Raw genomic sequence first — 57,671 nt, 5'->3', positions numbered from 1 at the left:
ACGGTGACCACCGGGGCGATGGCCTGGGCCTCGGTGAGCTGGTCGAGCGTGACGTTGCTGAGCCCGAGGTGCCGGATCAGCCCCTCCTGCCGCAGCTCGGCGAGGGCGCCGAACTGCTCGGAGAGGGGATCGTCGCCGGTGCCCTCCGCCACACCGACCCGCAGGTTGACCACGTCGAGGACGTCCAGGCCGAGGTGTTGGAGGTTGTCCCGGACCTGGGCCTTCAGTTCGTCCGGCTGCAGCGCCGGGATCCAGGAGCCGTCGGCGCCGCGGCGCGCGCCGACCTTGGTGACCAGGTGCAGATCCTCGGGGTACGGGTGCAGCGCCTCGCGGATCAGCTCGTTGACCACCACCGGGCCGTAGAAGTCGCTGGTGTCGATGTGCCGGACACCGAGGTCGACGGCCTCGCGGAGCACGGCGAGCGCCTGCTCGCGGTCGCGGGGTGGGCCGAAGACACCCGGGCCGGCCAACTGCATCGCCCCGTAGCCCATCCGGCTCAGGGTGAGGCCGTCGGCGGGGGTCACGGTTCCGCCGGGAAGGTTCTCGCGCATGTCGTCCTCTATCCGTAATCGGAGTGGATATGCGTCGACTGTGCGTCGGTAGCCGGGGCGGCCGGCAGGGCGAGCTGTTCCTGGTAGTGACACAGCCAGTCACTGGGCCACCCGGCGATCTACCGTCGGTGTCATGGACGCGACGAACCCGCTCGGCGACTTCCTGCGTGCCCGCCGGGAGCAGACCCGGCCCGAGGACGTCGGGCTCGGCCCCGGCGTGGGCCTGCGCCGGGTGCCGGGGCTGCGGCGTGAGGAGGTGGCGATGCTTGCCGGCATCAGCGCCGACTACTACCTGCGGTTGGAGCAGGGTCGCGAACGGCATCCCTCGGTGCAGGTCCTCGATGCCCTCGCCGGGGTGCTCCGGTTGGACCCGGAGGCGACCGCGTACCTGATCGGGCTGAGCCGCACGCGGTCGCGCCGGGCGGTCCGACCGGCCGCGGAGCGGGTGCCGGCAAGCATCCTGCACCTGCTGCGGGAGCTCGACATGCCGGCCTTCGTGCAGAACCGCTACCTCGATATCCTGGCCTCGAACCCGATGGCGAGGGCACTGTCGCCGAACCTCGCCCCGGGTGCGAACCGGCTCCGCGCGGTGTTTCTGGACCCGGCCGAGCGGGAGCTGTTCCGCGACTGGCGGCAGGCGATGCAGAGCGTGGTGGGGCAGATGCGCGCCGACTCGGGCGGTGCCACCGATGACCCCCGGTTGACGGCGCTGGTGGGGGAGTTGTCCCTCAAGAGCGACTGCTTCCGCCAACTGTGGGCGCGCCACGAGGTGCGTCGACGGGAGGGTGTGGTCAGCCGGCTGCGCCATCCGGAGGTGGGTGACCTCGACCTGTACTGCGACAAGCTCGCCGTTGCCGGCGCCGACGGGCAGCTTCTGGTGATCTACCACGCCGAGCCCGGTACGGAGTCCGCGCGTTCACTGGCGCTGCTCGGCTCGATCGCCGCCAGCACCCGGGCGGACGACATCCCGGACAGCCTGCGGCCCGGTGATCCGGCCCGGCTCTACCCCCTGGAGTGAGCGACACCCCCTGGAGTGAGCGACCCCGGGGCGCTCCGGCGGATTCGACAGGCACTCGACGGGCCCTCCACTTGACGACACTTGTTTGTGAGTGCACACTTACTAACATGCGATCGACTGCCGAGGCCCGCCGGATCACCGTTCTGAACGCCGCCGTGTCGGCGTTCGCGCGCACCGGCTTCCACGCCACCCCGGTCACCGCCGTGGCCGCTGCCGCCGGCATCTCCGAGGCGTACGTCTTCCGGCTCTTCGCCGGCAAGCTCGGGCTGTTCGTGGCGGCCGCCGACACGTGCTTCGAGCGGATCGCCGCGGCGATCGAGGCCGGGGCCGAGCGTGCCGCCGGTGGCAGCGCGGAGGAGATCCTCGACGCGATGGGCGGTGCCTACGCGGAGCTGATCGCCGACCGCGATCTGCTGCTGTTCCAGGTGCAGGCGCAGGCCGTCACGGACATTCCCGAGATCGCCCAGGTGGTGCGGGCCGGCTACCGGCGGGTCGCCACCTTCGTGCAGGACCGCTCCGGCGCCAGTGACGCGCAGGTGCAGCAGTTCTTCGCGTACGGCCAGCTCTGCCACCTGATCGTCACCGCCGGCCTGGACCAGGTCCCCGAGCCGTGGGCCCGCGCGCTGACGGCGGGCATCCGCCACCCCTGACACCCGACCACCGAACCCCGGGCCGCGACGGTGGCCCACCTTTTTACCCCGCGAAGTGTGTGAGTGCACACTTACAAACCAGGAGGTTCCCATGACCACCGATGCGATGATCACCGAAGTGGTGCTGCCCGGCGTGGTGGAGCCCGACGGGCTCCAACTGCACCGCCGCGCCATGCCCACCCCGGCCCAGGGGCAGGCGCTCGTCCAGGTCGAGGCCACCGGCATCTCGTTCGCCGAGCAGCAGATGCGCCACGCCCGCTACCCCGGCCAGCCGAAGTTCCCGTTCGTACCCGGCTACGACCTCGTCGGCACGGTCCGGGCGGTCGGCCCCGGTGGCGACGACTCGCTTGTCGGCACCCGGGTGGCGGCGGTCACCAAGACCGGCGCCTGGGCCACGTACGCGCTCGTCGACATCGACGCCCTGGCCCCCGTACCCGTGGATCTGGACCCCGTCGCCGCCGAGACAGTCGTCGTCAACGGCGTGACGGCGTGGCAGATGTTGCAGAGTGCCAACCCGCGGGCCGGGCAGACCATCCTCGTGCACGGCGCGAACAGTGGCGTCGGGAGCGTACTCGTCCAACTCGGACGCCACCTCGGCCTGCGGGTCATCGGCACCGCGACCGAACGGCACCACCCCGGGTTGCGTGACCTCGGCGTCGAACCGCTGGACTACCGTGACCCGGACCTGGCCGCGCGCGTCCGTGCGCTGGCGCCGGGCGGTGTCGACGCCGTCTTCGACCCGATCGGCGGCCCGGGTGTCCGCACCTCGTACGGCCTGCTCGCCCGTGGCGGCACGCTCGTCGTCTACGGCAACGCCGCCGCCGTGGGCACCGGCCAGTCGGTCGTGTGGGTCTTCGTGAAACTGCTGGCCCGTCTCTACACCTGGAACGCGCTGCCGAACGGCCGCCGGGCCGGCTTCTACAACTTCTGGGCCGGTCAGCTCACCCGCCGTACCGCCTTCCGGCGTCGCCTGCGCACCGACCTGGGCATCGTGCTCGACCTGCTGCGGCAAGGGGTGATCGTGCCGCAGATCGCCGCCCGCTACCCGCTCAGCGAGGTCTCCGCCGCCCTGGTGTTCGCCGAGGCGCGCAGCCGGGCTGGCAAGGTGGTGCTGGAGCCCTGACCTGCGGATCCAGTCCGCCGGGCGGCGCGTTCCGGCCGGCCCGGCGGCCGGTGCGTGTGCGCCCGCGCACCCCGAGGGCGTACGGTGGACCTGTCGCCCGGGATCCCGGTGGCCGCCAGACGCCGTCGCCACCAGCCCAGTCAGGGGCGTAACCGATCGTCATCCCCATCGCCGCGACGGCTGGTCGTGTTGTTGATCGCCGGCCCCGTCCCGGCTGTCGGGTTCGCTGGTCATCGCAACCCGGACGGCCGGTGGGCCGGCCCCACCGCCGTTCGTGCGAGTGACCGTTCTGAACGCCTTAACCAGGGGAGCACCAGATGAGGATCGCCAGGCACAGGATCGTCAGCGCACTTCGCGACCGGGGTCAGCAGGCCAGGGCCGACTGGGTCGAGCGCGAGCTGCCCGAGCGGGTGGACCCGGCGAAGCACACCGGCCTGCTCGCCACCCTGCACCTCGACCCGGCAGACCTCGCCGACGCGCCATCTCCGTGAGGGTTGCCCTGCTCGGACCGGTCGCCTGGCGTACGCCGCCACACCACTACGGCCCGTGGGAGCAGGTGACCGGCCTGCTCGCGGAGGGCCTGGCCAGCCACGGCGTCGACGTGACGCTCTTCGCGACACTGGACTCCGTCACCTCCGCGAAACTCGACGGTGTCTGCCCACGGGGGTACGCGGACGACCCGGACCTGGACGGCCGGGTGTGGGAGGCGATGCACGTCTCCCACGCGATGGCCCGCTCGGCCGAGTTCGACCTGGTGCACAGTCACCTCGACTGGCTCCCGTTGGCGTTCGCCGAGCACTGCCGTGCCCCGCTGCTGACCACGGTGCACGGCTTCTCCGGCGCGGAGATCCTGCCCGCCTACACCCGAGCCCGCTCGTCGTACGTGTCGATCTCCGACGCCGACCGGGCACCGACGCTCGACTACGTCGCCACGGTCCACCACGGCGTCGACGTCGGCGGACTACCGTTCACCGGCGACCCCGGCCCCGGGCTGGCCGCCTTCGGCCGGATCCACCCCGACAAGGGCACCCACACCGCGATCGAGATCGCCCGGCGGGCGGGCCGACCCCTGACCATCTGCGGCATCGTGCAGGACGAGCGGTACTTCGCCGAACAGGTGGCCCCGCACATCGACGGTGACCAGGTCGTGTTCCTCGGGTCGGTGGGCCCGCGGCGCCGGGCGGAGGTGCTGGGTGACAGCACCGCACTGTTGCACCCGATCGCCTTCGACGAACCATTCGGACTGTCGGTGGTGGAGTCGATGGTCTGCGGCACCCCGGTCGTCGCGTACCGGCGGGGGTCCATGCCCGAGGTCGTCGACGACGGGGTGACGGGCTTCCTCGTGCACACCGTCGACCAGGCCGTCGACGCGGTCACCCGGGTCGCCGACCTGGACCGGGCGCGGTGCCGGGCGCAGGCCCTCCAGCGCTTCAGCGCGGACCGGATGGTCACCGACTACCTCGCCGTCTACGACCAGCTCGTCCACGGCTGAACCAACTCGCCCCGCCGGTCACACACGCTGACCGGCGTGCGCCGTTCCCGCGTGAGGCTCGCCCCGTACTCCGGCGAGGGCCGACAACCGGAAAGGCCCGACGTTTCATGCCCAGCTACGGATTCCTCAGCACCCACCCACCGACCCGGTGTGGACTGGCCACGTTCAACTCCGCCCTCGCCGCCCAGTTGACCGCCGACGGCACGCGCGGTGGCATCGTCCGCGTCACCGACCACGGCGACGACCAGCGGCCGGTGCCCGGTGTCGTGCACACCTGGTCGGCGCTCACCCCGGCCGGTTGGCGGGACGCGGCGGCCGCCCTGAACACCTTCGACGTGGCGATCGTCCAGCACGAGTACGGCATCTACCCCGGCACCGACGGCGAGGACGTCCTGCCGCTGCTGCGGCGACTCACCGTGCCCAGCATCGTGGTCCTGCACACCGTGCTCCGCCAGCCCACCGCCCGGCAGAAGTCCCTGTTGGAGCGGATCGTCGCCACCGCCGGGGCGGTCGTCACGATGACCGACACCGCGCGGGACCGGCTGCTGATCGGGTACGCCGTGCCGCCGGCCAAGGTGACAGTCATCCCGCACGGCGCCGCCGAACTGGCCGGCGTACCCGTCGAGCGGCGTACCCGCCCGCACCTGCTGACCTGGGGGCTGCTCGGCCCCGGCAAGGGCATCGAGTGGTCGTTGCGGGCCCTCGCGCGGTTGCAGGATCTGGAACCGACACCCACCTACACGGTGGCCGGCCGGACCCACCCGAAGGTGGTCGAGCACCACGGCGAGGCGTACCGGGCGGGGCTGCACCAGCTCGGCGCCCAGTTGGGCGTCGCGCACGCCGTCGACTACCAGGACGTCTACCACGACCAGGAGGCACTGGGCCGGTTGATCCGCTCCGCCGACGTGGTGGTCCTGCCCTACGACTCCCGTGAACAGGTCACCTCCGGCGTACTCATCGAGGCGGTGGCCGCCGGGGTGCCCGTCGTGGCCACCGCGTTCCCGCACGCCGTGGAGCTGCTGACCGGCGGGCCGGGTCTGGTCGTACCCCATCAGAACCCGGCGGCGCTGGCCGCGGCGATCCGGCGGGTCCTGACCGAGCCGGGCCTGCCGGCGCGGCTCGCCGGCCGGGTCCGGCCGCTGGCCGCGCACCTGCGCTGGCCGGCGGTGGCGGCCCGGTACGAGACGCTCGCGGAGCAGCTCAGCGAGGCCCGCCCGCCAGCGGTCACTGCGGTGCCGGCATGACCGCGACCACCGGCCGGCCCCGAACAGCCACGCGGGGACGCGTGGTGACGGCGCCCCCGCCGAGCTTCGCGCACCTGATCCGGCTCAGCGACGACACCGGTCTCTTCGAGCACGCCCGGCACGCCATCGTCCGTCGCGAGCACGGCTACTGCACCGACGACGTGTCCCGCGCCCTGGTCGTCGTCAGCCGCGAGCCGGAGCCGAGCGAGGAGCTGATCCGGCTCGCGGAGCGTTACCTCGCGTTCCTGACCCACGCGCAGCACGCCGACGGCGCCTTCCACAACCGGCTCGGGCACGACCGGCGCTGGGCCGACGAACCAGGGCTCGGCGACTGGTGGGGTCGGGCGCTGTGGGGCCTGGGCACGGCCGTCGCCCGCAGCCCCGCGTCCTGGGTACGGGAGGAGGCGCTCGTCGCCTTCAGCCGGGGGGCGGGCCGGCGCACCCGGGCACCGCACGCGATGGCCTTCGCCGGTCTGGGCGCGGCCGAGGTGCTCCGCCGCCACCCGGGTCACGTCACCGCCGCGTCCCTGCTGGCGGACGCGGCCAGCACGGTCGGCCCGGCGGGCTCCGACCCGCGCTGGCCGTGGCCACGGGAGCAGCTGACCTACGCGAACGCCGCCCTCGCCGAGGTGGTCATCGTCGCCAGTCAACTGCGCGAGGGCGGCCCACCCCTGGACGACGGCCTGCGGATGTTGGCCTGGCTGCGCGACGTCCAGCTGCGCGACGGGCGGCTGTCGGTGGTGCCGGTCGGCGGTTGGCGGCACGGCGCCGTACGGCTGCACCACGACCAGCAGCCGATCGAGGTCGCCGCGCTCGCCGACGCCTGTGCCACGGCGGCCACTGTCACCGGCGACCCCGGGTGGGACGACGGGGTACGGCAGGCGGTCGGCTGGTTCCTCGGCGACAACGACCTGGGCACGCCGATGTGGGACCCGGCGACCGGCGGCGGCTACGACGGGCTGACCGCGCACGGACCCAACCTCAACCAGGGCGCCGAGTCCACCCTCGCGCTCATCTCCACCCTGCAACACGCCCGGCGGTGGTCGTGACCCGGAGTCTGGCCGTCCGGCAGGAGGTCACTCTCACCCCGGACCCCGCCCGGGTCATCGTCAAGCTCTTCGTGCCGGGGGAGGACGCCGCGGTCGTCCGCACCCGGGCGCGGGCACTCATCGACCGGGTCGCGCGCCTCGACGACGAGGAAGCCGGCCGGCTGTTACGGGACACCTTCGACCGCTTCGGCGCCCGGCACCGCGACCTGGCCGGCACGTTCCACCACCACTACGACCTCGTCCGGCACCGTGCCGCCCGGGCTGGGGACCTCTCGCCGACCAGCCGGCTGCTGGTCGGCGCCTACTTCAGCCACGAGTACGCCGTCGAGGCCGCCGCCCTCTGCAACCCGTCCATGGTGGCCCACCCGGACCAGACCGGTCTGGGCACCGGGCAGTTGCGCGTCGCGGTCAGCCTGCGCCAGATCGGCGAGGGTCACGTGTCGTCCATCGGGTTCGCCACCGCGGTCCTCGGACCCGGGCGTCAGCTCACCGTCGCCGACCGGGCCGGTCCGCTGGCCGTCGGGCAGCGGACGGGCGTACAGCACCGCCGGGACCTGCTCGTCGCCGGCCTGGCCGAGGAGGACTACGACAACGAGGTGACCGCCACCGTGCTGGACGCCCTGCCCGAGCGGTACGACGAGGCCACCTTCGAGCGGGTGCTCGGCGCCCTGCCACCCGATCTGCTCTCCCGCAGCACCGGGTTGGGCACCCTCGAACAACTGCGTCGTACCAACGCCGGCAGCTACGCCACGGCCTTCCCCGCCGACACGCCGCTGCACCAACGGGTGCTCTGGCCGGCCACCCCGGCCGAGAGCAACGGCATGGAGGACGCGCGGTTCGTCCGGTTCGTCGACGAGTCCGGGCCGGTGTACCGGGCCACCTACACCGCCTACGACGGCCGGAGCATCGCCACCCGCGCCCTGGTCAGCAGCGACCTGCGCCGCTTCGAGACGACCCCGATGCGCGGGCCGGGTGCCCGCAACAAGGGGCTCGCGCTGTTTCCGCGTACGGTCGGTGGCCGGCACCTGGCGCTGTGTCGCGCCGACGGCGAGACCATCGGCCTGACCGTCCTGGACGGCGAGAACCGTTGGCAGGCACCGATCCCGCTGCACGGCCCGCGGGACAGCTGGGAGTTGATCCAGGTCGGCAACTGCGGATCTCCGATCGAGACCGACGCCGGCTGGCTCGTGCTCACCCACGGCGTCGGGCCGATGCGCCGGTACGCGATCGGCGCGCTCCTGCTCGACCTGGACCGACCGGAGCGGGTCGTGGCGCACCTTCCCGGTGCGCTCCTGTCGCCGGACGAGGACGACCGGGACGGGTACGTACCCAACGTCGTCTACTCCTGCGGGGCGCTCATCCACGACGGTGCGGTGTGGCTGCCGTACGGGGCTAGTGACTCCCGGGTGGGTTTCGCCACCGTGCCGGTAGCTGCCCTCCGCGCCGCGATGGTGGAGTCTCCGCCAGCGGCTGGGCGGGACGGATGACGGTTGGTGGTGCTGCCCCGGCGGCCGGATGGTCACCGGCCGCCGGGGCACCTCGGTCAGGAGTCGGTCGTCCGACGCCGGTAGAGGAGCAACAGGGCCGCGCCGCTGGCGACGGCGACGCCGCCGATCCCGGTCAGGACGGGCACCAGAGCGCTTCCGCCGCTGCCGCCGGTGACGGGCAGCCTCGTGCGGGTGGGCGTGACCGTGGGCTGGCCGGTGGGGTTACCCGTGGGCTGGCCGGTCGGTGTGCCCGTGGGCTGGCCGGTCGGTGTGCCCGTGGGCTGACCGGTTGGTGTGCCCGTGGGCGTCCCGGTCGGGGTTCCCGTCGGGGTTCCCGTCGGTGTGCCGGTTGGTGTTCCGGTCGGTTGGGTGGGCGTGCCCGTCGGCTGGAGGCAGACGGGGGCGTTGATGGTGTTGGTGTCGAGAGTGACGGCACTGGTCCGGGCCAGGGCGCGGCCCTGGAGGGTGGCGCCGGTGGTCATGGTGATCGATTCCTGGGCCAGGATGTTGCCCACAAACCGGGTGCCCGTGCCGATGGTGGCCGAGCTGCCCACCTGCCAGTAGACGTTGCAGGGCGAGGACCCGTTGATGAAGACGACGCTGCTGCCGGACGCGGTGACGAGGGTGGAGTCGATCTGGAAGATGAACACCGCCGCCGGGTCGCTCTGACTGTTGAGGGTCAGGGCTCCGGTCAGTTGGGCGGCGGCGATGCGGTACACCCCGGGGACCAGCGTGGTGCCACCCAGTTCCGCGGGTAGGTTGGTGAACGGGGTTCGGCCGGCGGCGTCGTTGTAGGCGGTGGTCAGGTCGTTCTTGGCCTGCAACGCGACGGCGTCGCCGAGGTGCGTCTCGCCGCCGACGAGGCCGGGCGGGAAGCCGGTCGCGGCGCTGCCGGGGCTGACGCCGAGGTCCTGGGCGAGGAAGGTCGGCCCGGTGTTGGTGACCATGGAGCCGGCCAGCACGGAGTAGTTCGCCGCCGTACCGAGGTCGACTGGTGCCTCGGCGGCGCTCGCGCCGGTGCCGCTGAAGATCAGGACGGCGACGGCTGTGCCGCTGGCGGCGACGGCCGCCAGGGCGGACATTGCCGCGCGTCGTCGATGGTTGAGTAGTTTGGTTGTCACGACGTGCCCTTTCGCGAAGGCATCTCACCAGACGCCGGTTGTGCAGCGGTTGGAAACCACGCCGCACGATGGGATTGCTCAATCGGACTTTTGCACACCTAATACGCAATAGTCGCGAAACGACTGAGATGGCTGTGACGCCTGGGACGAAAGGGCACCCGACCCGCCGGGAGTAGGTGATCGGCGGGCGAGGAACGCGGCGGGGCAAGGTAGCGTCACCGCACGTCCTGCCGTGGCCGTACGGTTCGGAGCGGACCGGGGGAGGTGGAGCGTGGGCGACGTCGGCGAGATGGTGCGGTGGCTACAGCTCAACGCACCCCGGGGTGGCCCGGACGAGCTGTCCCAGCTCGTCGCCCGGGCGGCTCCCGCCATCGACGCCACCGAGATCGTGATCTACCTGGCCGACTACACGCAGTCCCTGCTGGTGCCGCTGCTCGGCGCCGGTCTCGTCCGGGACGAGCTGTCGATCGAGACGACCCTGGCCGGCCGGGCCTTCACCAGCCTGGAGATCCAGCGCGCGCCCGACAACCCGGATCGGGTCTGGGTGCCACTGCTGCTCGGGTGTGAACGGATGGGCGTGCTGGAGATCGTCTCGCCGCTGGCCGCCGACGTGGCCATGGACGGGCCGGCCTGGGAGGTGGCGGTCAACATCGCCCAGATCCTGGTCAACCGCCGGCTCTACGGTGACGTGGTCGAGCGGATGCGGCGGCGTCTCCCGATGCAGGTCGCGGCCGAGATTGTGTGGGGCCTGCTCCCGCCGCTGACCTTCGCCACCGACGACCTGGTGGTCACCGCCATCCTCGAACCCTGTTACGACGTCGGTGGCGACATCTTCGACTACGCGCTGAACGACGACGTGCTCAGTGTCGGGCTCTTCGACACCTGTGGCCATGGCATCAAGGCGAGCACCCTGGCCTCGCTGGCGGTCAGCGCGTACCGCAACGCACGCCGGTGTGGCCTCGACCTGGTCGACACGGCGATCAGCATCGACAGGTGGGTGCGTTCCGAGCACCCGAACTTCTTCGCGACCGGGCTGCTCATGGAGTTGGACCATCGGACCGGCCGACTGAGCATGATCAACGCGGGTCACCCCGGTGCGATGCTGCTGCGCGACGGCAAGGCCATTCGGGAGCTGCCGGGGCCGACCGCGTTGCCGCTCGGCCTGGGCCACCTGTCGGCCCGCCGCCCGCGGGTACACGTGGAGGACCTGCACCCGGGCGACCGCATCCTCGCCTACACCGACGGCATCACCGACGCGCGCAACGCGGACGGGGAACAGTTCGGGCTGGACCGGCTCGTCGACTTCGTCAACCGCACCCTCAACGACGGGTTGCCCAGCCCGGAGACGATGCGTCGCCTGGTCCGCGCCGTCGTCGGCTACCAGGACGACAGGCTCGAGGACGACGCGACCGCCCTCTTCGTGGAGTGGCGACCGCCGCACCTGCCGCTCGCGCACCTCCGCGACCTCGCCGCCCGGTCCTGACCGCGCACAGTGGGATTTTGCACTCCCAGTGCACTTGTCTCGGTCGGGAGGGCTGTCTAGCGTCAGCTCATGGCCGACTCATGGACCTTCGCCGTGGCGCGTGACGACCTCGGGCAGACCACTCTCGTCGATGGCACCCCGCCCGCGGTGGCCGACGGCGAGGCGCTGCTGCGGGTGGACCGGGTCGGCCTCACCGCCAACAACGTGACCTACGCGGTGCTCGGTGACGCGATGCGCTACTGGGAGTTCTTTCCGCCGGCGTCGGTCGGGCTCGGGCCACAGTGGGGCCTGCCGCCGCTCTGGGGCTTCGCCGAGGTGGTCACGTCGACGGTCGAGGGCGTCGAGGCGGGGCAGCGGGTCTACGGCTACCTCCCGCCCTCCGGCCACCTGTTGGTGCGGCCGAGCCGGGTGGACGCGTCCGGTTTCCGCGACGCCAGCCCACACCGGGCCGAGTTGCCGTCACCGTACAACGCGTACCGGTCGACCACCGGTGACCCGGCGTACCAGCCCGACCAGGAGGATCTGCTGATCCTGTTCCGACCGCTGTTCTTCACCTCGTTCATGCTGGCCGACCAGGTCGTCGACAACGACTTCTACGGCGCCGAGGCGCTGCTGCTGTCGTCGGCGTCGAGCAAGACCGCGTACGCCGCCGCGTTCGAGCTGCGCGGTCGCGGGCCGCGCCTGGTCGGGCTCACCTCACCCGGCAACCTGGCCTTCACCCGGTCGCTCGGCTGCTACGACGAGGTCGTCTCGTACGACGACATCGGTGCTCTGGACGCGGTGCCGACCGTCTACCTCGACCTGTCCGGCGCACCCGCGACCCGCGCCGCCCTGCGCCGGCACCTCGGCGACCGCCTCGTCCGGGACATCGCGGTCGGGCTCACCAACCAGACGCCGAACGCCGACGCCGCCGAAGAGGTGTTCTTCGCGCCGGTGCAGATGCGCAAGCGCGCCCAGGACTGGGGCCGGGCCGGCCTCGACCAGCGGTTCACCGACGCCTGGCAGCGGTTCACCGCCATCGTGAGCGGGTGGCTCGACGTCCAGGTCGGTGCCGGGCCGGATGCTCTCCGGCGCGCGTGGCTCGACGTCCTCGGCGGTCGTACGCCGCCACGGGTGGGTCACGTCGTCCAACTCTGAGCAGGCGAGGGCGGTGCCAGCCTCAGAACGCGCTGTGGTCGAGGTCGGCGAGGTGGTGCCGCAGCGCCGCCAACGACCGGGTGATGAGTCGGGAGACGTGCATCTGCGAGACGCCGACCCGGTCGGCGATCTGGGCCTGGGTCAGGTTGCCGTAGAAGCGCAGGGTCAGGATCTGGCGTTCGCGCTCCGGCAGCGTGGCGAGGGCCGGGCCGAGGGCGACGCGGATCTCGACGAGGTCGAACTCGTGGTCGTCGCCGCCGAGGGTGTCGCCGAGCTCCCGACTGCCGTCGGCCCCGGCCGGGGTGGACAGCGACGTGGCCCGGTAGGCGCGGGCGCCCTCCAGCCCTTCCAGGACGGTCTCCTCGGACAGGTCGAGGTGCGACGCGATGTCGGCCACGGTCGGCGAGCGACCAAGGGTCTGGGTCAGCGCGTTGTTCGCCGCGCTGATCGACAGGCGCAGCTCCTGGAGGCGGCGGGGCACGCGCACCGCCCAGGTGCGATCCCGGAAGTATCGCTTGATCTCGCCGATGATCGTGGGAATGGCGTACCCGCTGAAGTCGACGCCCCGGCTGTGGTCGAAGTTGTCCACGGCCTTGATGAGCCCGACCGAGGCGGTCTGGGCCAGATCCTCGTCGGGTGCGCCGCGTCCGGAGTAGCGGCGGGCCAGGTGCCGGGCGAGCGGCAGCCACGCCTCGATGGCGCGGTCCCGCAGGGCCGGGCGGTGCGGGTCGTTCGCGTCGGTCGTCGCCAGGGCGGCCAGGAGGTCATCGGGGCTCTGGTCGCTGCTCTGTTGCTCGACGCGGGTGCTGGTGGCGGTGCCGACGATGCTGGCCATGGGGATGCCCTTCCCAAACCTGCCCGTCGATCGGATCGACCGGAAGATCTCCGAACCGGCCTGTCGCCGGAGCGCACATACGGGCGAAGATGCGCTGTCGCAAGGCCACGATCACGGGCCTCGCCACCGCGTCATGTCGTTCACTTGATGACCCGGACCCTACCCGAAAGGCTTATTAATTACTAGCCAAAAGTATGAGTGGGCCGGAGCCCGCCGGATCAGCCGCGGCGGTTGCTGTCGTCGCCGGCGGCCGGACTCTGCGGGGCAGGCTGCACCGCGAACGGGTGGCGCAACCGGCGCATGGCCTCCTCGCTGTCGTCGAAGGTCACCACCGACCCGTCGGCCCCGTCGGCGGTCGACGTCGCGAGGAACAGGGCGGGTCGAGCGTTGTCGTTCGATGTCATGCAGGATCCTGTCTTCGGTGAATGGAGAGCGTCCGGGCCACGGCACTCGCGCCGTGCGACCTCGGGACGGTGCGGCGCGCACAGGGGCGCCCGATCAGGGTGTCTCGTGCACGGGCGAACGCCCGGCGACACCGACACCCCGCACCATACCCGGCGTCGTCCACCCGCACGCACCGCCGACGCCCCCCGGTCGCGGCGGACCCCCCGGTTGCCGAGAATTTCGGTAATCCGACCCGTCGGTGCCAGTCTCCGAACGTGAGGGCGGTCAGCGCACACTGCGCGGGTCCGCGCGGATGAGCACCTGAGGAGTGACAGCCATGCCGTCAGCCGGTCGAGCACTACCCGATGTCGGGTTGGTCGTCGCGGCCCGACAGGGCGACCAGCGCGCCCTCGACGACGTCGTCGCGGCCTCGCTCCCGTTGGTCTACAACATCGTCGGGCGTGCGCTGCGGGGCCACGCCGACGTCGACGACGTCGTCCAGGAGACGTTGGTACGGGTGATCCGGCACCTGCCCGCGCTCAACGACCCGGCCGCGTACCGGTCCTGGCTGGTGGCGATCGCCATTCGCCAGGTGCGCGACTGGGAACAGCGCCGACGTGCCGCGCTCAACCGCGACGCCGGGCTCGACGTCATCCACAACGTGCCCGACCCCGCCTCCGACTTCGCCGGCATGACCATCCTGCGGCTCGGTCTCACCGACCAACGACGCGAGGTCGCCGAGGCGACCCGCTGGCTCGACCCGGATGATCAGGAGTTGCTCTCGCTGTGGTGGCTGGAGGAGACCGGCGAGATCACCCGCAACGAGGTCGCCGACGCGCTCAGCCTGTCGCCCGGACACGTCGCGGTGCGGATCCACCGGATGAAGGAGCAGATCCAGAGCGCCCGCGGCGTGGTCCGCGCGCTGCGCGCCCGCCCTGGTTGTCCGGACCTGGTGGCCGCGACCGCCGACTGGGACGGCACTCCCAGCCCGCTGTGGCGCAAGCGGCTGGCCCGACACGTCCGCGACTGCGCGTTCTGTGGCCGGCTGGGCACCACCCTGCTGCCGATCGACCGGCTGCTCGCCGGACTGCCGATGCTGCCGTTGCCGGCGGATCTCAGCGCCCACTTCCCGAGCGCGGCGGCGTCTCCGGCGGGCGCGCAGGCCGTCGGGCACCAGCCTGCGACGGCCGGGCACGCCGCCGGGCAGAGCCCGGCCGGTGGTGTGCCCACCGACGGGGGCGGCGGTCCGAGCGCTCTCGACCTCGCGGTGAACCGGCCTCGTGGCCTGCTCCCCTCTCTCGCCGTCGGGGTGGCCGCGGCCGTTCTCGCCATCACCACGGCGGTGGTGATCCTGCCGGATGATCCATCGGCACCCTCGTGGGCCGCGCCGCCGTCCGCGGCGCCCACCGCAGTCGCCGCACCGAGCGTCCCGCCGTCGCCGAGCGTCCGACCGTCGTCGAAGGCCCCGGTCGTCCCGGCGGTCAGCTCCGCCCGCAAGGGCGTCGGGGTGTGGAACTTCGCCGGGGCCAGTCAGGCGCTGGCGAACTCGAAGGCCGGCTGGTACTACACGTGGGGCACCCAGCATCCGGGGATCAGCACGCCGCGAGGCGTGACCTTCGTGCCCATGATCCGTGGCGCGGAGAACGTCACCGCCGCCGAGTTGGCCCGGGCGAAGGCGGCGGGGCCGGACCTGCTCACCTTCAACGAACCGGACCTGCCCGAGCAGGCGAACATGACAGTCGAGCAGGCGCTGGACCTGTGGCCGCAGCTGATGGCGACGGGCAGCAGGCTGGGCAGCCCGGCGGTGGCGTGGGGCGCACCGGATCCGCAGGGCTGGCTGGACCGGTTCATGACCGGCGCCCAGGCCCGGGGCCACCGGGTGGACTTCGTCACACTGCACTGGTTCGGCGCCGACTTCACGAGCGCCACCGCCGTCGACCAACTCCGGCAGTATCTGCAGGCTGTCTACCAGCGCTACCGGAAGCCGATCTGGCTTACCGAGTTCGCCCTGATCCGCTTCGACTCCGGCCGTCAACAGTTCCCGAGCCAGGAGCAGCAGGCGGCCTTCCTCACCGCGGCCACCGCCATGCTCGGTCAACTGCCCTACGTGCAGCGGTACGCCTGGTTCGGTCTGCCCGCCACCGGCCAGGACCGATCCGGGTTGTTCACCGACGGCACCGAGGCGACAGTCGTCGGCCGCGCGTTCCAAGCCGCCCGGTGAGCGGGGGCGGACGAATGGACGAGCACCAGACCGGCGGCGAGCGCCAGGGGTTCACCGCCCACGCCTGGCGGATCGTCGGCGTCGCCGTGACCCTGGTCGCGACGGCGCTGGCCGTCGGTCTCACCCAGGGTTGGAGCAGCTCCGACCGGCCGCCCACCGCCGGGTCGGCCGCTCCGGTGCCAACCGCGCCCGTGCTGCTCAACGGCACCGACGACGCCTTCCTCCAACTGCTGATCCCGATGAACGAGGGTGTGCTCGCGTTGCTCGAGCACCTCGACACCCGGCCGGCAGAAGCGGACCCGTCGCTGCGGGCCCTTCTCGGCGAGGTCCGGGAGGCTCATCAGGCGGAGTTGCGGGACCTCCGGGGGCTGCTGGCCGCGGGCAACGTTCCGGAGCTGAACATTCACGAGGGGCACCAGATGCCCGGCATGGTCACCGACGCCAGTCTCGCCGAGTTGCGCGGCGCGCCGGACGCCGAGGTGCCGGCCCGGGCGGCTGCCCTGCTCCGAGCGCACCTCGCGCAGACCGTGGTGCTGTGCCGGGGTGAGCAGACCGCCGGTGGGAGCCCGGAGCTGAAGGCGCTCGCCGGCCGGATCCAGCAGGCGCGCACCACCGAGCTGAGCACCCTGGACAGGCGGCCCGGCGCGCCCGAGACAGCGCCGGTCAACTGAGCATGCCGTCCACCGGACCGGCCGATGCGGGCAGCTGACCTGCACGCCGACATTTCCACGTCGCGGGCGTCACGTCGTGCGACGCACCGCGCCGACACGTCGGACGTCGCCCGCCCTGCTCGGCGTGCGACGCACCGTACGCGGGGAACGTGGCCGCCGGACGCGTTCGTCTCGACACCGACGGCGGGTTGGCGCGGTGGCCATCGTCGCGCGGCCGGGCGCGCCGCCGTGGCCGCCTCGATCCTGACGGTCAGCGTCGGATGGCTGCTCGCGATCCTCGCCGCACCACACGTCACCCTCTCGCCGGGTTGGCGGATGGTTGCCCTCTTCTGCCACCTGACCTGCCTGGTGGTGGGCTTCGGCGCGGTGCTGACGGTGGACTGGTTCAGCCTCCGCTGGCTGCTACGCCGGGAACCGCTCGGCACCGTGCTGACCGCCGCACGGGCCGCGCACCTGCTCATCTGGCTGGGCCTGGTGGGTCTGCTCGCCAGCGGCGCCGCCCTGGGCCCGGACACGTCGTCCGGGCTGGTCTGGGTCAAGCTGCTCGCGGTGCTGCTGGTCGGGGTCAACGGGCTGTTCCTCGGCCGGGTCCGGGAACGACTCGTCGCGGTGCGGGGCCGTCCACCCTGGTCCGCCATGCTCCCCGGCGTCGCCGCCGCCACCCTCTCCCAGCTCGGCTGGTGGACCGCTACCCTCGTCGGCTTCTGGAACGCCAACAGCTGACGCCGACCGTCTGCCGTGGTGATCGAGCTGCCGTGGTGATCGAGAACGCCCAATAAGGGTAGGCTACCCTAATCGCGACATCGGGTCGTCGACGGAGGCGGTATGAGGATCTATCTGACCGCGCTCAACCCCACCGACGCTGTCCTGGAAGGGTTCCTTCCGGCGGCGGAGTCGCTGGGGCTGTCGGCCACGGTGCTGACCGACCGGCCCACGGAATGGCCGGCGGACGCGCCGGTGACGCGCTGCGCGGTCCGGGACGCGGCCGCGGTGGTCGCGGCGACGGCGTCGAGTCGGCCGGTGGCGCTACTGTCCAACAGCGACCATCTCCAGGAGGCCACCGCGATCGCCGCCCGAAAGCTCGGCCTGCCCGGCAAGGACCCGGACGCCGCCCGTCTCTGCAAGGACAAGGCCGCGGCCCGGCGGGCCATCGCGACTGCCGGCCTCGATCTGGTCCGCACCGTCACCGTCGACCCCGGCACCACGCCGCAGGTTGCGGCCGGGATGTTCCCGGCGGTGGTCAAGCCCCGCGAGGGGGTGGCCAGCGAGGACGCCTACCTGGTGGCCGACCTGCCCGAACTGCTCGCCCGGGTCGCCGAGATCCGGGGCCGGCGGCCGGACGTCGCCCTGGTGGTGGAGGAGTACCTGGCCGGGGAGCTGCGGACCTTCGAAACCCTGGGCGACGGCACGACGCTCGCCTCTCTCGGCGGGTGGCGCACCGCCCTCGGCCCGCCACCGACCTTCACCGAGGAGAGCCTTGCCTGGTCACCCCCGACGGAGTCGGCGAGCACCCAACTGCGGGCGTGCCTCGACGCGCTCGGGGTCGGCCTCGGCGCCTGCCACACCGAGTACGTCGTCTCCGCCGACGGCCGGGTCCGGCTCATCGAGGTGAACTACCGCCTCATCGGCGACCGGATGGACCTGATCCTCGCCGAGTTGCTCGGCGTGCCGCTGTTCGAGCACGTCATCCGGCTGCACCTCGGCGAGCCGGTGGTCGCCCTGGGCCTGCCCGGCACCGTCGACAGCTACGCCCAGGTCGAGTACGTCTGCGCGGACACCTCGGGCCGGCTCACCGCCGCGCCGGGCCCACTGGACACCGTCCACGGCGAGGTCCGGCTGGGCTGCCGACCGCTGCGCGCGGTGGGCCGCTTCGCCGAGCACACCGGCACGAACCGCGACTACCTCGCCGTGCTGCACGCCATCGGCCCGGACCAGAACAGCGTCCGGCAGGCGTTGGCCGCCTTCCGCGACGACCTCCAGTGGACCATCGTCGAGTGAGCGACGACTGCGAGCGGGAGGTGTTCACCCGGGTGCTCGACGCCCTGCTGCGCGAGGATCACCTCGGTCTGCTCAGCACCGGCCGCCCGGACGGGCCGGCTTGGTGGCAGGTGCCGCACCCCGCCGGCCTCCTGCGCATCCCGGTGCGGGTGGACGGCTTCCAGCAGGCCCTGCGCAGCGCCGCGCCGACGGTGCTGGTGCTGGCCGACGGCGTCACCCACCGGACGGACACCCTGGCCGGGCTGTTGACGTTGCTCGCCCCGCGGGACGATGCCGAGGCGGCGGCCGGCTGGCGGGACTTCGGCGCCGAGTGCCGTGCCGACCTGCTGGCCCGGCGACTCGCGGCACGGCACCGACCACGGGTGTTCGCCGCGGTGGCCGCCGAACGCGCGAGCACCCCGATCGGTCTGCCGGCGGCGCTCCTGGACGACGTGCTCGCCGCCCACCAGGGCCACCCGGTCTACCCCACCGACCGGTGCCGGCACGGCCTCACCGACGACGACCTGCTCCGGTACGCCCCGGAGCACGCCCCACGTCTCACGCTGCGCTGGTACGCCGCACCCGCCCGGGACGTCCGGCTCGCGGGCGAGCTGCCGGCCTGGTGGCCGCGCGCACCGCGACCGGACCAGCTGCTGCTGCCGGCACACCCGATCACCGCCGCCCGCACCGCACTACCGGTGACGGACCGGCCGGCGATCTCCGCGCGGCCCACCCTCTCCATGCGGACGGTGGCGTTGGACCTCGACCCGTACCTGCACCTCAAGTTGCCGCTACCGACCGCGAGCCTGGGCGCCCGCAACCGACGCACCCTGCGCCCGGGTTCGCTCGCCGACGGCGCCGCCGTGGCCGGGCTGCTCGACCGGATCGCCGGCAGCGAACCCGCCTTCACCGGCCGGATCCGGCACGCTGACGAGAGCACCTGGGCGCACGTCGACGGCGACGAGCGGCGCAGCTTCCTGCTGCGCCGATTCCCCCGCGACCTGGCCGGGGTCCACGTGGTGCCGGTCGCGGCCCTCGCCGCCGCCGACCCGGTCGCGGGCACCGTCCTGGAACGGATCAGCCCCGAGCGGCCCGTGGCGCTGCTGGATTCCTACCTGGACCTGCTGCTCGACTGGCACGTCTTCCTGTGGCTCCGCCACGGCATCGCCCTGGAGGCACACCCACAGAACATCCACCTGCTGGTCCACCCGGACGGCACGGTCGGCCTGCTCTACAAGGACAACGACGGCGCGCGACTCGACGCGCGCCACGATGGGCCGGGCGGGCTCGCCCTGGAGGACGACCGGATGTGGGCACGCGATCCGCTGGAGCTGGCCGACGTGTTCACCACCATCACCCTGCACCTGGCCGCCGCCGCCCCGCTTGTCGCCCTGGCCGCGCGAGGGCTGCCCGTGCCGTCCTCCGCCGAGGCGCTGGCGCCCCGGCTCGCGGCCGCCCGGGACCGGTGGGGCGACGGGCCGGCGGCACGGATCCTCACCGAACGGGTCCTGCGCGCCGCCCACCTGCCGGTCAAGGCGATGCTCACCGCCGGCACCCTGTTGCCCAAGCAGCGGCTGGGCTGCACCGACATCAACAAGTACTACCTGCGTACCGGCCCGAACTACCTCCGGGAGACACGATGACGAGCGTGCGGTTGCGCTCCCGGCCGGCCACCGCCACCGGCCAGCTCGCCGACCTGGCCGCCGCCCACGCCGTCTTCGGCTGCGTGCTGCGCGAACTCGCCCCGCCCGACGGCGCGTCGACGGTGGTCGACGGTGCCGCCCGGGTGCTGCTGCGGCACCTGCACGTCACGCTGCGCTGCGCCGTCGCGCGGATCTCACCGCTCGGTGCGCACCGCTACACCGGCCCGGTGCAGCGGACGACCGACACCGGAGGCTGGGCAGACCTGGACGCCGACGGGCTGGCCGGTCTGGTCGCGGCGGAGCTCACCGGTCGTACCGACCTGGCCAACGACGAGTTCGCCGAGCAGGTCCGGGCCAGTCGGGACACCGTGGCCCGGTTGTTGGCCGAGCGACCGGCCGAGGATCCCACCCCCACCGGTGAGCCGGCCATCGACGCGTACGTCGACTCCGAGCAGTCGCTCGTCTTCGGCCACCCGCACCACCCGACCCCGAAGTGGCGCAGCGGTGACCCGGACCGGTGGCGGGCGTACGCACCGGAACTGCGCACCTCGTTCCGGCTGCACTGGCTGGCCGTACCGGATGAGCTGGTCGCGGGCGCCGGGCCGTTCGATCCGCTCGTGGCCGCCCTCGACCCGCCGCGGCCTCCGCACGGGCACCGGGTCCTGCCGGTGCACCCCTGGCAGTTGTCGCTGCTCCCGCCGACCCACCCACGGCTGCGTGACCTGGGGGAGGGCGGCGTGCCGGTGCGGCCGACGGCGAGCGTCCGCACCCTCTACGCCCCGGCGGCCGACCTGTTCGTCAAGACCAGCCTGCACGTCCGGATCACCAACTGCCTGCGCAAGAACGCCAGGTACGAACTCACCGGCGCGGTGGCCCTGACCGACCTGCTGGCCCGGGTGCCACTGCCGGACGGGGTCGGCCTGCTCGCCGAGCCCGCCTACCGCACTGTCGACGTGCCCGGCCCGGACGAGGCGTACGGGACGATCCTGCGCGACGGTCTGCGCCCGCACCTGCGTCCCGGTGACACTCCGGTGCTGGCCGCGGCGCTGGCCGCCACGCCGCTCGTGACACCGGATCCGGTGGCCTGGTGGCGGGCGTACGTCGGGCTGCTGGTGCCGGCGGTGCTGCGCTGCTGGCTCCGCCACGGAGTCGTCCACGAGGCACACCTACAGAACGTGGTCGTCGTGCTCGACGGCGACCGCCGTCCGGTACGTGTGCTGCTGCGCGACCTGGAGGGGGTGAAACTCGACACCGAGCGCTGGGCCACCTGGCCGGACGGCGTTCCGGCGCAGGTCCGCTATGGCCCCTCAGACGCCCGCCGGCGGATTGTCTACTGCCTGTTCGTCAATCACCTGGGTGGCATCTGCGGGGCCCTCGCCGACGCGCGCCCGGGGGTCGAACGGCGGCTGTGGCAGGAGCTGCGGGCCGTCCTCGAGGCGGTGGCCGCCGACCTCGACGATCCGCCCGAGCTGCGCGCGCTGCTCGACGGTGCGCCACTGGTGGCCAAGGCGAACCTCCTGGTCCGGTGGCGCCGCGACGCGGACCGGGCCGCGCCGTTCGTGCCGGTGCCCAACCCGATGGGCGGGCCACGGTGACGCGACCGGTCTACGTCCACGACCTCGACGCGCTGGCCGCACACGTCGGCGCCATCCGGGCGGCGCTGCCCAGCCCGGTCGAGCTGCTCTACGCGGTCAAGGCCAACCCGGAGCCCGGCGTGCTGCGGACCCTCGCCCCGGTGGTCGACGGGTTCGAGGCCGCGAGCCGTGGTGAGCTGCGCAGACTGGCCGAGGTGCTGCCGGGGCGTGCCCCGGCCGCGTACGCCGGACCGGGCAAGACCGACGCGGACCTCGCCGCCGCCCTCGCCGCGGGGGTGCACCGCATCCACGTCGAGTCGCCAGCCGAGTTGCGGCGACTCGGCGCGCTGGCCGTCGCCTCGGGTCGGTCGGCCCCGGTGCTGCTGCGGGTGAACCTGCCGGTCGACGCGCCCGGCGCGAGCCTGCTCATGGGTGGCGGGCCCAGCCCGTTCGGCATGGACCCGGCCGACGTCATCGGGTGTGCCCGCCGCCCGCCCGCCGGCATCGACGTCCGCGGAGTCCACGCCCACCTGGCCAGCGGGCTGGACGCCCCGCTCGCCGCCACCGTCGCCGCCGCCGTGGTCCGCTGGGCGGCGGACGAGGTCGGTGCGGTCGAGGTCGACGTCGGCGGAGGCATGGCCGTCGACTACACCGACCCGACGGCACGGTTCGACTGGGCCGGCTACGGCCGGGCCCTGGCCGACGTCGTCGACGCGTACCCGACGGTGCGACTGCGCATCGAGCCGGGTCGGTCGGTCACCGCCTACTGCGGGGCGTACCTCACCGAGGTCGTCGACGTGAAGCGCTCCTACGGCGAGTGGTTCGTGGTGGTGGCCGGCGGCACCCACCACCTGCGCACACCGGCGGCGAAGGGGCACCCGCAGCCGTTCACCGTGCACCGGCGGCACGGGCTCGACGCGGTACGCACCGACGGCGGGCCGGTCACCGTGGTCGGGCAACTCTGCACCCCGAAGGACGTGCTGTCCTTCTCGACCACCGCCGGGCCGATCGGCGTGGGTGACGTGCTGGCCTTCGCCATGGCCGGCGCGTACGCCTGGAACATCAGCCACCGCGACTTCCTGCTGCACGAACCGCCGCTGTTCCGCACCGGTGACCCGCAGAAGGTGGCCGCCGAGTGGGCGGCCCGACGAGGCGACGTCGTACGACATGCTGGACGGGTGACCGTGCCGACACGAGATCGGGGAGGAGAGCCGTTGCGCTCGTACCCGGATGTCGTGTCCATCCGCAACAACGTGCCGTCGGACATCGGCCCGGCCCGGCTCGGCGTTCGGTGGATCGACGAGGGCCCTCCGGCCCGGGCGGAGATCGTCGTCCTGCCCCGGAACGACGGGGACGGGGACGGCTACGAGGTCACCCTGGGCGGGACCTTCCCGGTGGGCGACGAGACCTGGCGCTTCGCGGACGTCGACGTGAAGAACGCGGACGAGTGGCGGGTGATCGTCCGACGGGTCGACGAGGTGATGGCACCACCGACCGGCCGGCCGGGTGCGGCCGGCCACTTCCCGCACGAGGACCAGCCGCGATGACCACGGCGCAAACCGTGCGGGCCGTGCTGCTGCCCGTCGGGCAGTTCTTCGGCACCTTCTATCCGGTGGCCGGTTCGACCGAGCGTTATCACCGGGTCCGCCTCGGCGACGAGGTGTGGGAGTTGGACGACGAGCGCTTCATCCTGTGGGCGTTGGCGCACGGCACCGGCGACCGGCCGGCCGAGCAGCCCTGGACGGTGTCGGCGGCATGCGACGCGGCGGCAAGCCAACTGCCCGGCGTCGACAGTGCGTCGTTGCTGCACGGGCTGCTGGCCGAAGGGCTGGCCGTCGAGGTCGCCCCCGGTGAGGCGGTGGAGTTCGCTCGCCGGCACCGGGTCGGCACCCGGATGCTCGGGTTGGGCAACAGCGCCGAGCAACCCTGGCTCTGGTCGATCGGCTTTTTCGGGCACCCGGTGGTGAGGGTCACCCGCACGGTCTACGACCTGTGGGAGTGGTGCCCGTCCGGGGAGAGCCTGTGGACGATGTGCCAGGCGCTCGCCGACGAGGAACGGGAGGCAGGCGGCACCGAACCGGACCTGGTCGACCCGGAACAGCTGCTCACCGCGTTTCTCGGCACCGCCCACCTCCTGTTCATGGCCGGCGTCGTCTACCTGGAGCCGCTGCCGTGACCGACACGATGAGGAACCCCGCGCCGCTGATCCTGCCGGTGGGGCGATACACCGGGACGTTCCACCCGGCCGTCGGTGCCCCGGTGAAGTACCACTCGCTGAGCATCGGCCGCGTCTCGGTGACCATCGAGGACCCGCAGGTCTTCGCGGTCTGGACCGCGGCGCACCGCCCCGTCGACCGGCCCGACGCGACCTGGGACAGGGCAGCGGTCATCGAGGCCGCCGGGCAGCTCGGCGTGGCCGACCCGGCCCGGATCGTCGCGGAGTTCCTGGCGGACGGCCTGTTGGTGGAGATGACGCCGGACGTGGCGGACTTCGCCCGCGCCTACCGGGTGCATCCGCTGATGGTGTCGCTGGGCAACACCCCGGACGATCCGCTGCGCTACGGCATCGGTGTCTTCGGTGCCGCCCCGGTGCTGCGGCTGCCGGCGCTGACGCACGACGTGTGGCAGTGGAGCAGCGTGGGCGCCAGCCTGTGGGACGTCGGCCAGGTCGTCGCCGACGCCGGCGCGCAGGCCGAGGTGACGGACACCCGCGAGCACGACCCCCGGCACGTGCTGCGTGAGTTCCTGGCCGCGCTGCCCCTGCTGGTCGGCGCGAACGCCGCCTGCCTGGACGAGGCCCGTCGGTGAGGGCCGCCGCGGCGTCGACGAGCGATCGTGGCCAGTTTCTGGCACCGTGAGTACGGCGCGACGTGTCGCCGCGTGCCGGTGACGGCCGTATCGAGGGGGTTACGTGGACTTCACGCTGTCGACGCGGCAGGGGCGGATCGGCACCGTGGTCGAGGTCGCCGGCGACCTGGACATGAGCACCACGCCGGAGCTACGGGACCGGTTACGCGAGGTGGTGCGGAGCGGTGCCCAGTCGGTGGTGGTCGACCTGAGCGGCGTCGGGTTCATGGACTCCAGTGGCCTGGGCATCCTCGTGGTCGCCTACAAGGATCTGCGCGAGCGGGGCGGCTCACTCGCCCTGGCCGGCGTCGCTCCTCCGGTGCGTACGGTGTTGTCGATCACCTCGGTGGACCGGGTCATCGACGTCTTCGACTCGGTGGACGACGCCGAGGAGGCGGCCCGGGTGTCGTGACCATCCACCCTGGGGTCTAGCTGCTGGCGCGGGCGGTGTCCGCGCCGGCGGTGCTCGACCGTCGCTCCTGGCCGCCGTACCAGTCGACGATGAGCAGGGTGGCGTCGTCGGCCAGGACCGGCCCGGCGGTCGCCAGCACCGCGTCGGACAGCGCCCGGACGGCCTCGCGGGGATGCAGATGGGCGATGCGGAGCAGGGCGGCGGGCAGGTCCAGGTCGGCGGCGTTGCGTTCGCGCATCCCGTCGGTGACGATGACCAGCCGGTCACCGGGCCGCAGGGGCACCTGGCCACTGCGGTAGCCCTCGTCGGGAAACATGCCCAGCGGGAAGTTGGCGGGCAGGTCCAGTGGCGTGGCCCGGCCGTCCCGGACCAGCATCGGCGGCACGTGCCCGGCGTTGAGCAACTCGCACTGCCCGGTGGCCAGGTCGATGCGGCCCAGCACGGCGGTCACGTAGGCGCCGCGTACGTTGGCGTGCTCGGCGACGGCTCGGTTGGCTTCCTCGGCCTGTCTGACCAGACTCTCGCCCCGGCGGCGGGTGTTGCGCAGGCTGCCGACTCCGAGGGTGGCGGTCAGCGCGCTGGCCACGCCGTGACCCATCGCGTCGGTGACGCTGACGTGCAGCGTGTCGCGGGCCACGCTGTAGTCGAAGGTGTCCCCGCCGACGCTCGCGGCGGGCTCCAGCCAGCCGGAGAGGGCGAACGCGCCGGCTTCGCAGGTGAACGAGGCGGGCAGCAGGCGGCGTTGGATCTCGGCGGAGAGCGTGAACGGGGTGCTGCGTTGCCCCCATTCGAACAGGTCGGTGTGCCGGCGGTTGGCGATGACCACGAACGCCAGCGCGTGCGCGGTGCGGGCGATCTCCGCGATCGTGGTGGTGTCCGGCTCGTCGGGCAGGTCGATCTCCAGCAGGCCGATGGCCTCCCCGCGTTCGGTGACGGGCGCAAGCACCGTCCAGTGGCCGTCGCCGGGGAGCACCAGGGTGGTCTGGTGGCGCAGTGTGCGCTCGTACGGCCCGCCGTCGAAGGGAAAGACCTCGGCGGTCTCCGCGCCCTGACGTCGGCCGGGACGGCCGATGGCCGACTGGTGGGTCAGCCGGACAAGTGCCCGGCCGCTGAGGTCGGCGATGAGCAGCGAGACGCCGAGCGCGTCCAACGCGGTGGCGATGGTGCCGGTGACGGCCTGGACCGCCTCGACCGGAGCGGCCTCCTCGGCCGACTGGAGCATCCCGGCCAGCACGGCCTGATCGTTGTCCTCCACTCACCGAGCATAGGCAATCAGCGGATGTGCCGGCATGGTCCAGGCCGGTCGGGTGGCCCGGCGGCGGAACCGGGTGGTTCCGCCGCCGAACCGGACCTACCGTTGCCGGCCCGCGACGTTCGTCGGGGTTAGCTGCGGCTCCATCGTTGGTTGGCCGCGCCGTTGCAGTCCCAGATCTGGACGCGTGTGCCGTTGGCCGTGCCGCTGCTGACCACGTCCAGGCATCGGCCCGAGCCAACGCCGGTGATCGAGCCGTTGGCGTTGACCGTCCACCGCTGGTTGGACTGGCCGTTGCAGTCCCAAATGATCACCGAGCTGCCGTTCGCGGTGCCGGCACCGTTGACGTCGAGACACTTGCCCCCGAAGACGCGCAGCTCGCCGGCGGCGGTCGAGGTCCAGCTCTGGTTGCTCTGGCCGTGGCAATCCCAGATGATCGCCGCCGAGCCGTTGGCCTGCGCGGCGCCGTTGACGTCCAGGCACCGTCCGGAGGACGCGTTCCGCAGGGGCGACGTGCCGCCCGGTGGCGGAGTCGTCGGGCTGGAGGTGGGCGACGTGGTGGGTGACGTGGTCGGGGTCGGGGTCGGATCGGTGCTGCCGAACTGGGTGAAGAACCTCCACACCTCGCCCTTGGTCCAGGTCCGGGCGCCGCTGTCGCCGCCGCCGTCCACCGGGCCGGGGCCGTGCCCACCGTCGAAGGCGGCCCACACCACCGGATAGCCGGACCGGCAGCCGGAGTAGGTGGTGGTGATGTGGGTCAGGCTGCCCGCTCGTGGCTCGGGCGGGTTCTGCGCGGTGCACCCGTTGTTGCGGACGAACCTGTCCCGCAGGGACCGCCCGGCGGAGATGTTGAGCACCGGGTCCCCGATGCCGTGGATCCCCATGTACGCGATGGGTTGGGTGCCGCCGCTGCACCCGCTGAGCTGCCCGCCGGAGTAGACCGCGACGGCGCGGAAGACGGTCGGCCGGGAACAGGCCAGCGAGTAGCTCATGCCTCCGCCGTAGCTGAAGCCGAGCGCGAAGAGCTGCGTCGTGTCGACGCACAGGTCTGCCTCGATCAGGCTGATCATGTTGTCGACGAAGGTGACGTCCTGGCCGTTGGGGTTGGCCCAGCCGTTGCCGTTGCCCTGGGGGGCGACGAAAATGGTGCTGTTGTTCGCCTGCTGCCGCAGCCCGTAGTAGGACCAGGCCGCCCCGTCCGAGCCGCCACTGTCGACGTCGTTCATCGTGCCGCCGTTCCAGTGGAATCCGAAGATCAACCGGTACGGGTGGTTCCGGTCGTAGTTGTCCGGGATCCGCAGGATGAAGCTACGGTTCTGGCCGCTGCTCTGGATGGACCGCTGACCGCTCGTCAACGTGGGCGCCTTGCCGCACCCGGCGGTCGCCGCGGCCGGGGCGATGTCGGCGGCCGACGCGGTGGTGCCCAGGCCGCCGGCCAGTGCTCCCGCGCTCACGGTCAGGACGACAGCCGCCGCCGTCGCGAGTAATCCAAGAATGGGTCTACGTCTTGTCATGATGGGCTCCCGCCACTCGACACGATCTGACTCGGGTGCGATGCGCCCGCGACGCCCCGACCGGCTCGTCGCCGCAGGCTGCTGCCACCGGTCTCGCCGCCCACGCGGGACCAGTCGGTCGTCGGATCATTGGTGGCCCACACCGTGCGTGCCCGAAACCACGTGACCGACCGCCGGACGGCGCCGGAGCACCCAGCTCGACGCCGAATCGATTCGTCCCGACGCTAGAACGCACAGTGAATGATGTCAATGCCGTGTCCGGCAGGTTGCGGTCCGGCGAGAGCCCGACCTGATTAGGTCAGATGTTTGCTGTCACTCTCGGGTCAGCCCCGGTGGCAGCGCGTCCTCGTCGGGTCGAACCCGACGGCCGTTGGTCAGCGGGTCGCCGCGCAGGGTGTCGATCAGTGGCTCCGGGCCGCCGACGCAGGTCCAGGTGTCGTCCCAGAGCGCGGAGACCAGCCATGAGCGGTCGGCGGGAAAGAACAGGTCGGGTAGCGATCCGCAGCCGTGTCGCAGGTGGCCGGTCCGCCAGGTGAGGGCCTGCTCGGGGCCGGCCTCGACAAGCACGTACGGCCAGTTCCAGTAGAGCGACACCCGGGGGGCGTGGGGAAAGACGACGTCGTGGGCGCCGGTGTCGAGGTAGGCCAGCCACCAGGGCTGGTCGGGCGTGTGCGTGTTGAGGTCCTCGACCAGGGCCCGCTCGTAGTCGGCGGCGGTGACGTCGTCGGCCTGGTACGTCGTGGCGTACGCGGCGAAGATCGGTGGGATGGCGGTGGTGATCGAGAAGCCGGCGGTGGTCTGACCGGCGATCCATCCCACGTCGGCGGCCGTGCCGATGCGCCAACTCCGCCCGTCCCTGCTGACCCGCACCCCACCATTCAAGTCGATACCGCGCCGGTTGGCGCGGGTAGCTGGGCCTCCGGTCCCGCACCGGTCCGATCGTGGTGATCGAACCGGTACGGGACCGGACGCTGCGACCTGTCGCGTTACCTCTGGCGATCCGACTACGGGGATGATCGATGATCAGCCGAAGCAGTTGGGGACGGCGGGCGCGCTGGGTGTGCAGTTGGTGGGCCGGTTGCCGGTGATGGCCGACTTCTGGTCGACGGTGACCTGGCCGCCGTCGTTGAAGATCCCGCCGGGTGCCAGGGTGGAGATGTTCTCCGTGACCCTGGTTTCGGTGAGGTTGAGTGTGGCGTTGTTGTAGATGCCGCCGGCCTGCGAACTCGAACCCACGGCCCGGTTCCGGTCGACCTCCGTGCGGCGCAGGACGACTGTGCCACTGCCGTTGTAGATGCCGCCGCCGTGTTCGATGCCGCTGTTCGTGCTGGCGGTGTTCTCGTTGATCCGGCTCTCGTCGGCCGTGAACTGGCCGATCTGGTTGTAGATGCCGCCGCCGCGTTGGCCGGCTTCGTTGTGGTGGACCTTGCCGTGCGTGAGGTGGAAGGTGCCGTCGGTGAAGATTCCGCCGCCCTCGCTGCCGGCCCTGTTGTTGTTGATCTCGGCGTTCGTGACCTCGGTGGTGGAGTTGATCCCGCCGCGAATACCACCGCCGCGGAAGCCCGCGGTGTTGTTGTCCAACTGGACGTTGTGGAGTACGGCGCTCCGGCTGTTCGACAGCCCGCCACCCGCCCCGCCGAGCGGCAGGATGGTGAAGACCCCGATCGTGTTGTTGTAACTCAGTCGGGTGTTCTCCACGGTGAGGGTGCCGTTGTTGTGGACGCCCCCGCCGTCGAACACGGCGCTGTTGTTGCTGATGTCGCTGCGGCCGTCCCCGTGCTTGTCCTTGTCCTTGTCCTTGTCTTTGGCCTTGTCCTTGCTGTCCCAGCCCTCGCCGTGGTCGCTGCGGCCGAGGATCTTCGTGACGCCGAAGTTGGCGATGCCGCCACCCGGACCGTTCGTGTGGTTGTAGACCACGTCGGTGTTCTCGATGGTGGCCCTGCCACCGGCGTCGACCCGGATGCCGCCGCCCCCGCCGCCGACCCCACTGTCGGCCTGACCGCCCTTGATGGTGACGTCGCGCAGCGTCAGGTCTCCGCCGGATCCCACCTCGAGGATCCGGAACGGTGTGGCGTTGGCCGCGCGGACGATGGTGGACCCGTTGCCGTCGATGGTCACCGTCTGGGTGATGATCGGCAGGCCGACGGCGCCGAAGGGCACGGGCGGGAGAGGCGCGGACCGGGTGAGCGTGTAGGTGCACCTCTCGGCGAGCCTGAGTTTCGCCCCCTGACCGGCGTTCGCGCGGACGATCGCCGCGATCAACTCGTCGGAGCCGCAGGGTACGGCCCGGACGTCGTCGCCCCTGCCGTCGCGGTGGTCGTCGTCCTTCTGGTGGTCGTCGCCCCGCTGGCGGTCCTTGCCGTCGCGGCCGCCCGGGTCCTGGCCGCCGTGGTCGTCGCCGCTGGTCCGGCTGCCCTCGGCGAGGAGCTGGGTCGCGGTGTTCGACAGGCTGCTGCCGCTCTTCCCGATCGCCCCGCTCACCCCCGGCGTGAAGGCGGCCAGGCCAGCCATTCCGGTCAGGCCGGCGACCCCGGCGACGAGCCAGCGCGACCGCCGCCCCTTCGGTCGACGCGGCTGGGCCGCCGCCGCCTCGCTCATGTTCGGGTGTAGATAGTTGGACATCGAGCTACCTCGCCCTTCTCCGCACACCGTGTCTCTGCACGTACCATGTGGTGCAGAAGGCGACAAATCGGTTATCGTCGCCAAGGGTGACGGTAGTTGAGCCTTCCTCGCATCAACCGGTCTTATGCGAAAAACACCCATATTCGGTACGCGAATCCTCCGCGCGAGCCGTGACGCATAGATTCAGGCCGTTGCCGCAATGGCGGGTCCGCACACCTTGGCAGCGGCCCGTGCCTCCGCTACCGTCCATGGGAACGCTCCCATAAACTTAGAAACATCGATGTGATCAGGAGGCAACACGTCGTGGCTATCCTCTCCTCGCTCCGCCGCAGATCGGCGGCCGGCGTGGCGGCCGTCGCGGGTGCCACCGCCGTCGGCGTCTGCCTCGCCGTCGGCAGTGCCTCCGCCGGCGCGCTGTCCGGATCGCTCTACCGCGACCCGAGTTCGGCAGTCATCCGCTGGGTGGCCGCCAACCCCGGCGACTCGCGTACCGCGGTCATCCGCGACAAGATCGCGAGTCAGCCGCAGGCCCGCTGGTTCGCCAACTTCAACCCGTCGACAGTGCAGTCCGAGGTCTCCGGGTTCGTCGGCGCCGCCAACGCGGCGCAGCAGATTCCGGTGCTGGCGGTGTACGAGATCACCAACCGGGACTGCGGCGGGGCCAGCGCCGGTGGGGCGCCGGACCTCAACCAGTACCAGACGTGGGTGTCCAACTTCGCCAGAGGGCTGGGCAACCAGACCGTCATCATCATCCTGGAAACCGACTCACTCGCCCTGCTGACCTGCCTGAACAGCAGCGAGATCAACGCCCGCAACCAGGCGATCTCGACCGCCACCCGGACCATCAAGTCGGGCAACCCCAACGCCAAGGTGTACCTCGACGCCGGCCACTCCACCTGGAACAGCGCGGGTGAGACGGCCAACCGGCTCCGGGCGGCCGGCGTGCAGTACGCCGACGGCTTCTTCACCAACGTGTCGAACTACAACTCCACCTCCAGTGAGGCCAACTTCGGCCGGGCGGTCATCTCCGCCCTCAACGGCATGGGCATCTCGGGTAAGCGCCAGGTCATCGACACCAGCCGCAACGGGGGCGCCAGCGGGGACTGGTGCGGTGACGACAACACCGACCGGCGCATCGGGCAGTACCCGACGACCAACACCGGCGACAGCAACATCGACGCGTACCTCTGGGTGAAGCCGCCGGGGGAGGCGGACGGTTGCCGCTACACGGCCGGTTCGTTCCAGCCCGACCTGGCCTTCAGCCTGGCCAACGGCGCGCCCAACCCGCCCACCACCGCACCGCCGACGACCGCTCCGCCGACGACCGCTCCGCCGACCACGGCACCGCCGACGACCGCTCCGCCGACGACCCCGCCGCCGACCGGTAACGGCTGCCTCGCGTCCGTGGTGATCAACCAGTGGACCGGCGGCTTCACCGCGAGCGTGACGGTCACCGCCGGCTCCGCGGACATCAACGGCTGGACCGTGACCGTCACGCTGCCCGGCGGCGCCTCGGTCACCGGCACCTGGAGTGCCCAGGCCAGCGGCACCAGCGGCACCGTCCGGTTCACCAACGTGGGCTACAACGGACACGTCGGCGCCGGGCAGTCGACCAACTTCGGTTTCCAGGGTTCCGGCACCGGCCCGAGCGCGACGGCCACCTGCGCCGCCAGCTGACACCCACCCGATGCCGAGGCCCGGCGCGGAGGACCACCTCCGCGCCGGGCCCGGCCCCGTTCCGCAGTACGGCCGGACGAACCTGACCGCCCCACGGCTGTCGACTGGTCGGGCTCAGCCGCTCACGGCTCCTCCGGTCACCTGCTCAGTCGGCCACAGCGGAGCACAGATGGTAGAGCGTCAGCGCGGCCAGGGACGGCGCGTCGACGAGCTGCTTCGCGAGTACCAACTCCGCGACCTCGTCATCGGTGAAACCCTGGTGGCGCATCCCCTGCTCGGTGACCTCGCGATCGGGCTCGCCCTCGGTCAACCCGGTGGCCAGGTAGATGTCGAAGCCCTGGTTCGAGAAAGCCGTACGCCGCGAACAGGTGCCCGAGGTGACGGCGCATCTCCCTCGCCTGCGGACCGGTCTCCTCGGCAAGTTCCTGGCGGGCCGGTGCGAGCTGGTCTCCGCCGTTGCCGACACCCCAACTGCCCTGGGGGAACTCCCAGGCGCGGCGGTCGCGCTGTACGTGTTCGTGCTCTCGCCCCGGTCCCGGGGCCACGTGCGGGCCCGGTCGCTGGATCCGCTGGCCGAGCCACTCATCGACCACGCCTACTTCTCCAACCCGGAGGGCTACGACCGTCAGGTGGCCCTGGACGGCGTCGACCTGGCCCACAAGCTCGCCGAGACCCTTCCGGTGAGCGAGATGGCCACGCTCACCCCGTGGTCACCGGCGCAGCGTGAGGCGATTGCCGACATGCCCGGTGGGTACTGGCATCCCGTCGGCACCTGTGCGAAGGGACCGGACAGCGATCCCGCGGCGGTGGCGGGTGCCGACGGGCGCGTGCAGCGCGCTATGCCGCTCGGCACCGCACGTCCCGACCGCATCCGCGCCTGCCGCGATGCGGCGACCCGGGCGCCCGATCTGACCCACGACGAGTGGTACGAGCTGTGGTTGACCGCTCGGGACGGGGCGTTGCCGTAGCCGCCGGTACATTTGTCACCCCGGACCGGGTATCCGTGGCTCTGCAGGCATCCTCCCCGTGTTCCTAGCGTGGACCGCATGATTGCCGATGCGACACAGCCATGCGGAGTCACCCGGCGCTTCGTCCCCCGTCCGCGCTGTCGACGAGACGATCGAGGCCGGCACTGTCGAAGAAGAACACCTGCGACACTGCTGCCAGCCGCGGTCGCGGCCCTGTCCGTGGTGCTTGCGGCGACTCCCGCATCCGCCGGCAGTCAGCAGCCCCCGAGTCCGGCGGCCGACACGCCGGCCCGTGCGCTCGCCCACACGGAGAACGGCCTGGTCGAGGGCGCGAGCGGAGCCGGCTACCGGGTTTTCAACGGCGTGCCGTACGCGGCACCACCCACCGGCCCGAACCGCTGGCGCGCACCGCAGCCGGCAGCGGACTGGCACGGCGTCCGGGCCGCGACCGCGCTGCCCGCCGAGTGTGCCCAGAACCCGATAGGCGTGGGAGGCCCGGTCACCGGTGCCGAGGACTGCCTCCACGTCAACGTGACGGCGCCCCCCGCCCGCACCGGCCGACACCCGGTGCTGGTCTTCCTGCACGGCGGCGCGTTCACCGCGGGTTCCGCGAACCAGTACGACCCGCATCGCCTTGCCGCCGACGGCAACCTGGTCGTGGTCACGGTCAACTACCGGCTCGGCGTCTTCGGCTATCTCGGCCTGCCCGACCTGCCCGGCTCCGGCACCTTCGGCCTCCAGGACCAGCAGGCCGCACTGCGCTGGGTGCACCGCAACATCGCCGCGTTCGGCGGAGACCCCCGCAACGTGACACTCGCCGGCGAGTCCAGCGGCGGCATGAGCGTGTGCGCCCAGCTGACCGCGCCGTCGGCGGTGGGCCTGTTCGGCAAGGCGATCATCCAGTCCGGATCGTGTCTCACCGACTGGCCGGACGGGCTGTTCCTGCCCGGCAGCCGGGCGGGTTCGCAGTTCAGCAGCCTGGCCGCGGTGCAGGCCCAGGGCACGCAGCTTCGGGATCGGTTGGGCTGCGCCACCGTGGCCTGCCTGCGCGCCGCCTCGTACACCGATCTTCTTCACCAGACCCAGGGCGCCGGCCTGGCGGCGTTCGCGACACCCGCGTACGGCACCCCGCTCCTGCCGTCCCGCCCGGCCGACGCCCTGCGCGCCGGCCGGTACCAGCACATGCCGGTGCTGGAGGGCGGCAACCTCGACGAGCATCGCGCCTTCCTCGGCTTCACCGAGTTGTACCCGGTCCCCAAGCCGTACACGCCGGACGACTACCGGGCCGCGCTGCGCACGGCATTCGGTGACCGGGCCGGCCAGGTCGAGGCCCGCTATCCGATCGCCGAGTGGGGCACGCCCGGCCTGGCCTGGGCGGCCGTCGCCACGGACCGCATCTGGGCCTGCCCGACTCTGGAACAGACCCGCCTGCTCGCCGAGCGCAACCGCGTCTACGGCTATGAATTTGCCGAACGCGACGGCCCGGTCCTGGACCCACGCTATTCCTGGGGCGCCGCGCACGGTCTCGAACTGGCCTACCTGTTCGACATGGATTTCCTGACCGACCAGACGCAGCCCGAACTGCGGTCCCGATTCGTGACCGCGTGGTCGCGTTTCGCCGCCACCGGCACACCCGGCTGGCCCCGCATGCCCTACGTGCAGACCTTCGCCGATGACCGGAGCGGCAACGTGGACCTGGCCGCCGAGCACCAGTGCGGGTTCTGGTCGAGCGTTCCCGGCTGACCCGTCGGCGGTTCGGGGTCTGCCACGTCTTTCCCCACGTCGCGCTCGCGCGACGTGGGGAAAGACCGGATCATCCGGGTGGGATCAGGTGGTGGGGCGGCACAGCGAGTTCTCGTTGGCGCTGCAGTCGGTCAGTTGCAGGGTGTCCACGTTCATGGTCAGGGTCGCCGGTTGCGACCCACCGGACGGTGCCACCACGGAGATCTGTACGGTCGCCGCGTTCGACGGTGCGACCGCTTGGTGGGACCACTCAAGCCAGTTCGACGTCAGGGCGAACGAGCTGCTTGTCGACGTGGACAGCAGCGTGCCGCCGGAGTTGTACCACCGCAGGCGCAGCGCGGCGGTGCCGGAGTCGGCGCGCAGCCGGACGAAGAACTTGTAGTTGTGCCCGACCGTCACCGACGGCTTACGGCTCACCAGCACCGACTTCTCCGCCGACTGCGGTGAGCTGACGAACTGCAGCGAGCGGCGGTTGTCGAAGTAGCGGGCGGAGATGCCGGCATACGAGCCCTGCGGCGTCACCGAGATGGCGGCCCCGGAACCGGAGGTGGTGAACCCGGTGGGGTTCGCGGTGCCCGGCGCCTGCGCCTCGATGGTCCGCTCCTGCGCGGTCAGCAGGTCGTTGTTGGCGCCGACGTCGCAGCAGACCGGCGAGGTGAGCAGCGGATGCACCGCTGTGTTCCTCGTCGTCGTCGACGGGTAGTTGTCCACATAGAAGGACGCGCTGGTCTCGCTCGGGTCGTAGTTCTGGCGGTAGCCCATATCGTAGGCCCACCAGTCGCTCCAGCACATGGTGATGTCGGGGCAGTACTGCTCGAACTGCCAGTTACCGTTGGAGTCCTGCCAGACGTGCTCGGACATGTAGGCGTGGCCGGCGCCGAGCAGGTGCGTCACCTCGTGCCCGACGACGCCGCTGTCCCACACCTCAACGATGGAGACGCAGCCTCCACCGCCACTGGTCGGACACCAGTATGCCGAGGCGGATGGCGCCGCGAACTCCGTCAGGAGCACGTACCAGCGGTTGCTGTCGTCGTACCCCTTGGCCGTGAGCTCGTTCGCGATCGACCAGTAGTCGGTGTTCGGAGTGTCGATCTTCTCCGGCGTGACGATCGCCTGCGCGTACTGGTTGTACGTGCTGGTGGTCGTCGATCGGCAGCTGAACTTGAAGTGCTGGTCGTAGTTGCTGGCCTGGTCGAGCAGCCAGTCGACGCGGTCCATGACGCGGGCGGCGTGCTCGACGTTCGTCGAGTACTGGTTGCCGGTCGAGTCGTTCCACGCGTAGATCACCTGCAGGGCCGCCGGACTGTTGACCGGCGGATTCTTCGGGTCGGTGGCGGTCGTGTCGCAGCCAGCCCTGGGCAGGTTGGTGTTGTTCGGCTGCGCGTAGGGCAGGGTCGGCTCGCTGCCGAGGTTGGCGGCGTAGACCGGTTGCCCGGACGACACCACCACCAACACGCTCACGAGCAGGGAGGCCAGCCCCAGACGGTGACCGCGCCGAATCCGGCGCCCGTTGCCAAGCATGCACATTCTCCCTCGCGTAGGTCGTTACCGTGGCGTGTCGTCGGGGTTTCGACCCGCCGGTTGCAGCAGACCCGATCAACCATATTGATCGCTATGTGTTCAAGCCAACACTCTTCGTTACGGCCGGCGACGGCATCTCGTGGTCGAATGGGACTTCGGTGTGCCCCCGCCGCGAAGAACGGGGATCTCCTAGACGAGGAGCGCCACCACCCCGAAGCCGATGCTCGTGGCCCCGCGCACGGTGCGCTCGCCGTGGAGGTTCGCGATCGAACCCGCACCAGCGGACTCACGACGGTCTTCACCGGCTGGTTGGCCCTGCTGGCGTCGGACCTGAACGCCCTCACCGAGACGGTGGTCCTCGGCTCGGTGGCGCTGACGGCCCTGCTGACCCTGAACGGAATCGCGGTGGCGACGACGGCGGTGATGATCGCCGGCACGGGAGCCGCGTGGGCCAGGCGCTGGTGGACCGTGCGGGGCCGAGTGGCGTACACGATCACGGCCCTCGCGGCCATCAGCTACCTGACGGTGGCCTTCACCTACAACCTCGTCGGAATCCCGGTCGGCTGAGGCGAGCACCGCCTGAGCAGGGTCGCTGGACAATGTCGGAAAAACTTTCTGGTCGACGGCAACCTGTGGGCGACGGATCGCATGTACCCGGGTGTAAGCGACGATCGCCACGATCCATAGGGGCCCGGAATGTCTTCACGTCACCTCCTGCTGCCTTCCGTTGTCGCCGCCCTGGTCGGGCTCGCTGGTTGCAGCTCCACGGCGTCGCCCGGGCCGAGCCCAACCGCACCTGCCCCGACGTCGGCTGCCGCGACCACCGGCACCGTCGGCGCCTCGCCCACGGTGGCTGCCCCGGCGGCCGGGAGCGCCGACTGTCCGTCGGTGGCGACCCTGCAGAAGCTGGTCGAGCTGCCGAAGGGTTGGACCTTCGGCGGTGTCCGGTGTGTGCAGGACTGGGCGGGTGCCGATCCGCAGGGCCCGACGGCCGGGGACGGCGTGTACCTGTTCCACTACGTGGCCGGCGCGGGCTGGAAGTACTACGACCAGGGCAGCGGATGGGACTGCGAGGATCTCGGCCTCACCGCGTCGGCGCCGTTCTGCATCTCGGATCCGGTGCCGGCGACCAGGCCGGCGAACGGTGCGGCCACGGTTGCCAAGTGCCCTTCGGCGAAGACTCTGGAGAAGTTGGTCGAGCTGCCGAAGGGTTGGACCTTCGGCAGTGTCGAGTGTGTGCAGGACTGGGCGGGTGCCGATCCGCAGGGCCCCAACCCCGGCGACGGCGTGTACCTGTTCCGCTTCGTGGTGGGTACGGGTTGGAAGTACTACGGCGACGGCAGCGGGTATGACTGCAAGGATCTCGGCCTCGCCGAGCCGGCGCCGTTCTGCATCTCCTGACCGGGGTGACCTCGGTCGACTGCCTGCGGCGCACACCCCGTACGGTGGGGGTATGGCGGATGCCATAGACGATCTTTTCTGCGAGTTCGTTCGGGCCCGTTCGTCGGCGTTGTTGCGGACGGCGTTCCTGTTGACCGGTGATCGGCATCTGGCTGAGGATCTGGTGCAGGATGCGTTGGCGCGTACCCATCGGGGTCGGCGTCGGCTGGATGATCCGGGGCACTTCGAGGCGTACACCCGTACCGCGATGTATCACCTGCATGTGAGTTGGTGGCGGCGCCGCAGGATCGTCGAGTCCCTGCCCGGGGAGTTGGCTGACGTGGTGCAGCCGGGCGGTGATCATGCTCGGCGTACGGATCTCAAGGTTGTCCTGTACCAGGCTCTTGCCCAGCTCACCAGGCGGCAACGGGCGGTGCTGGTGGTGCGGTTCTTCGAGGACCGTAGTGAGGCTGAGGCCGCGGAGCTGCTGCAGTGCTCGGTCGGCACGATCAAGAGTCAGACCAGCAAGGCGCTGGCCCGTATGCGGCAGATCGCGCCGGAGTTGCTCTCGGCCGTGCTGGAGGAGGCCTGATGACCGACGACCTTGGGCCGCTGCGTCAGGCCATGTCCGAGCTGAGCGAGTACGGCGGCACCGCCGACCTGTACGAGCGTGCCCTGCGTAAGTCGCGGCAGTCGCAACGGCGGATGGCGGTCGGCACCGCCGCCGCGGCCGCGGTGGTGGTGTTCGCCATCGGCGCTACGGTCGCCGTCGCGACCGGCCACCGCCCCGGCCCGTCGACGCCGCCGGCAGCCACTCCCACCGGTGACCGATCCCAGGATCCCGGTTGTCCGTCGACGCAGACCCTCGGGACCCTGGTCGAGCTGCCGCCGGGCTGGTCCTTCGCCCCCACCGGGGTGGAGTGCGTCGAGACGTGGGCCGCGGCCGAGGTGCGGCGCCCGGACACCACAGGCGTGATCTACCTGTTCCACCACACGGCCGGCGTGGGCTGGCGATACCACGATCAGGGCGGCGGGTGGAACTGCACGGAACTCGGCCTGACCCAGCCGGCGTCGTTCTGCACGTCCTGACCGCCCGGCTGGGAATCCCCGGCGGACGTCGCCCACGGGTCTGAGTATCAGTTGGCCAGGCTCAACGCCGTCGCAGGTGTTCGGGACTGTTCGACACAACTCGAATGCCTTGCCGACGCAAGCCCGCTTGGCGCACCCTATCCGCGATGACGGATTCGCCGTTCTCAGACGCCCCGCCTGCCTGAGGCGCAGGTCCCAGGCATCCCGCTTCCACTCACCGCAGGTCCGGCCACGCAGGTCAAGAGAGCCAGGAAGCACACCTGCCATCGACGCCGCTTACGCACCGGGAGGCGCAGTTGAGCGAGTTGTACATCGCGGTGCTGGGGCCACTACGGATCCAGGTCGGCCAGGCGACGGTGCGGATCGGGCCCCGGCTCGCGGCGCTGCTGTCGGTGCTCTTGCTCGAGGCCGGCAAGCCCGTCCCGGCGCAGCGCCTGATCGACCTGCTGTGGGACTCGTCGCCATCGGACAGTGCGCCAGTTACGCTGCGCAGCCACGTGTCGCACCTGCGGCGGGCGCTGACGCCACAGCGGCCGCCGAGCGGGGGAGGCGTCCTCGTCACGGTCGGCAGCGGCCGAGGTCTGGCCTACCGACTCGACCTGTCGGCCGAACAGGTCGACGTGCACCGCTTCGAGGAGGCCTGTGCGCAGGGCCGGCGTCTGCTCGTGGACGGTGGCCCGGAGCAGGCCGAACGGGCGGCCGGGCTGATCGGCGCGGCCCTGGCCCTGTGGCGCGGACCGGCATATCCGGAGGTGGCGGACCGGCCGTTCGCGTTGCCCGAGGTGGCCCGGCTGGAGGCACTGCGCCGCTCGGCCCGCAATGGCCATGCCGAGGCCCTGATCGCGCTGGGTCGGTACACGGAGGCCGTCGGAGACCTGACCCGGCTGGTTGAGGAGGAGCCGTACGACGAAGGCGCCCGGCGGCTGCTCGCCTCGGTGCTGCACGGCCTGCGACGTACGGATGAGGCCGTCCGGATCTGTCGCACCGGGTTGACGCTGCTGCGGGGCCGTGGCCTGGACGCGCCGGCGCTACAGCAGCTGCTGCGCTCGATTCTCGACGGCGAGGCACCGCTGACGGCCACCGGGCGACCTGCCACCGACGCCGGTCCGGCCCGCGCCGCGCGGGTCGTCTGCCTGCTGCCGCCCGATCCGCCGCGGTTTGCCGCCCGGGCCGCCGAGTTGGCCCACGCGGAGCAGGCGATCCGTGTGGGGGAGAGCCCTGCCACGGTCGTGGTGACCGGGCCGGCCGGGGTGGGCAAGACGACCTTCGCCGTTCGGCTGGGACACGCCCTCGCGGACCGGTTCCCAGACGGAAACCTCTACGTCGACCTGCGTGGCTTCGACCCGAACGGGCCCGTCATGACCACCGCCGAGGCGTTGCGTTGCTTCCTGGACGCGCTGGGCGTGCCCGTACACCGGCTGCCCGCGACCATCGAAGCGCGAGCCGGACTGTACCGCCGGCTGTTGGCCGACCGGCGCATGGTGGTCGTGCTGGACAACGCCCGGAACGCGGATCACGTCCGGCCGTTGCTGCCCGGCGCGACCGGCTGCGCGGTGGTGGTGACCAGCCGTGACCAGCTGGCCAGCCTGGTCACCGTCGACTGCGCCCGGCCGATCGCCCTGGGCGTGCTGTCGGCCGCCGGCTCCCGGGAGCTGATCCGCCGCCGCCTCGGAACGGCGGCGCTCGACGCCGAACCGGAGGCGACCGACCAGATCGTCGCCTCGTGCGGCGGGCTACCGTTGGCGCTGGCCATCGTGGCCGGCCGCGTCGCCGCCAACCCCGACGTCGCGCTGAGTACGCTCGCCCGCCGGTTGCGGGCGGCACGGGGCGGCCTCACCGAATTTGCCAGTGCCGACGCCGCCGCCGACGCGCGGTCGGTGTTCTCCTGGTCCTACCGCACGTTGGATGCAGGACCTGCGCGGTTGTTCCGGTTGCTCGGGCTGCATCCCAGCGCGGGGGTGACCGCCTGCGCCGCGGCGAGCCTGGCCGGCCTGCCGCCGGAGGTGGCCACGGAACACCTGGCCGTCCTGGTTCAGGCGCACCTGGTCACCGTGCCCGGGAAAGGCCGCTACCTGGTGCATGACCTGCTGCGCGGTTACGCCGCCGAGCTGGTCGCGGCCGACCCCGCCGCACACCGGCACGCGGCGCTGCGTCGGGTGCTCGACCACTACCTGCACAGCGCCGTCGCCGCCGACCGGCTCCTGGTGCCGGCCCAGGACCCGATCGCGCCGCCACCGGGCCCGCTGGCCCCCGGGGTGACCGCGGAGCCACTCGGCGACAACCAGCAGGCCCTGGCCTGGCTCACGGCCGAGCACGCGACGCTCGTCCACGCGTGCGACTGGGCGGGCCGGGCCGGTTTCGACACCCATGCGTGGCAGCTCGCCCGGGCCCTGTCGACCTATCTGGAGGATCAGGGCCACTGGTCCGACTGGGCCACCACCCAGCAGTTCGCGTTGACGGCAGTACGGCGCTCGGCCGATCCGGCGGCTGAGGCCGGAGTTCACTACCACCTCGCCCGCGCCTGCCAGCGACTCGGCCGACATGACGACGCCCACGACCACTACCGGTCCGCGCTGACCGGATTCGCCGCGGTCGGCAACCGTGTCCACGAGGCGCACACGCACCGGGGCCTGGGCGGGCTGTTCCAGCGGGAAGGCCGCGCTCAGGAGGCGCTGGGCCACGTCCGCCGGGCACTCGACCTGTACCGCGACGTGGGTCACCAGGCCGGGCAGGGGATGGCGTTGAACAACATCGGGTGGCTGCTCGCCCAGCGGGGTGAGTTCCCGTCGGCCCTGACGTACTGCCGACAGGCTCTCGCCGCGCTGCAGGAGGTCGGTGAGCGCCACGCCGAGGCCGCCACCTGGGACAGCCTCGGCTACATCCAGCACCGGCTGGGTCAGCATCGGCGGGCGATCACCTGCTACCAGCGGGCCCTGGCGCTCTACGAGGATCTCGGTGACCGTTTCGGCATGGCCGAGACCGGTCGCGATCTGGGCGACCTCCAGGCCGGTGTCGGAGACCGGGCGGCGGCCGTCCGGTCCTGGTCGCAGGCGTGGCGAATCCTCGACGAACTCGGTCATCCCGAGGCCGACGAACTGCGGACCCGGCTGGACGTACCGCCGGTGAGCTGAATCCCGGCCCTCGCCCGAAGGGCTTCCACCCAGTTTCCACAGCGGCGGTCAATCATCACCTCGGGCCGGTCGCTTCCGCCGGCATCGACACGGCGCAGGGTGGGGGATGCGGTGTTTCGGTTACCAGTGAGTTGGGTCGGTAGGGCTGCCGCCATTATCGCGATGTGCGGTCTGCTGGCCGTGGCCGGCGGTGTCCCGCCGGCCGATGCGGCCGGTCTCGTGACGGTGAGCGGGCCGGACGCCACGTTGCCGATGACTGGCACGCCGTCGACCCCGCTTGTGGTTTCCGGCGCGGCGGGCGGGACGGGGCGCATGACGGCGGCCGGTGGGTTCTCGAACTGGAGCTACTTCAACAAGCCGTTCAATGACAGTCGATGCAAGTACCAGAGCGTGTCGGTGGCCCGTATGCCGGAGAACAACCGGCTGGACGTGTTCGTGCACCTCTTCTGCGACATCCCGAACACCGCTCAGGCCTACACCTTCCAGGCTGTCCTCATCGGAAACACCTGGCACGGGTGGTACGGGATTATGACTCCGTCGTACGGCTACCTCGGCACGAGTGGGCCGAGCGCCACCTTCGCGAACCAGGACCGGCTCGACATCTTCGGCCAGAGCACCGACTCCCGGCTGCTCCAGTGGGGCTGGCAAAACCCCGACTGGTTCGGCTTCTACGACCACGGTGCCCCCAAGCCATCCGGTTACCACGAGGTTCTCACCAGCGGCCCGGCCGCCACCTGGACTCGCAACGGCAGCCAGTTGCACGTCTTCGGACGGGGCCCCGACTACAAGTTGCACTACACGAAGTACACCGCCGCCGGCTGGGAGAACTGGGTCAAGGTCGACGCCAACCTCAACAGCGAACCGAGCGTCGCCGCGCACGCCAACGGGAACCGCATCGACGTGTTCTACCAGGGTGGCGACAACGCGGTGTGGCAGGTGTACCACCTGGAGAACGGCGGCTGGCAGCAGCGGGTCTCCCTCGGCGGAAACATCACCTCTCCGCCGACCGCCACCTGGGTGCCGAACGGCAGCCGGCTCGACGTCTTCGCCCGCGGCACCGACGGATACCTGTACCAGAAGTTCTGGACGGCGGCCGGCGGCTGGAGTGGCTGGTTCAACCTGGGCGGTCAGATGGAGTGGGGCAAGGCGCCCGCCGCGTCCTGGCGCAGCGACGGGAACCGGTTGGACATGTTCGTCATCACCCCGGACGACAGGCTGGCCAAGAGCAACTGGATCTGCTGCTGATTCCGGATCGCGTGCAAAGAGGAGTTGGCGTGCACATCCGTCGTAGTCGCCAGGTGCGGGCGCTCACCGCCCTGGCCGTCGCCGCACTGCTCGACCCGTCGGCCACCCCGGCCCAGGCGCGGCCCGGTGCCGTACCCGCGCCAGCCGGGCGGCCGGCCTCCGCGCCGCACGTCCCCGAGCGGGACCGGGCCGTGGTGCTGGGCCCCGGATGGCGCGGCTCCACCGACCGCGCCGTGGTCGGCTCCGGCGACGCGGACGGGTTCCACCTCCTCGTCGCCGACGCCGCCCAGGGGTACGGCTGGTCGACGCTGGCCACCCTCTCCGAACCGGGACTGGACACCGACCGGTGGATCGGCAACGTCTGTGTGACCGGCTCCGGCCGGAGCGCGGTGGTGGTCTACGCGCCGCGAACCTTCACCAACCGGGCGGACCTGTTCGACCGGGGCGGGTTCACCGCCGTGGTCGACCTCCACAGCGGAGCAGTGCGCAAACTTCCTGTCACCTCCAGCCTCGCCTACTTCAATCCTGGCTGCGGCGCAGGCGAGAAGGCCGTCCTCACCCAGGCCGGCGGCGACGAGCTGGACCGGACCCGGCTGATCGAGGTCGACACGGTCACCTCCGCGCTCGGCACTCCCGTCGAGGTCCCCGGCGAGCTGACGTCGCCGGTACCGACAGCGGGCGGGATCGTCGCCGCCGACGCGGGGGCGGTGGTCCGGGTGGACGGCGCGGGACGTCGCCGGGTGCTGACCGCCGCCACCGGTGTTCCGTTCCGCCTCGCCGCCGACGCGGACGGCGGTGTGGTGTTCATGGAGCGCGCCGGTACGGACCGGGTTCTGGTGCGGCGGGCTCCGACCCGTGCGGTGACCACCGGGCGGGCGGTCGCCGCGACGCTGGCGACCGGCCGGCTCACCGACCTGAACGTGACAAGTGGCCGCGGCGGGCGGGTGTTCGTCGCCGGCGTCGGCAAGCTCGACCGGGGGCTGCGGGCCGACACCGGTGTACCCGGCGTGTCCCTGGTGGACGTGCCGGCCGGCGCCCAGCTCTCACTCTCCGGCGAACTCGCGATCACCTCGGTGCTGCCGGCCGGCACCGCGAGCGCCGAGGCCGGTTCGGCCGGGCAGGTCAAGCTGACCCCCGAGATGGACTCGACCCGGCCGGGCCACGCACCGAGACGGCAACCGTTGACGATCGCGGCCACGTCGCTGACCACCGGCCGCGCCGCGAGCTTCCTCGTGTCGGCGCAGGAGCCGGCAGCCGGCCGGACAGCCGACGGCGGCCGGCAGCTCAGCCCAGCGGTGCGGACCTCGGCATCACCGGCGACCCGGCGGCTGGCGGGGGACCCGAACGATCCGGGCGCTCTCGCCGAACGGGTGTGCGCGGTTGCCCGCAACGACCCCGCGAACCAGGCGGTGCAACCGCGGCCCCGGCAGGTGGAGTGGGCCGTCGACCAGGCCGTCCGGCACGCGTTGACGGTGCAGCGACCGGCCAACTGGAAGAACCTGGGCATGCCGGCGTACACCCCGCAGGGGCTCTTTCCGCCGGTGCCACTGGTCGGGGGTGGTTACGTACCCGCCCAGGTGATGCTCGGGGTGGCGGCGCAGGAGTCCAACCTGTGGCAGGCGCCGCGCTTCGTCGTACCGGGCGTGACGGCGAATCCGCTCATCGGAAACTACTTCGGCGTCGACATCTACAACAGCGACGAGTCCGACGACTGGACGATCAACTGGTCCGAGGCCGACTGCGGCTACGGCGTGACGCAGGTGACCGACGGCATGCGCCTGGCCGGGCGGGAACGACCGGGGGAGACCGCGCTGCCGTATCAGAAGCAGAGGGCGGTGGCGCTCGACTTCGCCGCCAACATCGCGGCCGGGCTGCAAATCCTCCAGCAGAAGTGGAACCAGGTCAGATCCGCGGGAATGACACTCAACAACGGCGACCCGGCCAAGCTCGAAAACTGGTTCTACGCCGTGTGGGCGTACAACTCAGGCTTCTACCCGGACAGGGGCGACGGGTCGCCCTGGGGGCTCGGCTGGGCGAACAACCCGGCCAACCCGCGCTACCCCGCGAACCGCACCGCGTTCCTGGACGTGTCCTACGCCGACGCCGCGCATCCTCAGCACTGGCCGTACCCGGAGAAGATCATGGGCTGGGCCGGGCACCCGGTAGAGGTCCTGGACGCGCCGAACACCCTGGTCTCCGGATTCCGCCCCGCCTGGTGGAACGGCACCGCGACGACCGCCCCGCAGAACCGCAGCGCGGTGAAGCCGCCGGTGAACCAGTTCTGTAACGCCTCCAACCAGTGCCAACCTGGGCAGGCGTACCCGCCCGACGCCCCGGACGTCATCGGTGAGCCGGCGGGGCCCTGCGCCCACCGGGACAGCGCCGGCCGGATCGACCTGCGCTGCTGGTACCACCAGTCCAGCACCTGGAAGTGGGACTGCTCGTACAGTTGCGGCAACGAACTGCTGCGCTTCGACCCCGGGTACGCGTACCAGGAGGACGGCACGGCCTATCCGCCGACGTGCACCCTGGACGGGCTGCCGGCCAATGCGCGGATCGTCGACGACGTGCCGGACGGGACACCCGCGGTCCGGCCCAACTGCGGGCGTCCATGGAACAACGCCGGCACGTTCAGCCTCACCTTTCCGGCGGACGCCGCCGGCCAGTATCCCGGCAAGATAGACACACATCAGCTTGGCGGCGGATTCGGCGGGCACTTCTGGTTCACCCACACCAGGACCGCCGACGACGAGGACGGCAAGCTCGCGGTCACGGCGAAGTGGCGGCTCAGCACGTCGCACAACGGGCCGATGCGGATCATGGTCGCGTTGCCGGACCACGGCGCGCACACCGCCCAGGCGCGCTACACCATCCGGACCGCGCAGGGGAACCGCACCCGGACGCTCAAGCAGCAGGGCAGCGCCAACCGGTGGGTTCCGCTGGGCACCTATCTGTTCAACGGCGTACCCGAGGTGACCCTGAGCTCGGTCACCCCGGACGGCGACGGCAGCGACAACATCGCCTTCGACGCGGTGGCCTTCGTGCCGGTCAGCGGCACCTACCGCGAGGAGTCCATCGAGGCGGTCGCCGTCTTCGACGAGAACCAGAACGTCGACGTGTCCGCCCCGGCCTCCTGGATCTCCGGTCCGATGGCGGGCCAACAGGCGCTCTACGACTGGGCGCTGCATCGCAGCGGGGACCTCCTGGCCCTGCCGATCTGTTCGACGCCGCCGCTCGGACAGTGCGTGACCACGCAACTGCGCCAGTTCGCCCAGAGGTGGCGGGACGAGGTGCTGGCGGCCGGTACCGACCCGGTGAACCACCCGCCCGGCAACAGCGTCGGCCGCTGGCTCGGAATCGCCCAGCCGTACACCGATCGGCCGACGAGCAGTCAACGACCTGCCCACTTCGACGACGACGACCGGATCAAGAATCGGGTGAAGGCGACTGTCTCGTTCGTCGTCGGTCCGGACGGCTTCGTGATCCCGGGCAGCGAGTCCGCGACGTACGAGCATCGCACCGGCAACACCCACCTGCCGCGGTTCGTCCGGGACCTGTTCGAGTCGATGCGGCACAGCTTCGGGATCCAGCCGCCGAATCTGCAGTACACGTTGCCGGACCTCAACGCCCACGACGGAGGCCTGACGACGGCGAATCCGGCCGTCGACGGGAAACTGCCCGGCCGGGCCTACGCCTTCGCCGGCCGAGCGCCCGCTCTGGTCGACGCCACCGGCGCCCGCTCGGACGCGCAGGCAACCTGCGTCGTCGCCCTCACCGTCGGCGGCGGGTCGATCGGCTATCGGCCGATGCTCGGCACGTCCGGGCCTCCGACGGCGATGGCCGACTGGGTGGGCCAGATCAACGCCCACCCGGTCGCCGCGCAGTCGGTCCGGGACCTCGCCGACGACATCCGGCGGCTCTTCTTCGACGCGGGTCTCGCACCGGGCGCCGACGCGAGCAGCTTCGTCCACGCGCCCCCGATCTGGCAGGAGTTGCACTTCAAGGCCTGCGCGAACGGGACGATGCAGCGGATCGAAAACCTACCGCTGCTGCGGTCGAGTTGGATGCCGGACCAGTACCTGTACCGCAACGGCTCCGCCATCAACCACGACGGCCAGGCCTCCGCCAGCAGCCTCCCGGTCACCCGGGGCGACTTCCAGATGTTCAGCAAGCTGCCCGACCTGCCGGGCAACCCCTGGTCACCCAGCCCGTTCGGTCAGTGCACCGAATTGACCGGCCAGTCCGGGAACCCGTGGGACATGTCCCCGTTCCCGTCGCTGGAGCAGCCGATCCCGGCACCTCCTGCCGCGAACCCGGACCGGGCGCATTTCTGCCTCAACACGACGCTGCCCAGCGATCCCGGGCACAGCAGTTACGGAGGTTGACGGACGGGTTCGGGGGGACCCGGGGGATTCGGCTGCCGTGGCGATCGCTGTGCTAGGAATCCACGGCGTCGCGGTGGCGGCGGGGGCCCGGTACGCCCTGGGACTGCGACATCGACCGCAGTCCCAGGTAGAGGAACGGCAACAGCAGGAACAGATCGGCCAGGTGCGCGATGGACGCCTCCCGGGTGATGCGGCTCAGCGGGAACACGACCGCGCCCAGGCTGACCATGATGCCGACCGGAAGTGGCGCCACGCGCGTCCTCGCCAGCACGAGGCCCAGGACGAACAGGCTGATGGGAAACAGCGGTCCGCACGTCCAGTACACCGCGAACGCGGCGAACGGGTGCTCGCCGAGTCGTTCGACCGCATCGGCGTGGGAGACGGCGAACAGGCCCTCGTGAATACTCTGTACGCCGTAGGCCACCCCGCCGATCGCGCCGAACACCGTTACCGGCAACCCGACCGCGACGTACCTCGGCGTGCTGGGCCGCAGCCGCTCGAACAACCCGATCAGCCCGATGAGCCAGCACGCGGTCGACAACACGATGATCGTGCCGGCGGTGCTGCCCTGAGTGTCGTTCTGCCAGAAGAAGCCGGCGAGCAGATTCAACGCCGGACCCAAGATGAGAAACATGACCGGAACGCTACGAGCGGCGTACCCGTACCGGATCTGCCATCGGTGGGCGTCGGCCTACCGCAGTCGCGGTAGGCCGGCAAGCCCGCTGCGGTACGCGAACACGACCAGCTGGGCCCGATCGCGCGCCCCGAGCTTCGTCATCGCCCGGTTGGTGTGGGTCTTCGCCGTGGCCGGGCTCATCCTCAGCCGGTCCGCCACCTCCACTGTCGACAGGCCGTCGGCGACGAGGCCGACCACCTCCCGCTCCCGCGAGGTCAGGCTGTCGAGGCCGGGGACATCTGGACCGCTGGCGAAGGCGGCGATCAGCCGTCTGGTCACGGCGGGCGCCAGCAGCGCGTCACCGGCGGCGACCAAGCGTACCGCCCGCCGCAGCTCGTCCGGCTCCAGATCCTTGAGCAGGAACCCGCTCGCGCCGGCCTGCAGCGCCGCGAAGACGTACTCGTCCAACTCGAAGGTGGTCAGCACCACAACACGTACGTCGGGCAACCTGGCATCGGCGAGGATGCGCCGGGCGGCCGTCAAACCGTCAGTGCCCGGCATCCGGATGTCCATCAACACGACATCCGGCCGGTGCGCCCGGGTGAGAGCGATCGCCTCCTCCCCATCGGTTGCCTCCGCGACGACCTCGATGTCCGGCGCCCGCTCCAGCAGGACCCGGAAGCCCGCGCGGACGAGGGTCTGGTCGTCGGCCAGCAGGACCCGAACCGTCATACCGGCAACCACCCCCGCACCTCGAAGCCGCCCCCGTCGGCCGGCCCCGCTCGAAGCCACCCACCCAGCCCACCGGCGCGCTCGGCCATGCCACGCAGCCCGTTGCCGGCTACCGGGACGCCACCCCGCCCGTTGTCGCGCACCGTGACCGACAGTCCGTCGGGACGGTATCCGACACGTACCTCGATCCGGGCCGCACCGGCGTGCCGCAACGCGTTCGTCACCGCCTCTTGGACGATGCGGTAAGCGGTGGTTTCCACGGCCCGCGGCAACGCCCGCGGCTCGCCATCGCAGGTCACGACCGCACCTGTCGACTCGGCCAGCGCGGGCAGCCGATCGAGCGTGGGCGTCGGCGGCTCCGGCCCGGCCGCCGGGGTGCCGTCGCGCAGCACGCCCACCGCCGCGCGTAACTCCACCATCGCCTCGCGGCTGGCCCGGCGCACCTCGCGCAGCGCGGCTCGGGCCTGGGCGGGATCCTCGTCCAGCACGTCGGCCGCGACGCCCGCCTGCACCGACACCACGGCCAAGGTGTGCGCCGTGACGTCGTGGAGCTCCCGGGCGATGCGGATACGCTCCTCGACGACCCGCTGCTCGGCGGCCCGGCTCTGGTCGGCCGCCAGCAACGCCAGCTGGGTCCGGCGCCCGCGCACCACCTCGCCGAGCAGCAACGCCGCCACGAACACCACAGTCGAGCTGTCCAGCGACGTGTCGAACGGCCGCGCGCCGGCCACCGCCACCCGCCCCTGGGCATCCAGGAGCACGAACAGGGCCGCGACGATGAGACCCACGCGCTGCCGCGACGCCGCACCGACGGAGTACAGCGCGACCCACGCGGGCACCGCCGTCGCGCCACCGGGGTAGTGGTAGATGTGGTAGGCCAGGTAGAGCCCGCCCACCAGGACCAGCACACCGACCGGCCACCGCCGTCGAACGAACAGCACGAACACCATCACGGCGGCGGCAGCGTACGCCCACAGGTCCGGCACTCGGTCACCCAGCGCGACCGGCGTCGTCGCGAGCCGGTACGCGGTCAGCACGCCCACGGCCGCCACGATCATCGTCTCCACGACCCAACGCCGCATACCGCCAGACAGTACGGACTGCCGGACCCGTCGACATACCACGAACGTCGTATCCGCCTCGGGTGAGCCGGTTACCGGCAGAACAGGACGCCTTGGCGAAGACCTCCGCGTATGGTTACTACTGCGACGTCAGGTGCCACAGACGCACCCTTCCTGTGCTGTCCCGAGTGAGGAGACGGCTTCCGTCGGGGCTGAAGGTCATTCCATTGATGGCCCGATTGATCCATGGTTCTGGGACCTGGGTTCCATCGATTTTGTAGAACCGCATACGGTCGTCCCCATCGGCAACGGCCAGGGTCTGTCCATCGGGCCGGAAGGCGACGTCGCCCCCCGGCGATCGCCTCGATCGTGACGACGAACCGGCTGGCCGAGGAGTTCCAGAGCCGGACGTTCTCACCGAGACCTGCGATGGCCACCAGCTGCCCATCAGAGCTGACCGCAACCGCCGGACGGGTTCGGTCGGAATCGATCCGGCCGATCTCGGCTCCCGTGCGTGTGTCCCACAGTGATGCCGAATACTTCATATGCTCGGAGAGGACCGGCTTGCTGTACTCGGAGGCGAGCAGTACGTGCCCGTCGGCGCTGAACAACAGCCCTCTGATGCCGTTGGTCGGCTGCGGAGGTCCAATGGTCTGGCGGCTCTGGACATCCCAGAGCTGCCAGCTTTCTCTGCCCTCCGTGACCAGGGTTCTGCCGTCAGGGCTGAAGGAGCCCGCGGACCAGACCGATGCCTCTTTTCGGCGGGGGTCGTCGTCAAGAACGGCAGACCACCGGGTGAAGGGGTTGAACAGTCGCAACCCATCCTCAACAGAGTCGAGAGCCAGTATCTGTCCATCTGGGCTCATGGCGACCACGCTGCCTGCCTCGCCTACGTCCGCGCGGGAGGTCACGGCACCGGCGTAGAGCAGGCCGAGGACCGGGTGATCGATGCGATCAGTAGCCAGCGGGGTAGCGCTGACCCCAGCCGCCACCAGTGCAGGTTGGGGTCTGCCGGTCCCGCCGTCAGACGCCGGATCAAAAACGCGATCCAGCGGCCAGCCCGGTCGGCACAGACCCACCGCGACCCTCGGCGACCGGTCCGATCTCACTCCGTCAGTATCGCCGACGTCGGCCTGCCCGTTGGCCTGCACTATCCGCAGAAACGGTCGGATTCAGGCATCGGCCTACGCCACACATCGGGCGTGAGCACCGTGAAGTAGGTCGGGTCGCGCAGGGCCACTGCGGGTTGGCCAGGAGTGCTCGGGTAAGCAGTTGTTGGGCTGGGACACCAGGCGTGGTCGGTCCAGTTCCTCACTGCTGCACGCCGGTTGCCGGCCGGCGTGTCGCAACGGCCGGGTGGCTGGGCCACCCGGCCGTTGCGACGTCAACCCGTCAACCCTCTAGATTCGTTGGAGTTTGAATCGCTGGTTGGCACCGGTGCCGGGTGTCCACTGGGAGATGCGGGCCCCGTCGGCGGTCGAAGCCTGCCAAACGTCCATTGCCAGACCGCTCTGCCGGTTGATGAGCCTGACCACCCCGGCGCCCTGGTCGTCGACCCGCCATTGTTGGCTCGCGGCGTTGGGAGCGTCGGGTTGTTGGGTGATGTCGGCGCCAGTGCTGTTGCTGGCCGCCTGCAGGAACAGGCCGCTGTGCCGCACCCTGATCCGGAAGTGGCCCCCGTCCGCCGACACGAACTCGAACTGCTGGTTCTGTCCGCTGCCGCTCTGCCACTGGATCAGCAATCCGCCGGCGGCGGTGGACGCACCGTTGATGTCGGCGGCCTTGCCGCTGTGCTGGGCCACGAGCCGGTAGTACGCACCGGCCTCGACCGGCCCCGAGTTGACCCCGGACGCGCGGTAGGTGTGGCCGGCCTGGCCGGTGAACTCCACGAGATCGGTCTCGATCCGCGTCGGCTGGACGGCGCTGCCGCTCGTCTCGTCGCGCAGTTCGAAGGTGCCGGCGAAGATCCGGTTGCGAACGCGGATGGGGCCGGCGCGGTCGGGAGTGACGACGAGCTCGATTCGGCTGCTGCTCCAGGTGGCGCCGACGGTGTGTCCGCCGCGGCCCCGGAGCCCGGTGACCTGACCGGCCGACCAGGCGGATGGTAGGGCGGGCAGGAGGTGCAGTTCGCCGGCGTGGCTCTGGAGCAGCATTTCGGCGATGCCGGAGGTGGCGCCGAAGTTGCCGTCGATCTGGAAGGGCGGGTGCAGGTCGAACATGTTCGGTGCGAGCCGGTCGGTGCGTACCAGGTCGCGGAGGAGCTTGTGGGCGCGGGTGCCGTCTTCCAGCCGAGCCCAATAGTTGATCTTCCAGGCGAGTGACCAGCCGGTGCCGTCGTCGCCGCGCAGTTCCAGGGTCTGTCGTGCGGCCTGGTGCAGTTGTGGTGTGCCGCGTTTGGTGATCTGGTTGCTGGGGTGCAGCCCGTACAGGTGGGAGACGTGCCGGTGGGTCCGCTCGGTCTCCACCCAGTCGGCGAGCCATTCCTGGACGTTGCCGCGGGACCCGACCCGCGTCGGGGGTAGCCGGTCCCGGGCCGTCAGTACCTGGGTGCGGTAGGTGGCATCCACGTTGAGGACTTCGGCGGCCCGTGCGACGCCGTTGAACAGGTCACGCAGGATCTGGTTGTCCATCGTCGGCCCCGCGCACACGCTGGCGTTCGTGTGGTGACGCAGCTCGGGCGAGTTCGACGGATTGGTGACGAGGTAGCCGAGCGTCGGGTGGCTGACCAGCGTGTCGAGGAAGAACTGGGCAGCGCCCTTCATGGCCGGGTAGTTGGCGCGCAGGAACTCGACGTCCCCGGTGAACTGGTAGTGGTCCCAGATCATGGTGGCCAGCCAGGCCCCGCCGGTCTGCCACATTCCCCACAGGGCTTCGTCGACCACCGAGGAGCCGCGCCACGCGTCGGTGTTGTGGTGGGTGACCCAACCCCCTGCGCCGTACTGCACCTGAGCGGTGCGGGCGCCGGTCACCGTCAGATCTTTGATCATGTCGAAGACCGGCAGGTAACACTCGGCCAGGTTGGTGGTGTCGGCCGGCCAGTAGTTCATCGGCAGGTTCGCGTTGATTGTGTACTTCGAATCCCAGGACGGGGCCATCTGGTCATTCCAGATCCCCTGCAGGTTCGCCGGCTGGCTGCCCGGCCGCGAGGAGGAGATCAGCAGGTAGCGACCGTACTGGAACAGCAGCGCGGAAAACTGCGGATCGTTGACGCTCGCGTGCTGCGCGATCCGCACGTCGGTCGTCTGGTCGGCCGCCGTCGTGCGTCCCAGATCGATCGACACCCGGTTGAACAGCGCCTGGTAGTCGGCCACATGTCGGCTGCGCAACTGGTCGAAGCCGACGGCGCGGGCCGCGTCGAGGTGCCGCCGCGCGATGCCCTGGTAGTCGCCGTTGACGGTCCGGTAGTTGACGTAACTGGATCCGATCGACACCAACAGGGTGACGCTTGTCGCGCCGGAGACCCGCAGCGTGCCGCCGGAACTGCTGACCGTACCGCCGCTCACGGAGGCATTGGCCAGAGCAAGGAAGCGGACCTGCCCGGTGATGCCCTCCATGTTGCCGGAAACACCGTCGAGGCCGATCGTGGCGGCGTCCGGGCTGGACACGGTCGTCCGTTGCGGGCTACTGAACGTGGCGGTGAACGTGATCGCGTTTGCCCGGTCAGCGGTCAACCGGATCACGATCACCTGGTCCGGTGCGCTGGCGAAGACCTCACGTTGAAAGCGCACCCCGTTGAGCACGTAGCTGGTGGTAGTGGTGGCCGTGGTCAGATCGAGGGTCCGCTGGTACTGCGACGCCCCGCTGGCACTGCCAAAAGCCAGCCGCAGGTCGCCGACCGGCTGGTAGGCCAACTGCCCGACCGGACTGCCCAGCATGGTCTGGTTGATCAGATCCTGCGCCTGCGTCCACTGATCGGCGAAGACCCGCCGCCGAATCTCCGCCAGGTTGGCCGCACCACGGGTGTTGGCCGAGTCATACGGGCCACCGGCCCACACGGTGTCCTCGTTGAGCTGCAGCCGCTCGGTGTCGACATTCCCGAACACCATCGCGCCCAACCGGCCGTTACCAATCGGCAGAGCCCGTAACCAATCCGTACCCGCCGCCTCGTCGTACCACAACGCCATGTCGTTGGCGGCCAGCACGTTTGGGGGTGCGGTCGACCCGGCCCGAGCGGCTGCGGTCCAACCCCCCGGCAGCAGCATGGCACCAGCCCCAGCCGCCCCGGCGCCGAGAAGTTTCCTTCGTGTCACTTCAGACATCTTGTCTCCTTCGCGCAGCCGAGCGACGCAGCGGCGGCCCCAGCCGCCCCCGGTGGTGACGACCCCAGGGCAGGAGAAGCGGAACGTCGACGAGGACGTCGCCTGAGTCCTTCGTGGGTGTCGCGGCGTCCAACATTCGTCAGACGTCACATGTTAACTACACAAATCGGAGACGGTCAATGCGTAACCGCAGGACCACACGCGATGCTGTCGTCCCGACCGTCCACCCAGCCCACACCGTTCGCGCCATCGCCCTGCGGAGTCGGCGTGCACGAGGCGATCGACTGACGGGTGCTTCCCTAAAGGTCAGACGTACCCTCCGGGCCGGGTCGGTCCCCGCAGTCGGCCCGGCGCCGCCGCCGTGTCCGGCACCACGCACGCCGGTGGCCGAGACCCACCCGGCGTGGCGGCGCTTGCCGTGGCGCAGGCCCTGGCGGTCCATCGCCCGGAGGCGCCGCGACCGGTGCCTCTGCCCCTCTGTCTCAGGCATCAAGGATCTGCCATTCCTGGCTGATCTCGCCGCTGACCGGTTGCTGGACCACCCTGGCGCCGTCCGCGGTGGAGCCGCCCTCGACCCCGACACACCAGCCATTGCTCACGTTGACGAGCCGGTGGTACCCGCTGGTCGTCGCCGGGACAAGATTCCACCACTGGTTACGTCCGCCGTTGTCGGCCCATTGCACGAGTGCCGCGCCCTGGCCCGAGCCACCTGGACTGTCCAGGACCTTCCCGCTTTTGACCCCGGCCAGCCGGAATGAGCCATCGCTGTTGGGCAGCAGCCGCCACTGCTGGTTGGTCGCGCCGGTCCATGGCCACTGGATGACAGTTGCCCCGTCCGTGGTGGAGCCGCCGTTGACGTCCAGGACCTTTGCGCTGCGCCGGTTGACAAGTCGAACGACGCCGCCGGCCGAAGCGGCGGGCAGACCTACGACGACCTGTACCTGTTGCCCGGCCGTCAACGAGATCACCCGGGCATGCGGGCCGAGCGGCGAGGGGGTGACCGTCGCGGACGTGGTGATGGATGCCATCCCGCGCCGGCTGAGGAGGGTGATCGCCTGGGTGATCGTCGAGGTGAGTGCCACGGTTACCGAGCGACCAGGCAGATCCCAGGTGAGGCTGTGAATGCGGACCTGGTTGCGTCCGCGGACCCCGGTGATGGTGCCCCTGGCGAGCTGGCCGGGCACGGCGGGCAGCAGCTCGATGATGCCGGGCCTGGTGTACACGAGCGCTTCGCTGAGCACGGCCGGCAGCGTGTTGGCGGCATCGGCGTTGTAGGTCTCCAGATTCGGGTTGTGCGCCGTCATCAGCGACCGGAAGATCATGTTGTTGCCGATGATCTTCCGGAGGTTGCTGTAGACGCCGGCACCGTCCTTCAGCCGAGCGGAGGCGAGGGCTCGATGCAGGCTGCCGTGCGCGGAGGTGTTCTCGTCACCGCGCAGCGCCAGGGCCCTGAGCGCGGCGGTGACCAGCCCGGGAGCCTCCTCGGGATTGATCTCGTGCAGGGGCCACGCGCCGTACAGGTGATGCACGTGCCGATGGTTGTAGCGATCCGTCAGGCCCGGCCAGGACCATTCGGCGAGGGCGCCGCTCCCGTTGACCGTGTAGGGCGGAAGCTTCGCCAGCAGGGCCGTCCAGCGTGCGACACCCTGGCCGGCGCCCTGTTCGACACCGAGCGCGTTGGCAGCCTCGACGGCCGCCCGCAGGGCGTGTCTGCCGGCCTGGATGTCGCCGGTGGCGTTGATCGCCAGCAGGACGTTCGTGCTGGCCGGCGAGTTCTCCATCGAGAACGACGGCACGAACACCACACGGCCGGCCGAGTCGGTGCGGGTCAGGAAGTCCTCGTAGAACAGCGCCAGCTCCATCAGCGCCGGTCCCAGCTTCTCAGCCAGGAACGTCCGGTCCCCGGTGACCTGGTAATACTCCAGCAACGGGTAGAGCAACCAGTCCGCGCCACCGGTCCAGCACTGGCCGGGGAAGCCGGGGTCGAAGTGCAGCATGTACCCGTACTCGCCGTCGGTTCGCGACGGGGCCAGGAAGCCGCGGGCTCCGTACAGGTTGCGAGCGTTGGTGCGCCAGTGCGCGAGCTGGCCGAGGATCAGGTTGAAGTAGCCCTGCATGGCATCGGTGAGGTCGAGAATGTTGCCGCCGGCGACCTGCAGGTTGATGTTGGCGTCGGTGGTGAAATCGTCGGCCCAGGCGCCATTCCAGGTGCCGGCCCAGATTCCGGTCAACCGCGGCGGCAGTACGCCGCTGGAGCTGATGAACAGGTAACGGCCGCTGTCGTAGAGGCGCTCCAGCAGGGCCAGATCGATGGTGTTGCGGTTGGCGTTCTGCCGGGCGATCAGCGCGGTGGTCGACAGCTGCCGGTCGGCGGCGGAGACGTTCAGGTCCAGGCGGGAGCGATCGAACATCGCCGAGTGCAGGGTGACGTGCCGGGCACGCAGTTCGGCATAGTCGGCGCGAACCGCGGCCAGCGCCGCGTGCAACGGCTTGCTGTCCCAGGCCGTCGATGACTCGTACCTGTCGAGTTTGGTCAGCAGGACGAGCCTGGTTGCCGCGGTGACGACGATGCTCGACCCGTTCGCGGCTACCGTGCCACCGGTGGCGACGACCCGGGTGACGCCCTCGAAGCCGAACGCGCCCTGCCCGGACGGGTAGGTGCCGCGCAGGTTCAGGTAGCCGGAGCCGTCAGTGACGCTGGCCAGGGTGGTGAAACGGACCGAGCCGGGGACGCCCGCGAGGGAGGTGTTGACGCTCAGCGTCGCGTCGATCGTTCGGCCGGATGCCGGGGTCAGTTCGTGTACGACGACGTTGTCGGCCCGGGAGGCGAAGGCGCGGCGAGTCCAGGTGCCGTAGCTGTCGGTCCAGGTGGAGGTGACCTCCCCGGTTCGGAAGTCGGTGCTGCGGGCGTACCCGTTGGCGGTGGTCATGCCTGGCGTGCTGATCTGCACCTCGAAGCCGGGGTGGTAGGTCTGGGTCCAGCGCAGGCTCCAGCCGGCCGCGAAGTCCGAGTTGGCTCCGGCGTAGTTCCCGGCCAGCGCCTTGTCTCGCACGCCGGCCAGCCGCCCGGAGATTACCGGCGGGGTCACGCCCCGGCTGCCGTTGGGCAGCACGAAGCGGTGGTGATTGAAGATCACCTTCTCGAGGGTCGGCGTTCCGTACAGGACGGCGCCGTACTCGCCGTTGCCGGTGAGGAACCCGTCCGTCCAGGTCGTCGCCGCGGCGGTGTCGTAGATCCCGCGCTCGGGCAGCGCGACCTGAGGCGCGACGGCGGCGGCCCGTCCGGCGCCCACGGTCGGGATCAGGGCCGCCGATCCGGCGGTCAGCGCGGTGGTGACGAGCAGGCGCCTACGGCTCACGGGCAGGTCTGACATCAAAGTTCCTCTCGACACCGAGGCTGAAGGGTGGTGCGTCATGTCGTGGTCAGACGCGTACGAACTGCCACTGTTGGTTGGTCCCGTTGTTGGCGGTCCACTGCACGACCTGCGCTCCGTCGCTGGTCGAGGCACCGGAGACGTCGGCTGTCAGTCCGCTGCTGCGGCTGACGATGGTGTAGT

General features: G+C 71.1%; 47 protein-coding genes and 1 pseudogene (1 of these 48 running past the window's edge). 31 read left to right on the top strand and 17 right to left on the bottom strand.

Translation table 11 applies throughout. The features are described from left to right. Nucleotides 1-551 carry the 5' portion of an oxidoreductase gene (locus AB0B57_RS21425; protein WP_357072357.1) on the bottom strand. Its footprint begins 316 nt before the window's first position, so 551 of the gene's 867 nt are visible here — the first part of the coding sequence; its start codon is at nt 549-551; its stop codon lies beyond the left edge, outside the window. Between the two features lie 133 nt (nt 552-684). Here AB0B57_RS21425 and AB0B57_RS21420 point away from each other — a divergent pair, with 133 nt between their 5' ends. The 8 genes from AB0B57_RS21420 (at nt 685) to AB0B57_RS21385 (ending at nt 8,614) form a co-directional block, all read left to right on the top strand. Then, nucleotides 685-1,569 carry a helix-turn-helix transcriptional regulator gene (locus AB0B57_RS21420; protein ID WP_357072354.1) on the top strand — a complete coding sequence of 295 codons (885 nt, stop codon included), beginning with the start codon at nt 685-687 and terminating at the stop codon, nt 1,567-1,569. A 107-nt stretch (nt 1,570-1,676) separates the two neighbouring features. Beyond that, a complete protein-coding gene (locus AB0B57_RS21415) occupies nt 1,677-2,219 on the top strand; it encodes a TetR family transcriptional regulator (RefSeq protein WP_357072352.1) in 543 nt (180 codons plus the stop codon). A gap of 91 nt (nt 2,220-2,310) precedes the next feature. Further along, nucleotides 2,311-3,342: a medium chain dehydrogenase/reductase family protein gene (locus AB0B57_RS21410; RefSeq protein ID WP_357072349.1), complete on the top strand. Its 1,032-nt coding sequence runs from the start codon at nt 2,311-2,313 to the stop codon at nt 3,340-3,342. 317 nt (nt 3,343-3,659) lie between these two features. Further along, entirely contained in the window at nt 3,660-3,833 is a 174-nt protein-coding gene (locus AB0B57_RS21405; RefSeq protein WP_167454736.1) for a hypothetical protein, read from the top strand. Next, on the top strand, nt 3,830-4,834 hold the full coding sequence (locus AB0B57_RS21400; protein WP_357072346.1) for a glycosyltransferase family 4 protein: 1,005 nt from the start codon (nt 3,830-3,832) through the stop codon (nt 4,832-4,834). Before AB0B57_RS21405 ends, AB0B57_RS21400 begins: the two co-directional genes overlap by 4 nt. A gap of 107 nt (nt 4,835-4,941) precedes the next feature. Further along, nucleotides 4,942-6,078, top strand: coding sequence for a glycosyltransferase (locus tag AB0B57_RS21395; protein WP_357072343.1), 1,137 nt, complete (start codon nt 4,942-4,944; stop codon nt 6,076-6,078). After that, the gene (locus AB0B57_RS21390) at nt 6,075-7,127 is read left to right on the top strand and encodes a glycosyltransferase (RefSeq protein WP_357072340.1); all 1,053 of its coding nucleotides are present in this window, start codon (nt 6,075-6,077) and stop codon (nt 7,125-7,127) included. Before AB0B57_RS21395 ends, AB0B57_RS21390 begins: the two co-directional genes overlap by 4 nt. Next, nucleotides 7,124-8,614 carry a glycoside hydrolase family 130 protein gene (locus AB0B57_RS21385; protein WP_357072336.1) on the top strand — a complete coding sequence of 497 codons (1,491 nt, stop codon included), beginning with the start codon at nt 7,124-7,126 and terminating at the stop codon, nt 8,612-8,614. The genes AB0B57_RS21390 and AB0B57_RS21385 overlap by 4 nt, the downstream gene beginning before the upstream one ends. Before the next feature lie 56 nt (nt 8,615-8,670). On the opposite strand, the gene AB0B57_RS21380 is transcribed toward AB0B57_RS21385, so the two are convergent. Further along, complete coding sequence (locus AB0B57_RS21380) at nt 8,671-9,735, bottom strand: ice-binding family protein (protein WP_357072334.1); 1,065 nt, start codon at nt 9,733-9,735, stop codon at nt 8,671-8,673. 271 nt (nt 9,736-10,006) lie between these two features. Between AB0B57_RS21380 and AB0B57_RS21375 the strand changes: the two genes are divergently transcribed. Next, nucleotides 10,007-11,218 (top strand): PP2C family protein-serine/threonine phosphatase, encoded by a 1,212-nt coding sequence (locus tag AB0B57_RS21375; RefSeq protein WP_357072331.1) that lies wholly within the window; start codon nt 10,007-10,009, stop codon nt 11,216-11,218. Between the two features lie 69 nt (nt 11,219-11,287). After that, complete coding sequence (locus AB0B57_RS21370; protein WP_357072328.1) at nt 11,288-12,355, top strand: DUF2855 family protein; 1,068 nt, start codon at nt 11,288-11,290, stop codon at nt 12,353-12,355. Between the two features lie 22 nt (nt 12,356-12,377). Here AB0B57_RS21370 and AB0B57_RS21365 read toward each other — a convergent pair whose 3' ends face one another. Both AB0B57_RS21365 and AB0B57_RS21360 read right to left on the bottom strand, forming a co-directional pair. Next, entirely contained in the window at nt 12,378-13,190 is an 813-nt protein-coding gene (locus AB0B57_RS21365) for an RNA polymerase sigma factor SigF (RefSeq protein ID WP_357072325.1), read from the bottom strand. A 218-nt stretch (nt 13,191-13,408) separates the two neighbouring features. After that, entirely contained in the window at nt 13,409-13,594 is a 186-nt protein-coding gene (locus AB0B57_RS21360) for a hypothetical protein (RefSeq protein WP_357072321.1), read from the bottom strand. A gap of 317 nt (nt 13,595-13,911) precedes the next feature. On the opposite strand from AB0B57_RS21360, the gene AB0B57_RS21355 reads away from it, so the two are divergent. From AB0B57_RS21355 to AB0B57_RS21305, 11 genes and pseudogenes are all read left to right on the top strand, one after another. Next, nucleotides 13,912-15,795, top strand: coding sequence for a sigma-70 family RNA polymerase sigma factor (locus tag AB0B57_RS21355; RefSeq protein WP_357072318.1), 1,884 nt, complete (start codon nt 13,912-13,914; stop codon nt 15,793-15,795). 14 nt (nt 15,796-15,809) lie between these two features. Beyond that, a complete protein-coding gene (locus AB0B57_RS21350) occupies nt 15,810-16,466 on the top strand; it encodes a DUF305 domain-containing protein (RefSeq protein ID WP_357072315.1) in 657 nt (218 codons plus the stop codon). Nucleotides 16,467-16,490: 24 nt separating this feature from the next. Beyond that, a complete protein-coding gene (locus tag AB0B57_RS21345) occupies nt 16,491-17,189 on the top strand; it encodes a hypothetical protein (RefSeq protein ID WP_357072312.1) in 699 nt (232 codons plus the stop codon). A 102-nt stretch (nt 17,190-17,291) separates the two neighbouring features. Further along, on the top strand, nt 17,292-18,464 hold the full coding sequence (locus AB0B57_RS21340) for a siderophore biosynthesis protein (protein ID WP_357072309.1): 1,173 nt from the start codon (nt 17,292-17,294) through the stop codon (nt 18,462-18,464). Then, nucleotides 18,461-20,086 carry an IucA/IucC family protein gene (locus tag AB0B57_RS21335; protein ID WP_357072306.1) on the top strand — a complete coding sequence of 542 codons (1,626 nt, stop codon included), beginning with the start codon at nt 18,461-18,463 and terminating at the stop codon, nt 20,084-20,086. The genes AB0B57_RS21340 and AB0B57_RS21335 overlap by 4 nt, the downstream gene beginning before the upstream one ends. Then, entirely contained in the window at nt 20,083-21,681 is a 1,599-nt protein-coding gene (locus tag AB0B57_RS21330) for an IucA/IucC family protein (RefSeq protein ID WP_357072303.1), read from the top strand. The genes AB0B57_RS21335 and AB0B57_RS21330 overlap by 4 nt, the downstream gene beginning before the upstream one ends. After that, nucleotides 21,678-22,808 (top strand): annotated as a pseudogene (locus AB0B57_RS21325) (alanine racemase); the annotation flags it as partial. The gene AB0B57_RS21330 and the pseudogene AB0B57_RS21325, both read left to right, overlap by 4 nt. Next, nucleotides 22,785-23,207, top strand: a complete 423-nt coding sequence (locus tag AB0B57_RS21320; protein WP_357072740.1) for a DUF6406 domain-containing protein — start codon at nt 22,785-22,787, stop codon at nt 23,205-23,207. The pseudogene AB0B57_RS21325 and the gene AB0B57_RS21320, both read left to right, overlap by 24 nt. After that, nucleotides 23,204-23,836 (top strand): hypothetical protein, encoded by a 633-nt coding sequence (locus AB0B57_RS21315; RefSeq protein ID WP_357072300.1) that lies wholly within the window; start codon nt 23,204-23,206, stop codon nt 23,834-23,836. The genes AB0B57_RS21320 and AB0B57_RS21315 overlap by 4 nt, the downstream gene beginning before the upstream one ends. A gap of 8 nt (nt 23,837-23,844) precedes the next feature. Next, nucleotides 23,845-24,468, top strand: coding sequence for a hypothetical protein (locus tag AB0B57_RS21310; protein WP_357072737.1), 624 nt, complete (start codon nt 23,845-23,847; stop codon nt 24,466-24,468). Between the two features lie 103 nt (nt 24,469-24,571). Further along, nucleotides 24,572-24,919 (top strand): STAS domain-containing protein, encoded by a 348-nt coding sequence (locus tag AB0B57_RS21305; protein WP_357072296.1) that lies wholly within the window; start codon nt 24,572-24,574, stop codon nt 24,917-24,919. Nucleotides 24,920-24,935: 16 nt separating this feature from the next. Here AB0B57_RS21305 and AB0B57_RS21300 read toward each other — a convergent pair whose 3' ends face one another. The 4 genes from AB0B57_RS21300 to AB0B57_RS21285 all read right to left on the bottom strand — a co-directional run bounded on the left by AB0B57_RS21300 (nt 24,936) and on the right by AB0B57_RS21285 (nt 30,307). Beyond that, nucleotides 24,936-26,174, bottom strand: coding sequence for a PP2C family protein-serine/threonine phosphatase (locus tag AB0B57_RS21300; RefSeq protein ID WP_357072293.1), 1,239 nt, complete (start codon nt 26,172-26,174; stop codon nt 24,936-24,938). Nucleotides 26,175-26,302: 128 nt separating this feature from the next. Further along, on the bottom strand, nt 26,303-27,685 hold the full coding sequence (locus tag AB0B57_RS21295; protein WP_357072290.1) for a lectin: 1,383 nt from the start codon (nt 27,683-27,685) through the stop codon (nt 26,303-26,305). A 312-nt stretch (nt 27,686-27,997) separates the two neighbouring features. Continuing rightward, a complete protein-coding gene (locus tag AB0B57_RS21290) occupies nt 27,998-28,555 on the bottom strand; it encodes a hypothetical protein (protein WP_357072287.1) in 558 nt (185 codons plus the stop codon). A 153-nt stretch (nt 28,556-28,708) separates the two neighbouring features. Continuing rightward, on the bottom strand, nt 28,709-30,307 hold the full coding sequence (locus AB0B57_RS21285) for a hypothetical protein (protein ID WP_357072284.1): 1,599 nt from the start codon (nt 30,305-30,307) through the stop codon (nt 28,709-28,711). Between the two features lie 303 nt (nt 30,308-30,610). Here AB0B57_RS21285 and AB0B57_RS21280 point away from each other — a divergent pair, with 303 nt between their 5' ends. Beyond that, on the top strand, nt 30,611-31,984 hold the full coding sequence (locus AB0B57_RS21280; RefSeq protein ID WP_357072281.1) for a glycoside hydrolase family 6 protein: 1,374 nt from the start codon (nt 30,611-30,613) through the stop codon (nt 31,982-31,984). Between the two features lie 145 nt (nt 31,985-32,129). Here AB0B57_RS21280 and AB0B57_RS21275 read toward each other — a convergent pair whose 3' ends face one another. Further along, the gene (locus AB0B57_RS21275; protein ID WP_357072278.1) at nt 32,130-32,294 is read right to left on the bottom strand and encodes a hypothetical protein; all 165 of its coding nucleotides are present in this window, start codon (nt 32,292-32,294) and stop codon (nt 32,130-32,132) included. Nucleotides 32,295-32,310: 16 nt separating this feature from the next. On the opposite strand from AB0B57_RS21275, the gene AB0B57_RS21270 reads away from it, so the two are divergent. Beyond that, complete coding sequence (locus AB0B57_RS21270; RefSeq protein WP_357072275.1) at nt 32,311-32,952, top strand: GMC oxidoreductase; 642 nt, start codon at nt 32,311-32,313, stop codon at nt 32,950-32,952. A gap of 222 nt (nt 32,953-33,174) precedes the next feature. Then, nucleotides 33,175-34,695, top strand: a complete 1,521-nt coding sequence (locus tag AB0B57_RS21265) for a carboxylesterase family protein (RefSeq protein WP_357072272.1) — start codon at nt 33,175-33,177, stop codon at nt 34,693-34,695. Between the two features lie 84 nt (nt 34,696-34,779). Here the strand turns inward: AB0B57_RS21265 and AB0B57_RS21260 are convergent, their stop codons facing one another. Next, nucleotides 34,780-36,216 (bottom strand): hypothetical protein, encoded by a 1,437-nt coding sequence (locus AB0B57_RS21260; RefSeq protein ID WP_357072269.1) that lies wholly within the window; start codon nt 36,214-36,216, stop codon nt 34,780-34,782. Between the two features lie 252 nt (nt 36,217-36,468). On the opposite strand from AB0B57_RS21260, the gene AB0B57_RS21255 reads away from it, so the two are divergent. The 7 genes from AB0B57_RS21255 (at nt 36,469) to AB0B57_RS21225 (ending at nt 47,446) form a co-directional block, all read left to right on the top strand. After that, nucleotides 36,469-36,783, top strand: coding sequence for a hypothetical protein (locus tag AB0B57_RS21255; protein WP_357072266.1), 315 nt, complete (start codon nt 36,469-36,471; stop codon nt 36,781-36,783). Between the two features lie 321 nt (nt 36,784-37,104). Continuing rightward, a complete protein-coding gene (locus tag AB0B57_RS21250) occupies nt 37,105-37,617 on the top strand; it encodes a hypothetical protein (protein WP_357072263.1) in 513 nt (170 codons plus the stop codon). A 52-nt stretch (nt 37,618-37,669) separates the two neighbouring features. After that, nucleotides 37,670-38,188 carry a SigE family RNA polymerase sigma factor gene (locus AB0B57_RS21245; protein ID WP_357072260.1) on the top strand — a complete coding sequence of 173 codons (519 nt, stop codon included), beginning with the start codon at nt 37,670-37,672 and terminating at the stop codon, nt 38,186-38,188. Beyond that, nucleotides 38,188-38,685 (top strand): hypothetical protein, encoded by a 498-nt coding sequence (locus tag AB0B57_RS21240; protein ID WP_357072257.1) that lies wholly within the window; start codon nt 38,188-38,190, stop codon nt 38,683-38,685. Before AB0B57_RS21245 ends, AB0B57_RS21240 begins: the two co-directional genes overlap by 1 nt. A 296-nt stretch (nt 38,686-38,981) precedes the next feature. Next, complete coding sequence (locus tag AB0B57_RS21235; RefSeq protein ID WP_357072254.1) at nt 38,982-41,816, top strand: tetratricopeptide repeat protein; 2,835 nt, start codon at nt 38,982-38,984, stop codon at nt 41,814-41,816. A gap of 162 nt (nt 41,817-41,978) precedes the next feature. Further along, nucleotides 41,979-43,061, top strand: coding sequence for a hypothetical protein (locus AB0B57_RS21230; RefSeq protein WP_357072251.1), 1,083 nt, complete (start codon nt 41,979-41,981; stop codon nt 43,059-43,061). A 29-nt stretch (nt 43,062-43,090) separates the two neighbouring features. Further along, complete coding sequence (locus tag AB0B57_RS21225; protein ID WP_357072248.1) at nt 43,091-47,446, top strand: hypothetical protein; 4,356 nt, start codon at nt 43,091-43,093, stop codon at nt 47,444-47,446. A gap of 52 nt (nt 47,447-47,498) precedes the next feature. Here AB0B57_RS21225 and AB0B57_RS21220 read toward each other — a convergent pair whose 3' ends face one another. From AB0B57_RS21220 to AB0B57_RS21190, 7 genes are all read right to left on the bottom strand, one after another. Next, a complete protein-coding gene (locus AB0B57_RS21220) occupies nt 47,499-48,080 on the bottom strand; it encodes a hypothetical protein (RefSeq protein ID WP_357072245.1) in 582 nt (193 codons plus the stop codon). Nucleotides 48,081-48,137: 57 nt separating this feature from the next. Continuing rightward, the gene (locus tag AB0B57_RS21215; RefSeq protein WP_357072242.1) at nt 48,138-48,794 is read right to left on the bottom strand and encodes a response regulator transcription factor; all 657 of its coding nucleotides are present in this window, start codon (nt 48,792-48,794) and stop codon (nt 48,138-48,140) included. Beyond that, on the bottom strand, nt 48,791-49,876 hold the full coding sequence (locus AB0B57_RS21210; RefSeq protein WP_357072239.1) for a sensor histidine kinase: 1,086 nt from the start codon (nt 49,874-49,876) through the stop codon (nt 48,791-48,793). Before AB0B57_RS21210 ends, AB0B57_RS21215 begins: the two co-directional genes overlap by 4 nt. Before the next feature lie 118 nt (nt 49,877-49,994). Next, on the bottom strand, nt 49,995-50,078 hold the full coding sequence (locus AB0B57_RS21205) for a hypothetical protein (protein ID WP_357072734.1): 84 nt from the start codon (nt 50,076-50,078) through the stop codon (nt 49,995-49,997). 1,177 nt (nt 50,079-51,255) lie between these two features. Continuing rightward, a complete protein-coding gene (locus AB0B57_RS21200) occupies nt 51,256-54,114 on the bottom strand; it encodes a glycoside hydrolase N-terminal domain-containing protein (protein WP_357072235.1) in 2,859 nt (952 codons plus the stop codon). 482 nt (nt 54,115-54,596) lie between these two features. Further along, nucleotides 54,597-57,488, bottom strand: a complete 2,892-nt coding sequence (locus AB0B57_RS21195) for a glycoside hydrolase N-terminal domain-containing protein (protein ID WP_357072232.1) — start codon at nt 57,486-57,488, stop codon at nt 54,597-54,599. Nucleotides 57,489-57,537: 49 nt separating this feature from the next. Next, entirely contained in the window at nt 57,538-57,663 is a 126-nt protein-coding gene (locus AB0B57_RS21190; RefSeq protein WP_357072731.1) for an RICIN domain-containing protein, read from the bottom strand. Between the last annotated feature and the right edge of the window lie 8 nt (nt 57,664-57,671).

The sequence above is a fragment of the Micromonospora sp. NPDC049101 genome, assembly GCF_040648675.1.
Lineage (GTDB): Bacteria > Actinomycetota > Actinomycetes > Mycobacteriales > Micromonosporaceae > Micromonospora.
Note: the sequence above shows the minus strand (reverse complement) of the source record. Positions and strands in the feature narration are given on the sequence as shown.

Bases quoted from the DNA above. Each gene is read 5' to 3' on its own strand.
- AB0B57_RS21420 (WP_357072354.1), top strand. From the start codon at position 685: ATGGACGCGACGAACCCGCTCGGCGACTTCCTGCGTGCCCGCCGGGAG.
- AB0B57_RS21415 (WP_357072352.1), top strand. From the start codon at position 1,677: ATGCGATCGACTGCCGAGGCCCGCCGGATCACCGTTCTGAACGCCGCC.
- AB0B57_RS21410 (WP_357072349.1), top strand. From the start codon at position 2,311: ATGACCACCGATGCGATGATCACCGAAGTGGTGCTGCCCGGCGTGGTG.
- AB0B57_RS21405 (WP_167454736.1), top strand. From the start codon at position 3,660: ATGAGGATCGCCAGGCACAGGATCGTCAGCGCACTTCGCGACCGGGGT.
- AB0B57_RS21395 (WP_357072343.1), top strand. From the start codon at position 4,942: ATGCCCAGCTACGGATTCCTCAGCACCCACCCACCGACCCGGTGTGGA.
- AB0B57_RS21390 (WP_357072340.1), top strand. From the start codon at position 6,075: ATGACCGCGACCACCGGCCGGCCCCGAACAGCCACGCGGGGACGCGTG.
- AB0B57_RS21370 (WP_357072328.1), top strand. From the start codon at position 11,288: ATGGCCGACTCATGGACCTTCGCCGTGGCGCGTGACGACCTCGGGCAG.
- AB0B57_RS21365 (WP_357072325.1), bottom strand. From the start codon at position 13,190: ATGGCCAGCATCGTCGGCACCGCCACCAGCACCCGCGTCGAGCAACAG.
- AB0B57_RS21360 (WP_357072321.1), bottom strand. From the start codon at position 13,594: ATGACATCGAACGACAACGCTCGACCCGCCCTGTTCCTCGCGACGTCG.
- AB0B57_RS21355 (WP_357072318.1), top strand. From the start codon at position 13,912: ATGCCGTCAGCCGGTCGAGCACTACCCGATGTCGGGTTGGTCGTCGCG.
- AB0B57_RS21350 (WP_357072315.1), top strand. From the start codon at position 15,810: ATGGACGAGCACCAGACCGGCGGCGAGCGCCAGGGGTTCACCGCCCAC.
- AB0B57_RS21345 (WP_357072312.1), top strand. From the start codon at position 16,491: ATGCGGGCAGCTGACCTGCACGCCGACATTTCCACGTCGCGGGCGTCA.
- AB0B57_RS21340 (WP_357072309.1), top strand. From the start codon at position 17,292: ATGAGGATCTATCTGACCGCGCTCAACCCCACCGACGCTGTCCTGGAA.
- AB0B57_RS21330 (WP_357072303.1), top strand. From the start codon at position 20,083: ATGACGAGCGTGCGGTTGCGCTCCCGGCCGGCCACCGCCACCGGCCAG.
- AB0B57_RS21315 (WP_357072300.1), top strand. From the start codon at position 23,204: ATGACCACGGCGCAAACCGTGCGGGCCGTGCTGCTGCCCGTCGGGCAG.
- AB0B57_RS21310 (WP_357072737.1), top strand. From the start codon at position 23,845: ATGAGGAACCCCGCGCCGCTGATCCTGCCGGTGGGGCGATACACCGGG.
- AB0B57_RS21295 (WP_357072290.1), bottom strand. From the start codon at position 27,685: ATGACAAGACGTAGACCCATTCTTGGATTACTCGCGACGGCGGCGGCT.
- AB0B57_RS21285 (WP_357072284.1), bottom strand. From the start codon at position 30,307: ATGTCCAACTATCTACACCCGAACATGAGCGAGGCGGCGGCGGCCCAG.
- AB0B57_RS21270 (WP_357072275.1), top strand. From the start codon at position 32,311: ATGTCGAAGCCCTGGTTCGAGAAAGCCGTACGCCGCGAACAGGTGCCC.
- AB0B57_RS21260 (WP_357072269.1), bottom strand. From the start codon at position 36,216: ATGCTTGGCAACGGGCGCCGGATTCGGCGCGGTCACCGTCTGGGGCTG.
- AB0B57_RS21245 (WP_357072260.1), top strand. From the start codon at position 37,670: ATGGCGGATGCCATAGACGATCTTTTCTGCGAGTTCGTTCGGGCCCGT.
- AB0B57_RS21240 (WP_357072257.1), top strand. From the start codon at position 38,188: ATGACCGACGACCTTGGGCCGCTGCGTCAGGCCATGTCCGAGCTGAGC.
- AB0B57_RS21230 (WP_357072251.1), top strand. From the start codon at position 41,979: ATGTGCGGTCTGCTGGCCGTGGCCGGCGGTGTCCCGCCGGCCGATGCG.
- AB0B57_RS21220 (WP_357072245.1), bottom strand. From the start codon at position 48,080: ATGTTTCTCATCTTGGGTCCGGCGTTGAATCTGCTCGCCGGCTTCTTC.
- AB0B57_RS21215 (WP_357072242.1), bottom strand. From the start codon at position 48,794: ATGACGGTTCGGGTCCTGCTGGCCGACGACCAGACCCTCGTCCGCGCG.
- AB0B57_RS21210 (WP_357072239.1), bottom strand. From the start codon at position 49,876: ATGCGGCGTTGGGTCGTGGAGACGATGATCGTGGCGGCCGTGGGCGTG.
- AB0B57_RS21205 (WP_357072734.1), bottom strand. From the start codon at position 50,078: ATGACCTTCAGCCCCGACGGAAGCCGTCTCCTCACTCGGGACAGCACA.
- AB0B57_RS21200 (WP_357072235.1), bottom strand. From the start codon at position 54,114: ATGTCTGAAGTGACACGAAGGAAACTTCTCGGCGCCGGGGCGGCTGGG.
- AB0B57_RS21195 (WP_357072232.1), bottom strand. From the start codon at position 57,488: ATGTCAGACCTGCCCGTGAGCCGTAGGCGCCTGCTCGTCACCACCGCG.